This window comes from Nocardioides renjunii, assembly GCF_034661175.1.
Taxonomy (GTDB): domain Bacteria; phylum Actinomycetota; class Actinomycetes; order Propionibacteriales; family Nocardioidaceae; genus Nocardioides; species Nocardioides renjunii.
Window position 1 is genome coordinate 4167996 of record NZ_CP141058.1, and the last position, 56370, is coordinate 4224365.

Annotated in this window: 53 protein-coding genes (2 of these 53 running past the window's edge); 19 read left to right on the forward strand and 34 right to left on the reverse strand. The window is 72.7% G+C overall.

Annotated elements, in window-relative coordinates; translation table 11 throughout:
* The 9 genes in view from SHK17_RS19975 to SHK17_RS20015 are tightly spaced (each overlapping or abutting the next) and all read right to left on the reverse strand, a layout consistent with a single transcriptional unit that may run on beyond the window.
* Positions 1 to 842 carry the 5' portion of a glycosyltransferase family 4 protein gene (locus tag SHK17_RS19975; RefSeq protein ID WP_322920493.1) on the reverse strand. 430 nt of this gene lie to the left of the window's left edge, so the window shows 842 of its 1272 coding nt (coding positions 1–842); the start codon lies at positions 840 to 842; its stop codon lies beyond the left edge, outside the window.
* A complete protein-coding gene (locus tag SHK17_RS19980) occupies positions 839 to 1492 on the reverse strand; it encodes a NeuD/PglB/VioB family sugar acetyltransferase (protein WP_322920494.1) in 654 nt (217 codons plus the stop codon). Before SHK17_RS19980 ends, SHK17_RS19975 begins: the two co-directional genes overlap by 4 nt.
* Positions 1485 to 2105, reverse strand: coding sequence for a sugar transferase (locus SHK17_RS19985; protein WP_322920495.1), 621 nt, complete (start codon positions 2103 to 2105; stop codon positions 1485 to 1487). Before SHK17_RS19985 ends, SHK17_RS19980 begins: the two co-directional genes overlap by 8 nt.
* Positions 2102 to 3517, reverse strand: coding sequence for a hypothetical protein (locus SHK17_RS19990; RefSeq protein WP_322920496.1), 1416 nt, complete (start codon positions 3515 to 3517; stop codon positions 2102 to 2104). Before SHK17_RS19990 ends, SHK17_RS19985 begins: the two co-directional genes overlap by 4 nt.
* Positions 3514 to 4644 (reverse strand): non-hydrolyzing UDP-N-acetylglucosamine 2-epimerase, encoded by a 1131-nt coding sequence (wecB, locus tag SHK17_RS19995; protein ID WP_322920497.1) that lies wholly within the window; start codon positions 4642 to 4644, stop codon positions 3514 to 3516. Before wecB ends, SHK17_RS19990 begins: the two co-directional genes overlap by 4 nt.
* Complete coding sequence (locus tag SHK17_RS20000; RefSeq protein WP_322920498.1) at positions 4641 to 5756, reverse strand: polysaccharide biosynthesis C-terminal domain-containing protein; 1116 nt, start codon at positions 5754 to 5756, stop codon at positions 4641 to 4643. Before SHK17_RS20000 ends, wecB begins: the two co-directional genes overlap by 4 nt.
* Positions 5753 to 6799 (reverse strand): polysaccharide biosynthesis protein, encoded by a 1047-nt coding sequence (locus tag SHK17_RS20005; RefSeq protein WP_322920499.1) that lies wholly within the window; start codon positions 6797 to 6799, stop codon positions 5753 to 5755. The genes SHK17_RS20000 and SHK17_RS20005 overlap by 4 nt, the downstream gene beginning before the upstream one ends.
* Positions 6796 to 7953: a DegT/DnrJ/EryC1/StrS family aminotransferase gene (locus tag SHK17_RS20010; protein WP_322920500.1), complete on the reverse strand. Its 1158-nt coding sequence runs from the start codon at positions 7951 to 7953 to the stop codon at positions 6796 to 6798. The genes SHK17_RS20005 and SHK17_RS20010 overlap by 4 nt, the downstream gene beginning before the upstream one ends.
* Positions 7950 to 9665 carry a polysaccharide biosynthesis protein gene (locus tag SHK17_RS20015; protein ID WP_322920501.1) on the reverse strand — a complete coding sequence of 572 codons (1716 nt, stop codon included), beginning with the start codon at positions 9663 to 9665 and terminating at the stop codon, positions 7950 to 7952. Before SHK17_RS20015 ends, SHK17_RS20010 begins: the two co-directional genes overlap by 4 nt.
* A gap of 228 nt (positions 9666 to 9893) precedes the next feature.
* On the opposite strand from SHK17_RS20015, the gene SHK17_RS20020 reads away from it, so the two are divergent.
* Together SHK17_RS20020 and SHK17_RS20025 are read left to right on the forward strand one after the other, a co-directional pair.
* Positions 9894 to 11504 carry a glycosyltransferase family A protein gene (locus SHK17_RS20020; protein ID WP_322920502.1) on the forward strand — a complete coding sequence of 537 codons (1611 nt, stop codon included), beginning with the start codon at positions 9894 to 9896 and terminating at the stop codon, positions 11502 to 11504.
* A 108-nt stretch (positions 11505 to 11612) separates the two neighbouring features.
* The gene (locus SHK17_RS20025) at positions 11613 to 13004 is read left to right on the forward strand and encodes an O-antigen ligase family protein (protein ID WP_322920503.1); all 1392 of its coding nucleotides are present in this window, start codon (positions 11613 to 11615) and stop codon (positions 13002 to 13004) included.
* On the opposite strand, the gene SHK17_RS20030 is transcribed toward SHK17_RS20025, so the two are convergent.
* Positions 12946 to 14025, reverse strand: a complete 1080-nt coding sequence (locus SHK17_RS20030) for an NAD-dependent epimerase/dehydratase family protein (RefSeq protein ID WP_322920504.1) — start codon at positions 14023 to 14025, stop codon at positions 12946 to 12948. The genes SHK17_RS20025 and SHK17_RS20030 overlap by 59 nt on opposite strands.
* A 177-nt stretch (positions 14026 to 14202) precedes the next feature.
* On the opposite strand from SHK17_RS20030, the gene SHK17_RS20035 reads away from it, so the two are divergent.
* Positions 14203 to 15171 (forward strand): DMT family transporter, encoded by a 969-nt coding sequence (locus SHK17_RS20035; protein WP_322920505.1) that lies wholly within the window; start codon positions 14203 to 14205, stop codon positions 15169 to 15171.
* 7 nt (positions 15172 to 15178) lie between these two features.
* Here SHK17_RS20035 and SHK17_RS20040 read toward each other — a convergent pair whose 3' ends face one another.
* Positions 15179 to 16120, reverse strand: a complete 942-nt coding sequence (locus tag SHK17_RS20040) for a hypothetical protein (protein ID WP_322920506.1) — start codon at positions 16118 to 16120, stop codon at positions 15179 to 15181.
* A gap of 104 nt (positions 16121 to 16224) precedes the next feature.
* Positions 16225 to 18402, reverse strand: coding sequence for a UvrD-helicase domain-containing protein (locus SHK17_RS20045; protein ID WP_172267757.1), 2178 nt, complete (start codon positions 18400 to 18402; stop codon positions 16225 to 16227).
* Positions 18403 to 18611: 209 nt separating this feature from the next.
* Between SHK17_RS20045 and SHK17_RS20050 the strand changes: the two genes are divergently transcribed.
* On the forward strand, positions 18612 to 19589 hold the full coding sequence (locus SHK17_RS20050; protein WP_322920507.1) for a hypothetical protein: 978 nt from the start codon (positions 18612 to 18614) through the stop codon (positions 19587 to 19589).
* A 16-nt stretch (positions 19590 to 19605) separates the two neighbouring features.
* Here the strand turns inward: SHK17_RS20050 and SHK17_RS20055 are convergent, their stop codons facing one another.
* From SHK17_RS20055 to SHK17_RS20065, 3 genes are all read right to left on the reverse strand, one after another.
* The gene (locus SHK17_RS20055) at positions 19606 to 20034 is read right to left on the reverse strand and encodes a hypothetical protein (protein WP_322920508.1); all 429 of its coding nucleotides are present in this window, start codon (positions 20032 to 20034) and stop codon (positions 19606 to 19608) included.
* On the reverse strand, positions 20031 to 20732 hold the full coding sequence (locus SHK17_RS20060) for an SDR family NAD(P)-dependent oxidoreductase (RefSeq protein WP_322920509.1): 702 nt from the start codon (positions 20730 to 20732) through the stop codon (positions 20031 to 20033). Before SHK17_RS20060 ends, SHK17_RS20055 begins: the two co-directional genes overlap by 4 nt.
* A 78-nt stretch (positions 20733 to 20810) precedes the next feature.
* On the reverse strand, positions 20811 to 21599 hold the full coding sequence (locus SHK17_RS20065) for an enoyl-CoA hydratase-related protein (protein WP_322920510.1): 789 nt from the start codon (positions 21597 to 21599) through the stop codon (positions 20811 to 20813).
* 68 nt (positions 21600 to 21667) lie between these two features.
* Here SHK17_RS20065 and SHK17_RS20070 point away from each other — a divergent pair, with 68 nt between their 5' ends.
* The 10 genes from SHK17_RS20070 to SHK17_RS20115 all read left to right on the forward strand — a co-directional run bounded on the left by SHK17_RS20070 (position 21668) and on the right by SHK17_RS20115 (position 29523).
* Positions 21668 to 23212, forward strand: a complete 1545-nt coding sequence (locus SHK17_RS20070; protein ID WP_322920511.1) for a molybdopterin-dependent oxidoreductase — start codon at positions 21668 to 21670, stop codon at positions 23210 to 23212.
* Positions 23213 to 23453: 241 nt separating this feature from the next.
* The gene (locus SHK17_RS20075; protein ID WP_322423514.1) at positions 23454 to 24113 is read left to right on the forward strand and encodes a fasciclin domain-containing protein; all 660 of its coding nucleotides are present in this window, start codon (positions 23454 to 23456) and stop codon (positions 24111 to 24113) included.
* A gap of 34 nt (positions 24114 to 24147) precedes the next feature.
* A complete protein-coding gene (gene sigK, locus SHK17_RS20080) occupies positions 24148 to 24753 on the forward strand; it encodes an ECF RNA polymerase sigma factor SigK (RefSeq protein ID WP_172267771.1) in 606 nt (201 codons plus the stop codon).
* The gene (locus SHK17_RS20085; protein WP_172267774.1) at positions 24750 to 25448 is read left to right on the forward strand and encodes an anti-sigma factor; all 699 of its coding nucleotides are present in this window, start codon (positions 24750 to 24752) and stop codon (positions 25446 to 25448) included. Before sigK ends, SHK17_RS20085 begins: the two co-directional genes overlap by 4 nt.
* Positions 25449 to 25586: 138 nt before the next feature.
* Complete coding sequence (locus SHK17_RS20090; protein WP_216652060.1) at positions 25587 to 26138, forward strand: RNA polymerase sigma factor; 552 nt, start codon at positions 25587 to 25589, stop codon at positions 26136 to 26138.
* Positions 26139 to 26172: 34 nt separating this feature from the next.
* A complete protein-coding gene (locus SHK17_RS20095) occupies positions 26173 to 27354 on the forward strand; it encodes a hypothetical protein (RefSeq protein WP_322920512.1) in 1182 nt (393 codons plus the stop codon).
* Between the two features lie 168 nt (positions 27355 to 27522).
* Positions 27523 to 27999, forward strand: coding sequence for an AraC family transcriptional regulator (locus tag SHK17_RS20100; RefSeq protein WP_322920513.1), 477 nt, complete (start codon positions 27523 to 27525; stop codon positions 27997 to 27999).
* Positions 28000 to 28009: 10 nt separating this feature from the next.
* Positions 28010 to 28474: a VOC family protein gene (locus SHK17_RS20105; protein WP_172267780.1), complete on the forward strand. Its 465-nt coding sequence runs from the start codon at positions 28010 to 28012 to the stop codon at positions 28472 to 28474.
* Positions 28471 to 28950: a cupin domain-containing protein gene (locus tag SHK17_RS20110; protein ID WP_322423516.1), complete on the forward strand. Its 480-nt coding sequence runs from the start codon at positions 28471 to 28473 to the stop codon at positions 28948 to 28950. Before SHK17_RS20105 ends, SHK17_RS20110 begins: the two co-directional genes overlap by 4 nt.
* 21 nt (positions 28951 to 28971) lie before the next feature.
* On the forward strand, positions 28972 to 29523 hold the full coding sequence (locus SHK17_RS20115; RefSeq protein ID WP_322920514.1) for a protein-L-isoaspartate O-methyltransferase family protein: 552 nt from the start codon (positions 28972 to 28974) through the stop codon (positions 29521 to 29523).
* On the opposite strand, the gene SHK17_RS20120 is transcribed toward SHK17_RS20115, so the two are convergent.
* The 14 genes from SHK17_RS20120 to SHK17_RS20185 all read right to left on the reverse strand — a co-directional run bounded on the left by SHK17_RS20120 (position 29499) and on the right by SHK17_RS20185 (position 46722).
* Positions 29499 to 30638 (reverse strand): heparan-alpha-glucosaminide N-acetyltransferase domain-containing protein, encoded by a 1140-nt coding sequence (locus tag SHK17_RS20120; protein WP_322920515.1) that lies wholly within the window; start codon positions 30636 to 30638, stop codon positions 29499 to 29501. The genes SHK17_RS20115 and SHK17_RS20120 overlap by 25 nt on opposite strands.
* Positions 30639 to 30690: 52 nt before the next feature.
* Positions 30691 to 31068 carry an MmcQ/YjbR family DNA-binding protein gene (locus SHK17_RS20125; protein ID WP_322920516.1) on the reverse strand — a complete coding sequence of 126 codons (378 nt, stop codon included), beginning with the start codon at positions 31066 to 31068 and terminating at the stop codon, positions 30691 to 30693.
* 46 nt (positions 31069 to 31114) lie between these two features.
* Positions 31115 to 32275 (reverse strand): acyl-CoA dehydrogenase family protein, encoded by a 1161-nt coding sequence (locus SHK17_RS20130; RefSeq protein ID WP_322920517.1) that lies wholly within the window; start codon positions 32273 to 32275, stop codon positions 31115 to 31117.
* On the reverse strand, positions 32272 to 34272 hold the full coding sequence (locus SHK17_RS20135; protein ID WP_322920518.1) for an acetyl/propionyl/methylcrotonyl-CoA carboxylase subunit alpha: 2001 nt from the start codon (positions 34270 to 34272) through the stop codon (positions 32272 to 32274). Before SHK17_RS20135 ends, SHK17_RS20130 begins: the two co-directional genes overlap by 4 nt.
* Positions 34269 to 35888, reverse strand: coding sequence for an acyl-CoA carboxylase subunit beta (locus SHK17_RS20140; protein ID WP_322920519.1), 1620 nt, complete (start codon positions 35886 to 35888; stop codon positions 34269 to 34271). Before SHK17_RS20140 ends, SHK17_RS20135 begins: the two co-directional genes overlap by 4 nt.
* Positions 35889 to 35944: 56 nt before the next feature.
* Positions 35945 to 36412 carry an SRPBCC family protein gene (locus SHK17_RS20145; RefSeq protein WP_172267798.1) on the reverse strand — a complete coding sequence of 156 codons (468 nt, stop codon included), beginning with the start codon at positions 36410 to 36412 and terminating at the stop codon, positions 35945 to 35947.
* An 11-nt stretch (positions 36413 to 36423) separates the two neighbouring features.
* The gene (locus SHK17_RS20150; RefSeq protein ID WP_322920520.1) at positions 36424 to 37557 is read right to left on the reverse strand and encodes an acyl-CoA dehydrogenase family protein; all 1134 of its coding nucleotides are present in this window, start codon (positions 37555 to 37557) and stop codon (positions 36424 to 36426) included.
* Positions 37554 to 39275 carry an acyclic terpene utilization AtuA family protein gene (locus tag SHK17_RS20155; RefSeq protein WP_322920521.1) on the reverse strand — a complete coding sequence of 574 codons (1722 nt, stop codon included), beginning with the start codon at positions 39273 to 39275 and terminating at the stop codon, positions 37554 to 37556. Before SHK17_RS20155 ends, SHK17_RS20150 begins: the two co-directional genes overlap by 4 nt.
* Positions 39272 to 40060, reverse strand: a complete 789-nt coding sequence (locus SHK17_RS20160) for a TIGR03084 family metal-binding protein (RefSeq protein ID WP_322920522.1) — start codon at positions 40058 to 40060, stop codon at positions 39272 to 39274. Before SHK17_RS20160 ends, SHK17_RS20155 begins: the two co-directional genes overlap by 4 nt.
* On the reverse strand, positions 40057 to 40680 hold the full coding sequence (locus SHK17_RS20165; RefSeq protein WP_322920523.1) for a TetR/AcrR family transcriptional regulator: 624 nt from the start codon (positions 40678 to 40680) through the stop codon (positions 40057 to 40059). The genes SHK17_RS20160 and SHK17_RS20165 overlap by 4 nt, the downstream gene beginning before the upstream one ends.
* Positions 40681 to 40737: 57 nt before the next feature.
* On the reverse strand, positions 40738 to 42276 hold the full coding sequence (locus tag SHK17_RS20170; protein WP_322920524.1) for a hypothetical protein: 1539 nt from the start codon (positions 42274 to 42276) through the stop codon (positions 40738 to 40740).
* Positions 42260 to 42967, reverse strand: coding sequence for an ATP-binding cassette domain-containing protein (locus SHK17_RS20175; RefSeq protein ID WP_172267810.1), 708 nt, complete (start codon positions 42965 to 42967; stop codon positions 42260 to 42262). Before SHK17_RS20175 ends, SHK17_RS20170 begins: the two co-directional genes overlap by 17 nt.
* Before the next feature lie 223 nt (positions 42968 to 43190).
* Positions 43191 to 45413 carry a 3-hydroxyacyl-CoA dehydrogenase NAD-binding domain-containing protein gene (locus tag SHK17_RS20180; protein WP_322920525.1) on the reverse strand — a complete coding sequence of 741 codons (2223 nt, stop codon included), beginning with the start codon at positions 45411 to 45413 and terminating at the stop codon, positions 43191 to 43193.
* Between the two features lie 97 nt (positions 45414 to 45510).
* Entirely contained in the window at positions 45511 to 46722 is a 1212-nt protein-coding gene (locus tag SHK17_RS20185) for an acetyl-CoA C-acetyltransferase (RefSeq protein WP_172267816.1), read from the reverse strand.
* Between the two features lie 96 nt (positions 46723 to 46818).
* Here SHK17_RS20185 and SHK17_RS20190 point away from each other — a divergent pair, with 96 nt between their 5' ends.
* From SHK17_RS20190 to SHK17_RS20200, 3 genes are read left to right on the forward strand one after another with little or no spacing between them, the layout of a single operon-like run.
* A complete protein-coding gene (locus SHK17_RS20190) occupies positions 46819 to 47439 on the forward strand; it encodes a helix-turn-helix domain-containing protein (RefSeq protein ID WP_322423528.1) in 621 nt (206 codons plus the stop codon).
* Entirely contained in the window at positions 47436 to 48770 is a 1335-nt protein-coding gene (locus tag SHK17_RS20195) for a cation:proton antiporter (RefSeq protein WP_322920526.1), read from the forward strand. Before SHK17_RS20190 ends, SHK17_RS20195 begins: the two co-directional genes overlap by 4 nt.
* A gap of 35 nt (positions 48771 to 48805) precedes the next feature.
* Positions 48806 to 49708 (forward strand): NAD(P)H-binding protein, encoded by a 903-nt coding sequence (locus SHK17_RS20200; protein ID WP_322423529.1) that lies wholly within the window; start codon positions 48806 to 48808, stop codon positions 49706 to 49708.
* Here the strand turns inward: SHK17_RS20200 and SHK17_RS20205 are convergent.
* The 5 genes from SHK17_RS20205 to SHK17_RS20225 all read right to left on the reverse strand — a co-directional run bounded on the left by SHK17_RS20205 (position 49691) and on the right by SHK17_RS20225 (position 54968).
* Positions 49691 to 50377: a CPBP family intramembrane glutamic endopeptidase gene (locus SHK17_RS20205; protein WP_172267825.1), complete on the reverse strand. Its 687-nt coding sequence runs from the start codon at positions 50375 to 50377 to the stop codon at positions 49691 to 49693. The genes SHK17_RS20200 and SHK17_RS20205 overlap by 18 nt on opposite strands.
* A 10-nt stretch (positions 50378 to 50387) precedes the next feature.
* Positions 50388 to 51464 carry an LLM class flavin-dependent oxidoreductase gene (locus tag SHK17_RS20210; protein WP_322423530.1) on the reverse strand — a complete coding sequence of 359 codons (1077 nt, stop codon included), beginning with the start codon at positions 51462 to 51464 and terminating at the stop codon, positions 50388 to 50390.
* 70 nt (positions 51465 to 51534) lie between these two features.
* A complete protein-coding gene (locus tag SHK17_RS20215; RefSeq protein ID WP_172267831.1) occupies positions 51535 to 52659 on the reverse strand; it encodes a carboxylate-amine ligase in 1125 nt (374 codons plus the stop codon).
* Positions 52660 to 52800: 141 nt separating this feature from the next.
* Entirely contained in the window at positions 52801 to 54318 is a 1518-nt protein-coding gene (locus SHK17_RS20220) for a DEAD/DEAH box helicase (protein WP_322920527.1), read from the reverse strand.
* A 218-nt stretch (positions 54319 to 54536) separates the two neighbouring features.
* Entirely contained in the window at positions 54537 to 54968 is a 432-nt protein-coding gene (locus SHK17_RS20225) for an ArsI/CadI family heavy metal resistance metalloenzyme (RefSeq protein ID WP_322920528.1), read from the reverse strand.
* Between the two features lie 87 nt (positions 54969 to 55055).
* Here SHK17_RS20225 and SHK17_RS20230 point away from each other — a divergent pair, with 87 nt between their 5' ends.
* Together SHK17_RS20230 and arsB are read left to right on the forward strand one after the other, a co-directional pair.
* Entirely contained in the window at positions 55056 to 55412 is a 357-nt protein-coding gene (locus tag SHK17_RS20230) for an ArsR/SmtB family transcription factor (protein WP_322423532.1), read from the forward strand.
* Positions 55409 to 56370 carry the 5' portion of an ACR3 family arsenite efflux transporter gene (arsB, locus tag SHK17_RS20235; protein WP_322423533.1) on the forward strand. Its footprint extends 130 nt past the window's final position, so 962 of the gene's 1092 nt are visible here — the first part of the coding sequence; it begins with the start codon at positions 55409 to 55411; its stop codon lies beyond the right edge, outside the window. Before SHK17_RS20230 ends, arsB begins: the two co-directional genes overlap by 4 nt.

The window sequence follows — 56370 nt, forward strand, 5'->3', positions numbered from 1 at the left end:
GGCCTCGTCACGCCGTCCCCGACGAGCACGAGGTGGCAGTCGTCCTCGGCCGTCATCTCGGCGAAGGCCTCGACCACCGGTTCCAGGGCCTGCGCCCGGCCGTGGTTCCCCGCGTACATCAGCACGAAGTCGTCCTCGCCCACGCCCCACGACGCGCGCACGCGTCGCACGGTCTCCGGTGGGACGTCCGCCGTCGGTCCCTCCTGCACCCAGTTGTGCACGACGGAGAGCTTGTCGCGCGGCACCCCGCGAGCGGCCAACAGGTCCACCATCCCGGGCGAGGTGACGGCGACGTGGTGTGCGCCCCGGTAGGTCAGGTCGACGAAGACGTTGAGCACGCGACGAGCCAGTCGCCCCGCCACGCCCGTCAGGAATCCGGACGCGAACACCGAGTCGGGCCACACGTCCTGGACGAGGAGAACGTACGGCGTCCCCCACAGGCGGCGCGCGACCATCGCCGGCAGGGCGGCCGTCGCCGGGGAGGAGTAGACGAGGGCGACCGAGGACGTGCGCAGCAGTGCCTGGCCGAGGACGGCGCTGGACAGGGCCCAGGACGCGTAGTTGGCCAGCCGTCGCACGGCCGACCGGTCGTGGCTGGGGTAGAGCGGCGTACGCCTGACAGGCAGGCCGTCGAGCACCTCCCGGGAGGATCGCCGCGCCGAGTACCCGGCAGCGACGGCGCCGGTCGGGTAGTTGGGGACCCCGGTCAGCACCGTGACGTCGCACCCCGCCTCGGCTAGGGCCGTCGCGATGCCTCGCGGCACCTCGGCCGGCTCCGGCGGGTACCACTGGCAGACGAACGCAACCCTCAGCCGGCCCGAGCCCTGGCTCGAGCCGCTCATCTCGCGGGGATGCCTTTCACCACGACATCTGCCGGCACGTCCTTCACCACACACGCCGAGCCGCCGACCACCGAGCCCCGGCCGACCCGGAGTCCGTTGAGGACCACGCCCGAGACGCCGATCAGCACCTCGTCCTCGATGACGCAGTCGCCGGAGATCGACGCGAGCGGGTTGACGCTCACGTGGTCACCGACGGTGGTGTCGTGACCGACGGTCGCGTTGAGGTTGAGGTGGACGTGCCTGCCGATACGGATGTGGGTCGTGATCCGGACTCCCGCGCACAGCACCGACCCGGCACCGACCTCCACGTCGTAGCCGCGCGTCACGCTCGGATGCTCCAGCGTCGCAGCGACGAGACCGGCCGCGTCGAACGTCTCCGCGACCCTGCGCCGCACCCCCGGGTTGCCGATGCCCACGACGTAGTGGGTGGCACCGAGGGCTGCGCGGTCGGTCAGCAGCTGTTCCGTGGTGCCGAGGTAGTCGATCCCACGCGTGCGGAGGTGTGCCAGGTTGGCGTCGGTGGGACGGTCGTCGACCACGCCGGAGATCGTCCACACCGACTCCTCCGCTGCCGCGTTGACCGCGTCGACGACGTCGAGGACCTCGCGGCCGAAGCCGCCGGCGCCCACGACGACAAGAGTCTCAGGCACGGGTGGCCTCCGACGTTCCGAGGAACTCCGGCATGGTCGCTGCTCCCTCGGCGTTGATGTCGCGACGACGCGCAACCTGCGCGACCGTCGCCCACAGGATCTGCAGATCGAGCGCCAGGCTGCGACGCTCGACGTACTCGACGTCCATTGCGAACTTCTCCTCCCAGCTGATGGCGTTGCGACCGCTCACCTGGGCGAGGCCGGTGACGCCGGGTCGGACCTCGTGCCGCCGCCGCTGCTCCGCCGTGTAGCGGTCGAGGTACCTCACGAGGAGGGGCCTCGGGCCGACGAGGCTCATGTCGCCCCGGACCACGTTCCACAGCGTCGGGAGCTCGTCCAGGCTGGTTGACCGCAGGAACGCGCCGAAAGGAGTCAACCGGTCCGCGTCGGTCACCAGTCCCCGTGCGCTGTCAGGTTCGAGCATCGTGCGGAACTTGACCAGCTCGAAGACGCGCTCGTCCTTTCCCGGCCGCTGCTGACGGAAGAACACGCGTGGCCCGAGCTTCACGCGCAGCAGGACAGCGATGACCAGCTGTGCCGGCAACGAGACCACCAGGGCAGCGCTGCCGACGACGAGGTCCACGCTGCGCTTCAACGGGTCGTAGCCGGTCATGGCGCGGAGTCTAGTGTCCGGTCCCACTGCGACCCCCGCTGCGTGAACACGACGAGGATCGACAAGAAGATCCACAGCAGCGTGCTCTCCCGGTTGCCGGTCAGCGACGGCATCCCGAAGGACGAGCCCCACACGAGGAGGACGATCGCACCGGCCAGCCGCCACTCCTCCCGCGGCAGCGTCTGCCGGAGGCGGATCCACTGGATCAGCAACACGACGTGCACGGCCAGCACGAGGAGAGCTCCGACCACGCCGGCGACGACGATGGCCTCGATCCAGGTGGAGTCGTAGGACACCGGCAGCCCCTTGGCGCCCACCCCGACCACAGGGTGCTCGAGGAGCACCTCGCGTGCCAGCTCCACGAGGCCACCCGGCTGTTCGAACTCGCTCGGGACGCCGCCGGACCCGTCCTCCGGCTCCGGGGTCGGCGTCGGTGCGTCGCCGGCGCTGCCAGCACCGAAACGTCCGGCGCTCAACGTGTAGAGCCAGGAGTTGCCGGCCTGGGCACTCCAGACGTACCAACCGAGCATCCCCGAAGCCCCCCAGGTGCCGAGCCAGCCCAGCGCGCCCAGCGTGAAGGAGCCCGCGACGGTCAGCGCGGCGCTGGCGGTCAGCAGGCGTCGGTGCGGCCTCCCGGTGAGGACCAGTCCCAGGGTGATGAGCACTCCGCCGACGATGAAGATCTTGGAGAGGGTCATCACACCGCCGAGGATGACCAGCACCCAGAGCGCGAGCCAGACCCGTCTCGGCACGGACGTGCCCGATCGCACCAGGTAGACCACGCAGAACGCTGCAAGGCTGTAGGCCACCCCGGCCTCTGCTGGCTGGTTGAACACGCCCGAGAAGCGTCCCGAGCCCGCGGCGAGCTCTGCAACCGTCGCCTCGCTGCCGCTCGCGGCCCAGAATGCACGGAGGGGCGACAGCTGCTCGACGCCGACGACCGACGTCAGCACGGCAATGGCCCCGTTGAGCGCCATGGCGCCCACGACGACCCAGGACGCGGTGCGCAGCAGGACTGTCCGAGCGACCACGCGCGTCCAGAAGGCCACGGCCGTCATCGTGGCGAGCGGCAGCAGCGCGTTGTCGAGGCCCGCGACGAGCGAGCCGGAACCCCACTCCAGGCGGCTCTCGATGGTGAGGCCGCCCACGGCCGCGACCAGCGCATATGACGCCCACAGCGCCAGCACGGGGGCGCCGGGCAGCAACACGCGTGCGTGCCGCCAGTAGAGCAGCACGGCGACGACAGCAGAGCCGTACAGCGCCAACTGCTCGGTCCGGATCCCGCCGACGACGTACGGCCCGAGGACGCACACGACGGCGCCCGCGAACCAGTAGAGCGGCCATCGACCATGCGGCCTCGCGTCGCCGTCCGACACCGCTCGGCCGGTCCGGTCCGCCTCGGCGGACGTCATCGCGCCTCGTCCACGCCCGTACGGATACCCAGCCACGCCTCGTACCTGGCGTGCGTGGACAGGATGAACCCGACCGCCCGCCGCGAGCAGTCCCCGATGCGGTAGTCGTCGGGCACCCGGGAGGCGCGGTCGGTGTCGGACACCGCGAAGCGGACCGCTTCGACCACGTTGGCGGCGTCGAGGCCGGTCATCAGGATCGAGGCCGAGTCGAGCGCCTCGGGCCGCTCGATCGCGTCGCGCAGCGTCACGGCCGGGAAGTCGAGCAGCGACGACTCCTCGGAGATGGTGCCCGAGTCCGACAGCACGCAGTAGGACTGCTTCTGGAGCTTGTTGTAGTCGAGGAAGCCGAGCGGCTCGTGGAAGGTGATGCCCTCGGTCGACCGGCCCAGCGCGTCGAGCCGCTTGCGGGTGCGGGGGTGGGTGGACACGAGCACCGGCATGCCGGTCTCGGTGATGACGCCCTCGAGGCAGTCGAGCAGCAGGTTGAGCCGGTCGGGGTTGTCGACGTTCTCCTCGCGGTGCGCACTCACCAGGATGTACTGCTGCGGCGTGAGCCCGAGGCGCTCGACGGCATCGGAGGCGTCGATCTGCTCAGCATGTGCGGCCAGCACCTCCTTCATGGGAGACCCCGTCTTGAGGATGTGACGCGGGCGCAGGCCCTCGGCGAGCAGGTTGCGCCGGGCGTGCTCGGTGTAGACGAGGTTGAAGTCGGCCACGTGGTCGACGAGGCGACGGTTGGTCTCCTCGGGGACGTTCTCGTCGAAGCAGCGGTTGCCCGCCTCCATGTGGTAGACGGGGATGCGCATGCGCTTGGCCATCAGGGCTGCCAGGCAGCTGTTGGTGTCGCCGAGCACGAGCACCGCGTCCGGACGCTCCTCGAGGAGCACCTCCTCCGTCTTGATGAGGACCTCGCCCAGCACCCTGCCGAGGCTGCTGGTGTCGACGTCGAGCAGGTGGTCGGGCGAGCGCAGCCCCAGCTCGGAGAAGAAGATCTCGTTGAGGTTGTGGTCGTAGTTCTGCCCGGTGTGCACGAGCACGTGGTCGACGGTGCGGTCCAGCAGCTTGATCGTCTCGGACAACCGGATGATCTCGGGCCGCGTGCCGACGACGGTCATCACCTTGGTCATGGGTTCTCCTGCGGGGCCGAGGGGACGACGGGCTCGTGGATGGTGTCGGGCGCGTCGGGGTGAAAGAGGGAGTCGGTCCAGAACAGCGTGGTGAGCACGCCCTCACCGACGTTGGTGATGTCGTGCGACCACATCGTCGGCATGTCGACGACGACCGGCTCCTTGCCGGACACGGGCAGCTCGACGACCTCGTCGTGGAACATGCGCCGCAGCCGGATGACCGCCTCGCCGTCGAGCACGACGAACCGCTCGATCTTGTGGAGGTGGTAGTGGATCCCTCGGGTCACACCGGGGACCGTCGTGGAGACGAAGGTCTGGCCGCCCTGCCCGTGCGACCGCACCGTCTCCACCAGCCGACCCCGTGCGTCGCTCCGCGGCGTCAGAGCGAGGGGGTAGTGGTCCGGGAAGAGAGCCGCGCGGTAGGTGTTGAAGAGATCGCGCTCGAAGTCGTCGGCCATCGCCGGCACGTCGGCGCTCGGGACGTACGTCGCGTGGAACCGCTCGAGCAGGTCCCACACCTGCTGCACCGAGGTCGGGTGCGCCGACGGCTGCACGGTCTCCGGCGACGTCGGCTCCAGCGCGTCGAGCAGGGCCTGCGCGGCGCCCTGGGCGTGGAGCAGCTCGATGGGGCGGTCGGCGATGTCCGGGCGGTCGTTGGAGATCACGCGGTCGACGAAGGTGGCGACGAAGGAGTTGTAGCCCGGTCGCCCGTGCTCGCCGAAGAGGTTCGGGAGCCGGACGTCGACGAAACGACCACCGGTGCGGGTGGCGACACCTCGCAGCACGTCGGCCGCGCCTGCCTTGCCCTCGGCGTACGCAGTGCCGTTGCCGACCTGGATCGAGTTGGCGAACACGACCGCGACACCGCTGGTGGTAGCGAGCGCGGCGGCCAGGTGCTGCGCGAGCCCGACGTTGAGACTGACGAGCTCGTCGTCGGAGGCGCGGTTGACGCCCGCGACGTGGATGACGGCGTCCGCGCCGGCCACCAGCTCAGCCAGTCGGTCCCACTCCGCACGCCCCACCGGCACGATCTCGTGCTCGGAGGTGGCGTGCACGCGGCAACGCAGGTGCCACCCCAGGAACCCCTCGGCACCGGTCAGCAGGATCTTCACGCGCGCAGCTCGGGGTCGGCGGCGATCTCAGGGATGGTGCGCAGCAGCGCCACGGTCTGCTCGACGTCGAGCAGGGGTACGGAGTCGGAGGAGTAGTCGACCGTGGTGTCGACCTCCTCCTCACCCTCGGTGAAGTACTTCTCGTACTGCAGGCCACGGTCGTCGAGGGGTACGCGGAAGTAGTCGCCCTGATCGGCGGCCTTGGCGATCTCCTCGCGTGTCAGCAGCGTCTCGTGCAGCTTCTCGCCGTGCCGGGTGCCGATGTGGTTGACCTCCGGCTCGTCCTGACCGAGGAGCCGTCCGACGGCGGTGGCGAGGGTCCCCACCGTGGTGGCGGCCGCCTTCCGCACGAACAGGTCGCCCGGCTGGGCGTGCACGAAGGCGTGCTTGACCAGGTCCACCGAGTCGTCGAGCGACATGAGGAACCGCGTCATGCGCGGATCGGTGATGGTGAGGGGCTTGCCCTCCTTGAGGAGGGAGATGAAGGCGGGGATGACCGATCCGCGGGAGTACATCACGTTGCCGTAGCGCGTCACCGAGACCGTCATGTCGTTGCCGATGTGGTTGCGCGCGAATGCCTGCGCCGTCTTCTCCATCAGCGCCTTCGACATGCCCATCGCATTGACGGGGTAGACCGCCTTGTCGGTGCTGAGCAGCACGACCGAGCGGACACCGGCTGCGGCGCTGGCCTCGATCACGTTGTGGCTGCCGGTCACATTCGTCTTGACCGCCTGCTGCGGGAAGAACTCGCAGGAGGGCACCTGCTTGAGCGCGGCGGCGTGAAAGACGAAGTCGGCGTCGAGGACGGCCGTGCGGACGCTGTCGATGTCACGCACGTCGCCGAGGAAGAAGCGGACGCGCTCGTCGTTGAACGAGCGGCGCATCTGGTCCTGCTTCGCCTCGTCCCGGCTGAAGATGTTGATCCGGGCGGCCCCGTCGGCGAGGAGGTGCTTGGCCATGATCGAGCCGAAGGAGCCGGTGCCGCCGGTGATGGTGATGGTGCGGCCGGAGACGCCTTCGGTCGTGGTCTGGGCTGCAGTCACGAGGATTTCCCTTCGAGGAAGCTGAGGATGTGCACGCGGACACGTTCGAACTGCTCGTCGCTGAGCGCTGAACCGCTCGGCAGCGACAGGCCGGTCCTGAAGAAGCGTTCGGACGTGCCGTTGACGTAGGCGGGGCAGGCCGCGAAGACCGGTTGGAGGTGCATCGGCTTCCACAGCGGGCGGGCCTCGATGTCGTCCCTCGCGAGATCGGCTCGCAGCTCGTCGGCGGTCCAGCCCGCCACCGCGGGGTCGACGACGACCGACGTGAGCCAGAAGTTGTCGTGGTCCGCGCCGGCAGGTGCATCGCGGCCGTCGTCGCCGCCGAAGACGGTGACCCCGTCCACGGGGTCGAACAGCTCGGCATAGCGCCGTCGCCAACCCCGCCGCCGTTCCAGCATCGACGGGAGCCGCTCGAGCTGCGCCCGACCCACCGCAGCCAGCAGGTTCGACATCCGGTAGTTGTAGCCGACGTCGACGTGCTCGTAGTGAACGACTGGCTGGCGCGCCTGGGTGGCGAGGTAGCGGGTGCGCGCGGCCATGTCGGGGTCGTCGCAGAGCAGCGCGCCGCCACCCGACGTGGTCATGATCTTGTTGCCGTTGAAGGAGACGATCGACGCGACGCCGTCCTGGCCGGCGCGCCTGCCCTCGCGCGAGGCACCGAGCGACTCCGCGGCGTCGACGAGGACGGGCACGTCTCTCGCGGAGGCGATCTCTCCGATGGCGCGGTGGTCGGCCACCTTGCCGATGAGGTCGACCGGGACGATGGCAGCCACGTCGGCCCCACCACGTACCTGGTCGTCGATCGCCTCGGCCAGCAGGTCCGGATCCATGTTGCCGGTCTCGTCGGAGTCCACGAAGACGGGCGTCGCGCCGGTGTAGGTGATGGCGTTGGCAGTGGCGGCGAAGGTCATCGACGAGGTGATGACGACGGTCGCCGGCGCGGCGCCGAGCTGGAGCAGGCCGAGGTGCAGGGCGGCGCTGCCCGAGGAGAGCGCGACGGCGTACGTACGACCCGTGAACGCGGCGAGCTCGGCCTCGAACGCGTCGACCTCCGGCCCGAGCGGTGCCACCCAACCCGACCGGAGGGCGCGCACGAGCGCGTCCTCCTCCGCCTGGGTCACGTCGGGCGACGAAAGGAAGATGCGTGCGGTCACTGGTCTCCCGCCGTGATGGTGAGGTCGCTGAGCTCGGCCGGGTCGATGGGCGGGACGGACACCGAACGGATCATCGGATGCCCTGTCGGGGTGGCTGACTCGTCCTCGGAGAAGAGCACCTCGTGCAGCTTCTCGCCCGGCCGGAGCCCGCTGAACACGATGTCCACACCGGCTGCACCCGACAGCGAGATCATGCGCTTGGCCACGTCGAGGATGCGAACCGGCTCGCCCATCTCAAGCACCAGCACGGCGCCGGCGTCACCCATCGCACCGGCCTGGACGACCAGCTCGCACGCCTCGGGAATCGTCATGAAGTAGCGGGTCACGTCGGGATGGGTGACCGTGATCGGCCCGCCGGCCGCGATCTGCGCGTTGAAGGTGTGCAGCATCGAGCCCCGCGAGCCCAGCACGTTGCCGAACCGGACGGACATGTAGGGCAGGCCGGTGGAGCGCGCCTGCCAGGCGGTGAGCTGCTCGGCCAGCCGCTTCGTGGAGCCCAGGACGCTCGTCGCGTCGGCAGCCTTGTCCGTGGAGATGTTGACGAACCGCTCGACGCCGAACTCCGCGGCCAGCTCGAGCAGGTTGAGGGTGCCGAGGACGTTGGTCTTCCATCCCTCCGCCGGGAAGCGCTCGAGCATCGGCAGGTGCTTGAGGGCAGCTGCGTGGAAGACGATCTGCGGTCGGGCGTCGGCGAAGATGGCGCGCAAGCTCGCCTGGTCTCGGATGTCGGCGAGCACGGTCTCGGGCGAGTCGAGCAGGCCGTGGCCGTAGATCGCGAGCTGGACGGCGTGCAGGGCCGACTCGTCGCGGTCGAGCAGGGTGAGCGCCGACGGGCCGAACCGGTGGACCTGGCGCGCGAGCTCGGAGCCGATGGAGCCGCCGGCACCCGTGATGAGCACCCGCTTGCCGCTCAGGTAGCCCGCGATCGAGGACAGGTCGGTCTCGACCTGGTGCCGTCCGAGGACGTCGCCGATCTCGACACGCCGGATGTCGTGCGGCTTGACCTGGCCGCCGATGAGATCGCTGAGTCGGGGCAGGATGAACACCTCGAGCCCCGCGTCCGCCGCCTCGCGCTGGACCCGGTCGACCAGCTCGCCGGAGGCGCCCGGCACGGCCAGCACCACTGCCGCAACGCCCATGGCGTCCGCCACCTCGGCCAGCGACCGGCCGGTGCCCACGACCGGCACCCCGTGGATGCGCAGGTGGCGCTTGCCCGGGTTGTCGTCGATGAACCCGACCGCACGAAGACCGAGACTGCGATCAGAACGAGTCAGGCGCATGACCTGCCGACCGGCGTCGCCGGCTCCGTAGATGAGGACCGGGCGGCCCGAGCGGCGACGCGCCTCGTTGTCCCGGTCACGCAGCGCCCGGTAGAACCAGCGTCCTGCGGCCGCCGCCACCAGCGCGATCGGCGGAGCCAGCACCGGCAGGCTGCGAGGCAGCGTGTCGTTGAGGACAGGAGTGGTGACGACCGTGATGGCCGCGACGCCGAGGAAGTGCAGCGCCAGCCCGAACGCCTCGTCGAAGGAGCCGACCAGGAACTTGCCCCGGTAGAACTTGGTGAGGAAGCCGATGACCACGAGCAGGACCCACGAGATGACGAGGTAGCGAAGGACGGCCTCCCACTGCACGTCGGAGATCCGGAAGGAGTACCGCAGACCGATCACGAACGCGGTGCCGAGGGTCCAGCAGACGATGTCCCAGGTCGCCAAGGCGCCCCGTCGCAGATATCCGTTGGACAACATCTCGAACCCCGTCAACTCAGCAAAAGACCTCGACGATGCTAACGCCAATCGACGTCCGGACCGTGATTGGTGCCTCGAGAGGGGTCACGAGGGGGGTTCCGCGAGAGGCGAGGGCGGGCCCCCCGACCGCCCGGTCGGCATGCCCTAGAGTCGCGGCGTCGCTCGCCGACCGTCCCGCACCGAGGAGCTGATCGAGTGCCTCCACCCGTCGTCACCCTGCGCTTGCACGACGTGGGTCGCGAGGATCGCCTTCGCGCCTGGGTCGAGGCCCTGGGACGCGTCGACGGCTTCGCGCGCAACCTCCGCACCGACGCGCTGACGAGCCCCGAGGTGCTCGACGTCTGGTGCGCTGACGCGGGCGTCGGTCCCGTGGTCCTCGGCGAACCGCCCGCCTCGGACGTCGTGGTGATCGCCCGCGCCGACGACCTTCCCACACCGGGAGCCCTTCACCGGCTGGTCGCGGCGACGCACGCGAGCGGCGTGACCCACGAGACCCGGGTGCTGCCGTGCCGCGAGAGCGACCAGGGTCCCCACCAGGAGCCGGCCCGCGCCCCGTCAGCCTGCGCCGCGTTCCCCGCCGCCGCTATCGACGGCGTGCCATGGCACGCAGGCCCCGACGAGACGGTCGACTCGCTCCGGGCACGCGGCGCAGACGTACGCCGCCTGGCGACCGCCGCGGTCTTCGTGGACGCATGGCCCGGCCGCACGGCCGTCCCCCTGCAGGACGGCGGCGACGGCAGCGTGCCGCCGTACGGGCATCCTGCGGCCGTCCCCACCACGTCGCTGCACCAGCTTCTCGTCGAGACCGGAATCGTCCCGCCCGCCCTGGCGCAGAATCGTGGGCCCCGGCCTCTGCTCACCGTCCTCACCCGCACGCAGGGTGCTCGCCTGCTGTGCCTCGAGGAGACCCTCACGTGCCTGGCCGGCCAGTCCGTCCGTGACTTCGAGGTCGTCGTGGCGTGCCACCGAGCGTCGGTCGAGGGAAGCGCGCGGGTGCGGCGCCTGGTGTCCGCAATGCCTGCCTGGCTGCGGGAGCGGATCCGGGTGCTCGACGTGGACCGGCCCGGTCGATCCGCTCCGCTCAACGACGCCCTGGACGTGGCCACCGGTCGTTTCGCGGTGATGCTGGACGACGACGACGTGGTGACCACGGACTGGGTCGCGGCCTTCGCCGAGGCGGAGGCTCGCGGACCCGGAACCGTCCTGCGGTCCGCAGCCCTGGCCCAGGACGTGAGTCCGTACGTGGACGACCGTGCCGACGGCCCTGCACCGCTCGAGGTCGGGCCGGCCCGCCGGGTGTGGCCGGACGAGTTCAGCCTCGTCGACCACCTGTGGGACAACGCCTCCCCGCCCATGACGTTCGCCGTCCCCCGAGGGGTGTTCGACGACCTCGGTGTGCGCTTCGCCGAGACACTGGACACGACGGAGGACTGGGACTTCCTGCTGAGGGCGGCCTCGGTCGCAGGCGCGACCAGCACGCCGGCGGTGACCGCCGTCTACCGGGTCTGGACCGAGGGTGAGGGCTCACGACACCTTCACGACTCCGACACATGGACCGCGGGACGGCAGGCGGTGGTGGACGCCGCCGACCAGCGCCTCGCGCTCCTTCCTCGCGGTGAGGCGCGCGCCGTCCGCGCGCTGCACCAGGCCCTCCTCGACGAGCGTGCCGAGAAGTTCCGCTTCGCCGGGCTCAATGAGCAGGCCGCGAAGGACCTGGTGACGGTCAACGAGGCCGTCGTCGCCCTCCGTGCCCGGATCGCCGTCCTGGAGGAGCGGCTGAAGAACCAGAGGCGTCGCCGCCAGTAGGCATCGCGCCCGACGATCCTGCACGCGACTTTGGCTGGCCTTACCCTGTGGCGTCGGTCGCCACGGCCGCGAACCCGCCACCTCGGACCCGACCGGAGCCCAGACACCATGCTGCAACACGTCCTCGCCGGTGGCCAGAGCCGGCCCCGGCGCGTGATGGCGACGTTGGTGGAGTGGCACGACTCCCGCCCCCGGGCGTCCCTGGCCGACGCGCGCGGATGGATCTGGCTCGCACTCGTGGCGGCGACGTTCGTCTGGATGTCCAACCCCCTCGTCTACTTCCCCAGCTTCTACCTCTCGCTCGGCGCGGCGATGGTGTGGAGCAAGGTGGTCCTGGTCCTCAGCCTGCCGTGGTTGCGACTGCCTCGGATCCCGTGGCCGTGGTTGGCGTTCCTCGGCCTGGCGTTGATCTCGCACCGGTGGAGCATCCAGCCCTTCCACACCGAGGTGAGCAGCACGGTCTACATCCAGATCGCCGCCCTCGCCGTACTTGCGGCCGCCAACTGCGAGCCCGTCGTGATCGCGTGGGGCATGGCCGTCGGCGGGGTCAGCGTGACCCTGTTGTCCCTGCACGCCTTGTCGGAGGACGTGCCGGGGATCGAGTACAGCAGCGAGAGCGGCATGGTCTTCGGCGGTCTGGGGACCAACGAGAACATCCTCGCCTACACGTTGCTGGTCTCGTTGGCGGCCACCCTCGCCCTCGGACGGCCGCGCGAGCGCGTTCCGCAGGCGATGTGGTTCGGCGCCCTTGCCATCCAGCTGTACGGCACCTATCGCGCCGGGTCCGGCACGGGCTACCTCACCGCCCTCGGGCTGGCGGTCACGGTGACGGCGATACTCGGGTGGCCACTCGTCCGGACGGCCCGCCGGCGCATCGTCGTCGCGTTCATGGCTGGTGGCGTGGCCGTGCTGGCGACGGGCCTGCTGTTCGTCACCGTGGTGCTCGGCAAGGAGCTCACCACCATCTCTGGCCGTGCGCCGTTCTGGCGGGCGACCATCGACTCCAGCATGGACCTCGCGCCCGTTCTCGGTGCCGGCTGGGGAGCCGTGTGGGAGCACCCGTGGGACCCCGCCCCTCCCAATCACATCGCCCTGGACATCTACTACCGGGCGGGTTATCCGCTTCCGCACGGCCACAACTTCTTCCTGGACGTGCTTCCGGAGCTCGGCCTCGTCGGGCTGGCTGCGGTTCTCGTCATGGTCGCCTACGTGGTGCGCGAGATCCGCTGGGCCGGGTTGCACGCCGGATCGTCCGACCCCGTGGCCGGGCGACTCATGCTCCTCGTGCTCATTGCCCTGCTCGTCTCGGGCATCACCGAGCCGATGCTCACCGTGCCGCTCGGCTGGTGGTCCCTCGCGCTGGTGGCGGCGCTGCCACGGCAACGACTGCTGCGCTGGGGCCGGCCACCTCGCGCCCGTCGAGGCCGCCGCGCCGCCGCCCTCAGTCCAGCTGCGTCGCGATCCACTCCTGCAGCGACGCCACCCCGTCACGCAGGCTGACCCGCGGCTGCCAGTCGAGCTGGCGGAGCGTCGTCTCGACCGTGCAGGAGGCGTGCCGGACGTCGCCGTCGCGGTACTGGCCGGTGACGTGGGGCTCGGGCGCGGAGTGGTAGCGAGCGATCTCGCGGGCGAGGTCGCCGATGGTCGTCTTGACGCCGCTGCCGATGTCGACCGTGCGCATGTGGTCGGCCGGCTTGTGGGCGATCGCGGCGACGAGGGCGCTGACGACGTCGTCGATGTAGACGAAGTCGCGGGTGATCTCGCCGTCCTCGTAGAGCGGGATCGACCGGCCCTCGCGAGCCAGGCGCGAGAAGAGGGACACGATGCCGGTGTAGGGGTTCGACAGCGACTGGCGGGGGCCGTAGACGTTCTGGAGCCGCAGCACCGACAGCCGGGTGTCGTGCGAGCCGGTCCACGCCGCGAGGATCTGCTCCTGCGCGAGCTTGGTGGCGCCGTAGACGTTGATCGGGTTCGGGTGGGTGCCGGCCACGGAGTTGGGCACGTGCGCCGCCCCGTCGCCGTGGTCCCAAGCGCCCGCCTCGAGCTGGGCGTGGGTGCGCAGGCCGGGCTGGAAGGTCGAGCCGTCGCGGTTGCGCCACACGCCCTCGCCGTAGACCGCGCGCGAGCTGGTCAGCACGAAGTGCGACGGCACGTGGCCGGCACGGGTGAGCGCGTCGAGGAGCTGGGTGGTGCCGACGACGTTGACCATGCCGTGGCGGGTGCTCTCCGACAGCGACTGGGCGGTGCCGGTCTCGGCGGCCAGGTGGACCACCGTGTCGGGACGGAGGTCGGCGACGACGGCGTCGAGGTCGTCGGCGCTGGTGACGTCGCCGACCCGCAGTTCCACCGACGCGGGCAGGTCGGCCGGCGGCTCCGACCCGGGGTGCACCTGGGGGTGCAGGTTGTCGAGCACGACCCACTGCTCGGCGGAGTCCGCGAGCTCACGCGCCAGGGTCGTACCGATGAAGCCGGCGCCGCCCGTGACGAGCACCCGGCCGCCGGCCTGAGGAGAGGAAGCCATGGCCCGACCCTATGAGACGGACGACGAAACCCGGGTGTCACGCCCCGCGCCGAGTGGCAGACTCGCCCGCATGACGCTGCAGCCCCGCCTGCTCCCGCCTCCGGTCGCCTGACCGGAGCGGTCCGCCGCTCCGCACCGAGCCTTTCGTCCCGACTCGCCCGACGGAGCGTCCCCAGCATGCCCACCCTGTCCAGCACGTCCCCTTCGCACCACCGCACCACCCACCTGCGCGGCCTCGTCGAGGTCGCCGCCGCCAGCGTCCTGTGGGGCACCGGCGGCCTCGCGGTCCAGCTCATCCGCGAGCAGGACCGCCTGTCCCCCGTCACCATCAGCGCGTGGCGGATGGCGATCGCCGCCGCCGTGCTCCTCGGGGCGCTCCTCGCGCTCCGGCGGGGCGGCGAGCTGCTCGAGCTGGCCCGCGCCCGCCCCCGCCAGCTGGTGGTCGTGGGCGTCGGCACCGCCGCCTACCAGGGCTTCTACTTCGTCTCCGTGACCCAGGTCGGGGTCGCCGTCTCGACGGTCGTCAGCCTCGGCCTTGCGCCGGTGCTGCTGACCGTCGCCGAGTCCGTACGCCACCGGCGGGCGCCCGCGCGCGGGCGGCTGACCGTGCTCGTGGCGGCGCTGGCCGGGCTGCTGCTGGTGAGCGTGGCGAGCCACGAGTCCGCCACCGGCCCGGCCCCCGTCGCCGGCGTGCTGCTCGCGGTCGCGTCCGGGACGACGTACGCCCTCACGACGGCGGCGGGCGGCTCCATCAGCCGTACGACGTCCCCGCTGGCGCTGACCTCCGGGATGACCCTGGTGGGAGCGGCCGTGCTGCTGCCGTGCTTGGCCCTCGTCGACGGGCCGCGGGTGACGACCGACCCGGCGGCGCTGGCGTGGCTGGCCTACCTCGGGGTGCTGACGATGGCGCTCGCCTACGTGCTGCTCTACTCCGGGCTCCGCGTCATCGCGCCGAGCACCGCCGTCACTGCCAGCCTCGTGGAGCCGGTGACCGCCGCCGTGGTGGCGGCCGTGGTGCTCGGGGAGTCGCTCGGTCCGGCCGCGGTCGTCGGCATCCTGCTCGTCCTCGGAGCCGTGGCCGGGCTTGGCCGGCCGGCCGCCGCGGCGGGGCCGGTGCTGCCCGACCCGGACCCGGGCCGCGGCTGAGCGGTGCTCAGCTGGCGGCGGTCGGGTAGAGCACCTGCACGGTCACCCAGTCCACGAACATGCTGTGCCGCGAGCCGCCGGGCAGCATGTGCTCCGGCTCGACGTCCTTGTTGGACAGCCGCAGGTGGAACGGCACGGCGTTGCCGGGCACGCGGCGGGCGTCGGGCGTGGAGTCCACGGTGTAGGCCTGGTTGCCCGAGCCGTCCTTGGCCTCGTAGTGCACCTGCTCCCCACCGACCGTGAACTCGGCGTGGTACTCCCAGAACGTCTCCCACGGCTTCGCTCCGTCGGCGAAGGCCTGCCCGACCGGCCACAGCTCGGGCGAGAGGCCGGCGGCGCCGCACTCGTCGACGTCGTTCTCGACGCTCTCGTCGTAGCAGATGTGCGAGCCCAGCTGGGCGCCCGCGACCTTGCGCGGGCCGTAGCTCTCGATGACGTCGATCTCGCGGGGGTCGACCGGGTTGGGGTGCTGGACCCACAGCGCGGCGTAGTTCCTGCTCGTGTCGGGCATCACCAGGCTCGCCGACACCCGGACGCGCGTCCCGGCCGGGAGCATCCACCCGGGTGTCGAGCGGATCTGGGCGACGTGCCCCACCTCGAGCTGGCCGAGGCCGTTGAGCGCGGCCGCGTTCCAGTTGGTCATGTGGTGCCACTGGTCGGGCCAGGTGCCGGCGGGGCCGTCGAAGTGGTCGGCGAAGAGGGTCTCCCACGCGGGCGGCGCCGGGGTGGGTGGCGCTGCCGTGGGCGGCGCGGTGGTCGGCGGCGCCTCGGTGGGGGCCGTCGTGGGCGCCGTGGTGGCGGGCGGTGCCGCGCGCCGGGGGCCGGACACCTTCGTGGGCCACGTGCCCGGGCCGATGCACGCCGTGGCGAGGAGCAGCAGCGCGCCGACCAGCACCGCTGCGCGCCAGGCGGTCCTGCCACCCACCTGCTGGCGCGCGAGCCGGGACATCAGCCTCCCCCAGGGTGGTCAGTGGTGTCGGTCGGGTGACGGGACGGGTGTCGAGATCCTCGTCCGGCGATGCTACGCATCCGCGACAAGGGATGGTCGGAGGCTCAGCCGACCGTCGTCAGCAGCTGCGTGGCGCGGGTGAGCACGACGTAGAGCGTGGCGCGGCCGGTGGCGGACTCGTCCTCGATCTCCTGCGGGGAGACCACGACGATGCCGTCGAACTCGAGGCCCTTGGTGTCGAGACCGGTGAGCACGACGATGCGGTCCTCGCCGCTCGGCGTGACGCTCGAGTCCACGGCCGCCCGGGCGCCGGCGGCGTCGTCGGCGACCTCGGACCACGACGCCAGCCAGGCGTTGACCTCGGAGCGCCGGGCGACCGGCACGACGATGCCCACGGTGCCCTCCACCCGGCGGCTGGTCGACACCACGGCCTCGCGCACGGCGGCCTCGAGGTCGTCGACCGGACCCACGACCCGCGGCTCCTCGCCCGTGCGGCGTACGGCGTCGGGCAGGTCGGCGTCGAGGCCCACGCGGCGGGCGTAGTCGGCGGCGAACGCGTAGATCTCGGCCGAGTTGCGGTAGTTGGTGGACAGGTGGAACTCGTGCAGCTCCTTGCCCTCGAGGGCCTCGGCGCGCGCGGCGGCGGCCTCGGGGGCATCGGGCCACGAGGACTGCGCCGGGTCGCCGACGATCGTCCAGCTCGCGGTGCGGCCGCGCCGCCCGACCATCCGCCACTGCATCGGCGTGAGGTCCTGCGCCTCGTCGATGAGGACGTGGGCATAGCCGTCGTCCTCGATCCGGTGGGTCGGCGCCGACCACGCGAGGCCGCCGGGGGCGTACTCGCGCTCGGAGATCGTGGTGAGCTCCTGGAGGTCGACCCCGCCCTCGAGCAGGCCGGTCTCGTCGAGGTCGCGCTCGTCGTCGGTGCGCTGCGGGACGTCGCCGATGGCGTAGCGCAGCTCGTCGAGCAGCGGCACGTCCTCGATGGAGAGCTCGCCCGCGGCCCACGACTTGGTGAGCAGCATCTGCTCCTCACGCGTCACCACGCCCTCGCCGACACGGGCCAGGAACTCGGGGTCGCGCAGCCAGCCGAACACCGTGCGGGCGTCGAGCGGCGGCCACCACGCGCTGGCGAACTCGACGAACCCGGCGTGGCCGAGCATGTCGTCGTCGAAGGCCTCGCGGCCGCGCTCCTTGCCGCGCTCGCCCGTGACCTGGCGCCACATGGCGTCGAGCAGCGTGCGCGCGACGCGGGGCAGCTGGCGGTTGCGGCGCCCCTGCGACATCAGCTGGCGGCGCAGCCGGCCGAGCAGGCCGGGGTCGAGCACGATGGTCTCGTCGCGCCAGTAGATGCGGAAGCTGGTCGGCGCCCCCGGCGCGTGCTGGCGGGCGGTGCGCCGCATCAGCTCGGCCATCTTGGTGGCGCCCTTGACGTCGGCGACGGCCGGCTCGTCGTGGCGGCTGGCCCGGATGCCGCCGACGACCTCGCCGAGCGAGCGCAGGGCCACGGCGGTCTCGCCGAGGCTGGGCAGCACGCGCTCGATGTAGCGCATGAACACGCCGCTGGGGCCGACGACGAGCACGCCGCCACCCTCGTAGCGGCGGCGGTCGGAGTAGAGCAGGAAGGCCGCGCGGTGCAGCGCGACGACGGTCTTGCCGGTGCCGGGGCCGCCGGAGATCGACACGACGCCCTTGCCCGGTGCGCGGATCGCCTTGTCCTGCTCGGCCTGGATGGTCGCGACGATGGAGTGCATCGAGCGGTCGCGGGCGCGCGAGAGCTGGGCCATCAGGGCGCCCTCGCCGACGATCGGCAGGTCCGTCTCGGCCTGGTCGTCGAGCAGCTCGTCCTCGACACCGATCACGGTGCGGTGCAGCGAGCGCAGCACCCGGCGGCGTACGACGCCCTGCGGGGTCGCGGCCGTGGCCTGGTAGAACACGCCGGCGGCCGGCGCACGCCAGTCGATGAGCAGCACGTCGCGGTCGGCGTTGCGCACGCCGATGCGGCCGATGTAGCGCGGCAGCGAGTCGATCGACGGGTCGAGGTCGAGGCGGCCGAAGACCAGCCCCTCGTGGGCGGCGTCGAGCTGGGCGATCCGCTTGGCGGCCTGGAAGACCATCGCGTCGCGCTCCACGAGGCCGCCCTCGTGCTCCAACCTGCCGCGCTGGTGGCCCTCCGCCGCCAGCGCCCTGGCGCTGCGCGTCGACGCCTCGAGCTGGACGTAGACCTCGTCCACGTAGGCCTGCTCAGCCGCGATCTCCCGCGCTTCGAGCTGCTCGCTCACTCCCGCTCCTCATCCCCCACGAATCGCCCCGCGGATCCCCCACGCACCACTGCCCCTGCTCCCCGGGCAGACCGACAAGCGTACCGGCGAGCACCGACCATCGCCGACTTACCGACGAACGGCGGCACCACCGTCGGCGCGGGGCCGGCGGTGTTGGATGGCCCCGAGGACGGCACGAGCGACGGCACGGATGACGGGCGGACCACGACGTGGAGCACGAGCAGGCGCGAGGACGCACCCGGTGGTCGCCCGCGGTCGCCGGCGCGCTCGTCGCGGCGCTCGTCGTGGCGCTCGTCGCCGGCGTCGTGGCGCTGCCCCGGCTGCTGGCCGAGGACGAGCCGGCACCGACCGGCGTGCGGCCCGTGTGCGTGGACTCCCCCGACGCCCCCGCGGGCGCGATCGGCGAGCAGGAGGCGACCTGGGTGCGCTTCTGCCCGCTCGCCGACGAGGGTGCCGCGCAGCGCGTGCGCCACCCGCAGGGCGTTATCACCGGCGGGCTCGCCGCCTCGGTCGCGGCCACCCTGGCGCAGACGGAGGCCGGACGCCCGGTGTGCACGGCGGGCGCGGCGACTCCCGGGCCCACGGGCCTGTTCCGCATCGAGGTCGGCCTCGCCGACGGCCGCGTCGCCGAGCTGGACGGCGACACCGGCTGCAGCACCCGCGACGAGCTGCTGTTCAGCCAGCTCGAGACCACCCTGCTGATGGAGGCGGCCGCGGGCAGCGGCCCGCCGTCGGCCGCGCCGGCGCCCGTCACCTGCCCCGAGCGCTTCACGACCACCGCCACCAACCGCGACGGCGCCTCCGCCCCCCGGCTGGCCGGCGACCCCGCCACCGTCCCGCTCCTGCCGCTGCCGGCCGTCGCGGTCGACGTCTGCGCCTACTCCGGGAGCGGCGAGGTGCGCCGGCTGGCGGACCAGTGGCAGGTCGGCCCGCCGACGTCGGAGCAGGTCCGCGCGGCCGCCACCCTGCAGCACGTCCCGGGCGCGATGGCCGACTGCGAGCCCGCGCCCGGGCTGACGTCGTACGTCATCGTCCTGACCGACGCCACCGGCACCGCCCGGACGCTCACCCTCGACCCGACCGCGTGCTCGCCGCTGCGCGCCGCGGTCGGCACCCCGCCGGTCGACACGCACCTCGGCCTGGCGACGCAGCGGCTGGTCCGCCTCGTCGCCCGCATCGCTCCCTGACCTCACCACGTCGGCGTCACCACACCAGCACGACCGCTCCCACCGCGCAGACCACCGCCCCGGCGGTGCGGACCTGGTCGGCGAGGCGGAGGCCGCGCAGCAGCTCGGGTCGCTCGGCCGGAGGGGCGGTGGCCAGGCGACCGTGGGTCGGCGCCGCCACCGCGGCGGTGGTGAGGACAGCCACGGCACCGCCCGCGAGCGCGAGCCAGGTGCCCTCCGCTCCCGGCTCGGCGACCGCGGTCCAGGCGAGCACCGCCACGAGGGGCAGGTAGATCGCCGCGACCAGCGGCGTGATCCGTCGCGAGTGCCGCTCGTGGGCCGTCGCCCAGCCCGCGTCCGGGACGTCGGCGAGCGCCGGATAGACCACGAGGGCCACGGTGAGCTGGAAGCCGAGGTGCGCCCCTGCGACGAGGAGCAACCACGGGGCGGGGCCGGACAGGGTCATCCGAAGGCGTCCGCGCCCAGGTCGTGCTCGCCCGCGGCGAGCGCGTCGACGATGCGGCGGGCCACCTCGGCGGGGTCCTTGCCGGCCGGCAGCCGCGGCGCGGCGCCGGAGAGCGGCCGACCCGCGAGGCCGGTCTCGGTGTGCGGCGGGCGTACGTCGACCACGTCCACCCGGCTGCGTCGCAGCTCGGTGCGCAGGGCGGTCGTGGCCGCGCTCAGGGCGGCCTTGCTCGCCGAGTAGGCGGCCATCCGCGGGAGCGGCTGCTCGGCGACCACGGCGCTCAGCTGCACGACCCAGCCCTGCGACTCCTCGAGCAGCGGCAGCACCCGGCGCAGCAGGAAGAGCGGTCCCACCACGTTGGTGAGGAACAGCTCCTCGACGACCTCGTCGGGGGTCTCGACGAGGGATCCGAAGGCCACGACGCCGGCGGCGTTGACCAGCCCGTCGAGGCCACCGAGGTGCTCGCGGGCCGCGGCGGCGACGGCGTCGCCCGCCCGCGCGTCACCGAGGTCGGCCACCACGGGCGTGCCGGTGCCGAGGGCTGCCAGCCGGTCGGCGTCGCGACCGACCACGAGGAGGCGGGCGCCACGTCCGGCGAGCTCCGCGACGAGGAGCGACCCGAGGGCGCCGCTCGCGCCGACCACGGCGATGCGCGCACCCGACAGCTCCCGTGCGGCACCCGTGCGTTGCTCGGCCATGACGTCCTCCTCGGCAGGTCTCACCTGCTTCTCCGCCGGAGGAGGCCGATCGGATGCACCCGGCGGCTGGTTGCGCCGCTACTTCTTCCGCGACAGGAACGCGTTCATCGCCTCGCGCGCCTCGTCGCTGGCGAACAGCCGCGCGCTGGTGGTGGCCATCTCGTCGCCGAGCGCGTCGATGCGGGCCAGGAGGTCGCGGTTGAGGATGCGCTTGGACTCGCGCAGCCCCTGGGCGGCCCCGGTGGCGAGGCTCGCGCAGATCGCGGCGACCTCGTCGTCGAGGCGGTCGGCGGGCACCGCGCGGGTCACGAGGCCGTACGCCGCCGCCTCGGCGCCGCTGAACACCTCGCCGCCGAGCGTGGTGAGGGCGGCCGCGCGGGGGCTCATCCGGTGGTGGACGGTGAGGCTGATGATGGCGGCCGCCAGCCCCAGCTTGACCTCGGTGAGGGCGAAGGTCGCGTCCTCGGCGCTGACCGCGACGTCGGCGGCGGCGACGATGCCGATGCCGCCCGCCCGCACCGCGCCGAGGTTCTTGGTGACGACCGGCTTGTCGAGGGTGGCGATGAGTCGCTGGAGGTCGACGATGCGCCGGGCACCTACCTCCATGCCCTCGGTGGTCGCCTCGGCCAGGTCGGCGCCGGAGCAGAACACCCGGCCGGAGCTCTCGACGAGCACCACGCGGACGTCCCCGTCCTCCCCCGCCCGCTCGAGGTGGCCGACCAGCTCGGTGACCAGCCGGCGGCTCAGCGCGTTGCGGTTGGCGGGGCTGTCGAGGGTGATCGTGGCGACGGAGTCCGCGACGGCGTAGTGGACCAGCTCGTCGTGGACCGCCTCGTCCCGGGCCAGTGGGGTGCACGCATCGGTCATGGCCGTCATCCTGCCGCACCCCCCACCCCGCACCCCATCCGTCGAGGCTCCCGCTCCGAACACCGACCATGCAGACCCCTGAGCGGCAGTCCCGCTGGCACCTCCTGCGCCACGCGGCGTACGGCGTGCTCGCCACGGTCGTCGGCCTGGCCGCCGCGCACCTCGTCGCGGCGCTGACCGTGCCGGCCGCGTCGCCCGTCCTCGCCGTCGGCTCGACCGTCATCGACCTCACGCCGACCCCGCTGAAGGAGTGGGCGATCCGGCAGTTCGGCACCGCCGACAAGCTGATCCTCGTCGGCTCGGTCATCGTGGTCGTGCTGGTCCTCGCCGCCGTCGCGGGCGTCGTCGCCGCACGTCGCGAGACACCGGGTCTGCTCATCGTCGTGGGGCTGGCCGGCATCGCCGGCCTGCTCGCCGTCCTGCGCCCGGGTTCCGGGCCGCTGGACGTGGTTCCTGCCCTGGTCGCCGCGGTCGTGGCCGCCACGTCGTTGTGGTGGCTGCACCGCGTCGACGACCGGGGCAGCGTCGAACCGTCGCCACAGGGGGGCGACGGACCGACCCGGCGCGGGGTCGTGCTGGCGAGCGGCGGCCTCGCCGCAGCCGCAGTGACCATGGGGGCCCTCGGCCGCTGGGTGACGTCGTACCGCCTCGGCGGCACCGACGTCGCGCTGCCGGTCGCCACCGACCCCGCGTCGTCCTTCCCCGCCGGCCTGGAGGAGATGTACGACGGCATCACGCCGCTGCGCACCCCCACGGCCGACTTCTACCGGGTCGACACCCGGCTCAGCGTCCCGGCCGTCGACGTCGACTCCTGGACCCTCACCATCGACGGCGACGTCGAGCGCGAGGTCACCCTGACCTTCGACGACCTGACGAAGATGCGCACGGTCGAGCGCGACATCACGCTCACCTGCGTCTCCAACGAGGTCGGCGGGCCCTACGTCGGCGGCGCCCGCTGGCTGGGCGTGCCGCTGCGCGACATCCTCGACCGCGCCGGGATCGACGCCACGAAGGCCGACCAGATCCTGTCCACCGACGTCGACGGGATGACCATCTCGACGCCGCTCGACGTGGCCCTGGACGGTCGCGACGCCCTCATCGCCATCGGCATGAACGGCGGCCCGCTGCCGCGCACCAACGGCTTCCCGGCGCGCATGGTCGTGCCCGGCCTCTACGGCTTCGTCTCCGCCTGCAAGTGGATCACCCGGATGACGCTGACCACCTACGAGGCCGAGCAGGCCTACTGGACCGAGCGCGAGTGGGCCATCGACGCGCCGATCAAGATCTCGAGCCGGATCGACACCCCCAAGCCGCTCTCGAGCACCGCCGGCGGCAAGGTCATCGTGGGCGGCATCGCCTGGGCGCAGGGCGTCGGCATCGACAAGGTCGAGGTGCGCATCGACGGCGAGGCCTGGCGCCCGGCCCAGCTCGGCCCCCAGGTGACCGACGACTACTGGCGCCAGTGGTACCTCGAGTGGGACGCCGAGCCCGGCCGCCACCTCATCGCCTGCCGCGCCACCAACAAGGACGGCGACGTGCAGTCCGACGTGCGGATGACGCCGTTCCCGGAGGGCTCGAGCGGGGTCCAGGAGATCTCGGTGAGCATCACCTGATCGCTGGTCCGATCCCTGATCCGATCCCTGATCCGATCCCTGTGCCGCACTGCCGTCGGGCGGTGGGTGACGCAGGTCCTGAGCCTCCAGGACCTGCGTCACCCACCGCCCGACGTCGTTCCTCCGAGATTGGACAAACATTTCCTAGATCCGACCCATCCGGTCGTCCCACGGCCCCGAACACCTCCTGAAAGCGGGCCACGACGGCCCACCCCAGTGGCTTCCAATGAAAGGCAACGCCATGAACACCAAGCTCCGCACCCGCACCATGGGCATCGCCGCCCTCGCGCTGACCGCGTCCATGAGCCTGGCTGCCTGTGGCAGCGAGAGTGACTCCGACACCGCAGCCGACGAGCCCACCACCTCCGAGTCGACCTCCGAGGCCCCCGCCGAGGAGCCGATGGAGTCCGAGTCGGCCGAGCCCGCCGCCTCCGGCCCGTTCGGTCCCGGCTGCGCCGGCGTCCCCACCGAGGGTGAGGGTTCCGTCGAGGGCATGGCCGACGACCCGGTCGCGACCGCCGCCTCCAACAACCCGCTCCTCAAGACCCTGGTCGCCGCGGTGACCGAGGCCGACCTCGTCGACACGCTCAACTCGGCCGAGGCGCTCACCGTCTTCGCCCCGACCGACGACGCCTTCGCCAAGATCCCGAAGAAGGACCTCAACGCGCTCCTCGCCGACAAGGAGGCGCTGACCACGGTGCTCACCCACCACGTCGTCGCCGGCCAGCTGTCCCCCGAGGACGTCGCGGGCGAGCACGAGACCCTCGCGGGCGACATGATCACCGTCGAGGGCGAGGGTGAGGAGTTCACCGCCGAGGGCGCAGCCGTCGTCTGCGGCAACGTCTCCACCGCCAACGCCACCGTGTACGTCATCGACTCGGTGATGATGCCGCAGATGTGATTCGTCCCCGGACGAACACTGCAAGGATGCTGACGTGGACCACGTGAGGCCCGTACCGGACGGGGCGCCCCAGGGCGTCCCGTCCGGGGGCGAACCAGCCCGGCTGTCCGACCTGCTCCAGCGGTCGGCGCTCGGGGACGAGGCGGCCTTCGCCGCCTTCTACGACGCGACGTCCGCACGGGCGTACGGCCTGGCCCTGCGCGTGGTGCGCAACCCGGCCCACGCCGAGGAGGTCGCCCAGGAGGCCTACCTCGACGCCTGGCGCTCCAGCACCCGGTTCGACCCCGCCCGCGGCAGCGCCGCCGGCTGGCTCCTGACCATCGTCCACCGCAAGGCCGTCGACCGGGTCCGCTCGGTCGAGTCGGCCACCACCCGCGACGAGACCTGGAACCGTGAGACCGAGCCGGTCGACCACGACCAGACCGCCGAGTCGGCGCACGCCTCCCTGGAGGCCGCGCGCGTACGCAGCGCCGTCGCCACCCTGACCGACGTGCAACGCCAGGCGGTCGAGCTCACCTACTTCGGCGGCTACACGCACACTGAGGTCGCCACCCTGCTCGACGTCCCGTTGGGCACAGCGAAGACACGAATACGCGACGGACTCATCCGCCTGCGAGACCTGATGGGAGTTGGCTCATGAGCGACATGCACAAGCTCACGGGCGCCTACGCCGTCGACGCCGTCGACGACCTCGAGCGTGCCCGCTTCGAGCAGCACCTGTCGGAGTGCGAGGACTGCCGCGCCGAGGTCAGGGAGCTCCGCGAGACCGCCGCGCTGCTGGCCGAGACCACGGCCGTCGCCGCCCCCGTCTCCCTGCGCGAGTCCGTGCTCTCCGGCATCTCGCAGGTCCGCCCGCTCCCGCCGGTCGTCCCGGCCACCGCCACGACGTCCGTGCGGCGCCGCCTCCCTCTTCTCGTGGCTGCCGCCCTGGTCCTGATCGCCGGACTCGGCGCTGTGGTGTGGCAGCCGTGGTCCGACGAGGTCCCGCAGCTGACCGCTGCCGAGCAGGTGCTGCAGGCCGAGGACGCCGAGAAGGTGTTCCTCGACCTCGGTGAGGCCGGCCGCGCGACGGTCGTCCGGTCCAAGGCCGAGGACCGCGCCGTCATCACGACCGAGGACATGGTGCCCGCGCCGGACGGCAAGGACTACGAGCTGTGGTTCATGTCGCCGGACGAGGAGTTCGTCCCGGCGGGGCTCATGCCCGACGACCCGGACCAGACCGTGGTGCTCGAGGGCTCGGCGGCCGACGCCGTCGCCGTCGGCATCACCGTCGAGCCCGACGGCGGGTCCGACGAGCCCAGCTCGGCGCCCATCGCCCTCTTCGAGCTCGCCTGACACGCACCGCCCACGCACGATCCCAGCGTCCGGTCCAGCCGCCGGTCACCCGCCCGGCGGGTGACCGGCGGCTGAACTTTCGACGTGTCGGAGGCGCGAAGACGTGCCCCGCACCCCCGTCCCGGGTAACAATCTCGGGTGCCCGGTCCCGATCCGCTCGACGACGCCGTGGAGCGGATGCTCTCCGGCGACGAGGCGGCGTTCCGGTTGGTCTACCGCGACGTGCAGCCGCGGCTGCTGCGCTACCTCACCGTCCTGGTGGGCGTGGGCGACGCGGAGGACGTCGCCAGCGAGGCCTGGGCCCAGGCGTTCCGCGACCTCGACCGCTTCAGCGGCGACGCCGACGGCTTCCGCGGCTGGGTCACCACGATCGGGCGCAACCGGGCCATGGACCACGTCCGTCACCGCAACCGGCGCCCGGTCAGCCACCAGCCGGCCGACGAGCTCGTCGACCTCCCCGACCCGGTCGACGTCGAGGTCGACAGCCTCGGCCGCGTGCAGTCTGAGGCGGCGATCCGGCTGATCGGCAGCCTCCCGCGTGACCAGGCGGAGGCCATCATGCTGCGTACGGTCCTGGGGTTCGACGCCCCGACCGCGGCCCGCATCCTCGGCAAGCGCCCCGGCGCGGTCCGGGCGGCGGCGCACCGTGGTCTCAAGCAGCTGGCCAAGAGACTGTCCGAGGAGCCGTAACACCTGTGACCGCCACGACGCTGAGAGGAGTGAGATGACCGAACCGGCCCCCCGTCTGTCGCGACGCGACGCCGAGCGCCTGCTCGACGAGCCGGCGTCGCACGACAGCGCCCTGGGCGCGACGCTCTCCTCGGCCGCCGCGCCCGCGCAGGCCGCCGAGCTGCGGGGCGAGGACGCCGTGGTGGCGCAGTTCCACTCCGCCCGGCTGTCCCCGCCACCGGCGTCCCGCTCCGGGTTCGTGTCGCCGAAGCGACTCGGCAGCCGCGCGGCCGCTCAGGCGCTCGTCGCCACGGCGGCCGTGGTCGCGCTCGCCTCGGGCGGCTTCGCGCTCTCCGGCTCGATCGACCTGCCCTCGCTGCCCAGCCAGATCGGCGGCGACAGCTCGCAGTCCACGTCCGAGTCCGTCTCCGAGCCGGGCTCCGGCAGCGACGCGCCGACCTCTGGCGACGGATCGGGCGACGGGTCCGGTGACGACACCGGAACGACCGACGGGACGGATGGCACCGACGGCACCGGCGGCACCGATCCCGGTGACGGCACGACCACCGACGGCGGCACGGGCGGCTCCTCGGAGTCCCCGACCGAGGGCGGGAGCACCCCGGGTGGGTCCAGCCCTACCCAGACGCCCGGCCAGTCCCCCAGCCAGAGCCCGTCACAGTCGCCGTCGCAGACGCCCAGCCAGAGCCCGTCGCAGTCCCCGTCCCAGTCGCAGTCCCAGTCGCCCAGCCAGTCGCCGTCCCAGTCGCCGTCCCAGACGCCCAGCCAGACGCCGTCGCAGAGCCCGACGCAGACCCCGAACCCCAACCTCCGTGCCCTGTGCCGGGCCTACCAGGCCTCGCAGGGAGGCAGCGGTGCCTCCCTCGACAGCGCGTCCTTCCAGGTGCTGGTGCAGGCGGCCGGCGGGCGCGAGCAGGTCGCGGCGTTCTGCGTCGCGCTGATCGGCGCGCCGACCATCACCCCCTCGACCACCAGCCCGACCACGGGCCCCGCCACCCCCCTCGCGACGCCCACCGCCAGTCCGACGCTCACCCCGACCGCCAGCCCCACCCAGCCCGGCAACGGGAACGGGAACGGGAACGGGAACGGGAACGGCAACGGGAACGGCAACGGCAACGGCAACGGCAACGGCAACGGGAACGGGAACGGCAACGGCAACGGCAACGGCAACGGCAACGGCAACGGAGGGGACCTTGCACCCATGACGTCCGGTTCCTGAACCGGAGCGGCCGCGTTCCGCGGACCTGCATCCGTCGTACCCGTGCCTCGAGCTCCCGCCGCTGCACGGATCCCCGCACGACGAGGTCCCCAACGCACTGCAGCGGCACGGCCCAACCCCCGGGTCGTGCCGCTGCTCTTGTCAGCGCCACCGACTAGGTTCGTGCCCATGGCCCCGCGGCAGCCCTCCCCCCAGGAGGACACCAACCGGCGGATGCTCCGCGCCCGCGACGAGATGGACCGCCGCTACGCCGAGCCGCTCGACGTGCCGACGCTGGCCGCCATCGCCCACCTCTCCGCCTCGCAGTTCGGGCGGGTGTTCAAGGAGGTCTACGGCGAGACGCCGCACCGCTACCTGCAGCGGCGTCGCGTCGAGCGCGCGATGACCCTGCTGCGGCAGACCGACCGGCCCGTCACCGACGTCGCCTGGGACGTCGGCTTCGCGAGCCTCGGCACGTTCAGCCGCACGTTCAGCAACATCGTGGGCTGCTCACCGACCGAGTTCCGCGCCCGTCACGCCCCGGTCGCGGTGCCGTCCTGCTTCATCGCGGCGTGGACGCGGCCCCGCGGAGGGTCGAGCAGCGCCTCGGTCACACCGCCGACGACAGCGGTTTCGGAGAAGCACGACCACCTCGTGGCTGACTAGCGTCCTCGTCATGACCACCAACCACATCACCAGCCTCCACATCCGCAGCGTGCCCGTGCTCGACCAGGACGAGGCGCTCGACTTCTACACGACCCACCTCGGCTTCGAGGTGCGCGACGACATCGACCTCGGCTTCATGCGCTGGCTCACCGTCGGCGTCCCCGGGCAGGACACGTCCCTGCTCCTCGAGCTCGTCGGCGGACCCCAGCACGACGAGTCCACCGCCACGCAGGTGCGCGAGCTCGTCACCAAGGGCGCGCTCGGCGGGCTCTTCCTGCACAGCAGCGACGTGCACGCGACGTACGCCTCGCTCCGCGACGCCGGCGTGGAGGTCACCCAGGAGCCGGTCGAGCAGCCCTACGGCACCGACTTCGGGATCCGCGACCCCTTCGGCAACCACGTCCGCATCAGCCAGCCCAACGGCGCCGGCACCACCGAGGTCCAGGAGACCTACGACGCGGCGGGCACGCAGTGAGCTATCCGCCGCCGATCTACCACGGCGACTCCGGCGAGGTCTCCGCCCACGTGGTGCGGGCGGCGGTCGAGCCGGCCGTCGTCTACCCCAACGGCAACAAGGTGTTCTACCTCGCCAGGGGCACCGAGACCACGGGGACGTTCGGCCTCTACCGCTGGGAGTTCGCCGGGCCCGAGAGCGGTCCCGGCGCCCACTTCCACCGCACGATCACCGAGTCGTTCTACGTCCTCGAGGGGACCGTCTCGATCTACGACGGCACGGACTGGGTGAAGACCCACGCGGGCGACTTCGCCCACGTGCCCGCCGGGGGCATCCACGGCTTCCGCAACGAGGACGGCGCGGCGAAGATGCTGCTCCACTTCGCGCCGGGCGCCCCGCGGGAGGCCTACTTCGAGGGACTGGCCGCGGGGATCGGCGACTTCGACGAGGACGCCTACGATCGGTTCATGCGCGAGCACGACAACACCTGGCTCTGACGAGCCGCTGGTGAGCCGCTGATGGACGCCGTCACCGCCGCCTTCGCCGCGACCCCGCGGCGGGACTTCCTCCCGCCCGGGGCGCGGGCGCAGGAGGCGTACGACGGTCCGCTGCGGATCGCGGCCGGTCAGACCAACTCCCAGCCGGCCACCGTCGAGGCGATGCTGCGGCTGCTCGACGTCCGCGCCGGGCAGCGGGTCCTCGACGTCGGGTCGGGGTCGGGCTGGACCACCGCCCTGCTGGCCCACCTGGTCGGACCCGCGGGATCCGTGCTCGGCGTCGAGCTCGAGCCCGAGCTGGTCGCCTTCGGCGCCACCAACCTCGCGCGGTCCGACCGCCCGTGGGCCTCGATCCGGGCGGCTGCCCCGGGGGTGCTCGGCGATCCCGACGGGGCGCCGTACGACCGGGTGCTGGTCTCCGCGGAGCCGGACGAGCTGCCGGAGGCGCTCGTCGACCAGCTCGGCGACGACGGCGTGCTCGTCATCCCCGTCGCGGGCACGATGCTGCGGGTCGCCAACCCCGGGCGGGCCGTGACCGAGCACGGGCGCTACCGCTTCGTGCCGCTGCGCTGAGGAACGCTGCCCTCCTCCCGGGCGGCTCGCCTGCTGAGGCGGACGGGCAGGCCCGCGACCACCTCGAGCGGACCGCGGCGCCGCAGCAGCCGGAAGGCGGCCCCGAAGGCAAGCAGGACGACGACGTGGGAGAGGTAGGCCGACGGCTCCTCGGGCGGCCACACGCCCGGCGTACGCATCACGACGTGCAGCGAGTAGAGCGTGAGCGTCATCGCGCCCGCGCCGAAGACGACCGCGAGCACCACGGTCGCGACGCGCGGCAGCAGCTGTTCGAGGAGCAGGCAGCAGGAGATGACGAGGAGCGCGCTGCCGATGGTCTGGGCGAGGTCGAACGGCGTCGCCGAGTGCGGCGCGACGACGAGCAGCCAGCTCCAGTCGCCGTCGGCGGGCGTGGTGCCGAACATCCCGGTGGCCTTCTCCGACGCCACTGCCGGGTCGACGAGCGATCGCGACACCTGGGTGGCGAGCACCGCGGTCCCGAGGCCGCTGAGGGCCAGCCCGCCGAGCAACGACGTGTCGCGCAGGTCGGCCCGGCCCAGCGCCAGCCCGACGAGCAGGTAGGCGAGCCACGGCACGACCGGGTAGTAGCCCGTGAGGAGCAGCTCCGAGGCCAGCTGACCCGGGTCGGCCAGCTGGTCGAACGTCGGGCTCTCGAAGCCGCGAGGCGGGAGGTGCGGGCGGACGAGGTGCGAGAGCACGGGCGCGAGCGCCACCCACCCGACGGCGAGCGCCGTGAGCGCCCGGGCGCCGAGCAGCGTGAACGGCAGGCCCAGCACGAAGAGCGCGCCGTAGTAGGTCAGGATCACCGCGATGCCGCTGTCGAGGCCGCCGAGGAACAGCCCGAGCAGTGCGATGAGCAGCGCCCTGCCGGCGATGCCCGCGGACCGCAGCGCAAGCGGGCGACCGCGCAGCGGCTCGCGGGTCATCAGGGCCAGGCTCACCCCGGCCAGCACCGCGAAGAGCGCCGAGGCCCGGCCACCGGCCAGCCACTGGCCGGTGGTGAGCCCGCCGGCGGGGGTGCGCGCATCCATGACGTGGGTGGCGACCATGCCGAGCAGCGCCACGCACCGGGCGACGTCCAGCCCGACGAGGCGGGCTCGCGGCGTCCCGGTCATGGCCCCATCCTGCCGGGCCGGGCCTCAGCCGCCGGGCCTCAGCCGCCGGTCCTCAGCCGCCGGGGCGGGCGACCTGCTCGGCGAGCGTGGCGGGCGCCTGGATGCAGTAGGAGTCGGTGAGCAGCTCGGCCAGCTCGTCCCAGTCGGTGTCGTCGTCGAGGAGCATGCCGATCGAGTTGCCGCCCCAGCCGGAGCGGAAGTAGGGCTCACCCATGTGCTCGAAGGCGGCCACCTCGTCGGGCTCGCCGCGGAAGGTGATCCGGAAGAGCTGGTCCTCGCCACCGAAGACGTGGGCGACCGTCGCGCTCCCGACGCGCCACCGGGTGCCGGTCCATGCCGGCTCCTGGCGGCACCGGGGCAGCGCGCCCAGGACCGCGTCGATCCGCAGCACCCACTCCTCGGGCACGAGGGGACGGTCGGCGAGGGCCACGGCACCCAGCCTGCCACCGGGGACCGACACCGCGCGCCTGGAACCCTCAGTAGGACTTCGGCAGCCCCAGGCTGTGCATCGCGACGAAGTTGAGGATCATCTCCCGGCTCACCGGGGCGATCCGCCCGGCGCGGGCGGCCACGAGCATGCCGGCCATGCCGTACTCCTGCGTGATCCCGTTGCCGCCGTGGGTCTGCACGGCCGCGTCGACCGCGTGGACGGCGGCCTCCGCGGCGGCGTACTTCGCCATGTTGGCGGCCTCTCCGGCCGCGAGGTCGTCGCCGGCGTCGACGAGCGCGGACGCCTTCTGCGTCATCAGGCGGGCGAGCTCGTTCTCCACGTGGGCCGTGGCGAGCGGGTGGGCGATGGCCTGGTGGGCGCCGATGGGCACCTGGAAGACGATGCGCTCGCGGGCGTACGCCGACGCCTTCTCCAGCGCGTGCCGGGCGAGGCCGGTCGAGAACGAGGCCGCCATGATCCGCTCGGGGTTGAGGCCGGCGAAGAGCTGGACCAGCCCGCCGTCCTCGTCGCCGACGAGCGCGTCGGCCGGCAGCCGGACGTCGTCGATGAACACCTGGAACTGCTTCTCCGGGCTGACGATCTCCATCGCGATGGCGGTGAAGTCGAGGCCCGCCGCGTCGGTCGGGACCACGAACAGGCACGGCTTGAGCCTGCCGGTCCGCGCGTCCTCGGCGCGGGCGACCACGAGGACGTGGGCGGCCTCGTCGACGCCGGAGATGTAGACCTTCTGCCCGCGGAGCACCCAGCCGTCGCCGTCGCGGCGCGCGGTGGTGGTGATGTTGTGGGAGTTGGTCCCGGCGTCGGGCTCGGTGATCGCGAACGCCATCGTCGCGGTGCCGTCGCAGATGCCGGGCAGCCACCGCTGCTTCTGCTCCTCGGTGCCGTAGCGGGCGATGACCGTCCCGCAGATCGCCGGGCTGACGACCATCATCAGCAGCGGGCAGCCCTGCGCGGCGAGCTCCTCGCACACGGCGGCCACGTCGCCGATGCCGCCGCCCCCGCCGCCGTACTCCTCGGGGAGGTTGACGCCGAGGTAGCCCGCGCGGGCGATGTCGAGCCACAGCTCGGTGGTCTTCTCGCCCGAGCGGGCGCGCTCGACGAACCACTCGCGGCCGTAGCCGGCCGCCATCTTGGCGACCTGGCGGCGCAGCTCCTGGCGCTCCTCGGACTCGGTGAACGTGCTCATGGGCTCTCCTCGGGTTCTCCGGTGGCGACGACTGCCAGGACCTCCCCGGACGCGACCTGCGCCCCGGGCTCGACGTTGACCTCGGCGACCGTGCCGTCGTGCGGCGCGGTCACGGTGTGCTGCATCTTCATCGCCTCGAGGACCAGGACGACGTCGCCGGCGGCGACCGCGTCCCCGGGCTCGACGGCCACCGTGACGACGGTGCCGGGCATCGGTGCGAGCAGGGAGCCGCTCGCCACCGCGTCGGCCGGGTCGGTGAAGCGGGGGAGCAGGCGCAGGCTCTGCCGCACCATCGAGTCGTCGTCGAGGTGCACCTCGCCCGTCACCGGGTCGATGTGCACGTCGATGGACTGACGGAAGCCGCCCCGCTCGACCACCACACGTCGCGGGGTCGCCTCGATCACGTGGAGGTCCTCCTCGCCCGCACTCCGGAAGCCGTCCCGATCGCCGTACCACTCGGCCACGACCGGTTCGTCGCGCCCGCTGACCAGGAAGGTGGTGCGGTGCGGCTGCGAGACGACGTTGCGCCAGCCGGTCGGCACGCCACGCTGCACGGTGCGCTGCTCGGTGTCCCGGGCGGCGAGCGCGATCGCGGCCACGAACGGAGCGAAGTCCGGGTCGCCAGCCGGGGCGAGGTCCGCGAACTCCTTGGCCAGCCGGTGTTCGAGCGTCGAGGTCGTCATCGTGCCCGCGAGGGTGTCGCGGTCGCCGAGAGCGGCGATGAGGAGGTCCCGGTTGGTGGCGATGCCGTGCAGCCGGGCACGCCTCAACGCGCCCCTGAGCGAGCGCAGGGCCGACCCGCGGTCGGGACCCCAGCTGATCACCTTCGCGAGCATCGCGTCGTAGTGCGTACCCACGACGTCGCCCGAGGCGTAGCCCGCGTCGACCCGGATGCCGTGGCGGGCCAGGAGGTCGAAGGACGTGTCGGCAGGGACGTCGAAGCGCGCGAGCCGCCCCGCCGTCGGCTGCCAGTCGGCTGCGGGGTCCTCGGCGTAGAGGCGTACCTCGACGGCGTGGCCGCTGGGCGCGGGTGCGCCGTCGGGGAGCAGCTCGGCCAGGGTCCGACCCTCCGCCACGCCGATCTGGAGGGCCACCAGGTCCAGACCGATGACGCACTCGGTCACCGGGTGCTCGACCTGGAGCCGGGTGTTCATCTCCAGGAACCAGAAGCGCCCGGTGGCAGGGTCATACAGGAACTCGACGGTCCCGGCGCCGGCGTAGCCGACGGCCCGGCCCGCCTCCACCGCGGCCTGGTGCATCCCCGCGCGGACCTCGTCGGACAATCCTGGGGCCGGCGCCTCCTCCATCACCTTCTGGTGGCGGCGCTGGAGCGAGCAGTCGCGGTCACCGAGCGCGACGCCGGAGCCGTAGGTGTCGAACAGCACCTGCACCTCGACGTGGCGTCCGGACTCGACGTAGGGCTCGACGAAGACGGTGCCGTCGCCGAAGGCGCTGCGTGCCTCCGCCTCCGCCGCAGCCACCTCGGACCCCAGGTCGTCGAGCCGCCGGACGACCCGCATCCCGCGCCCCCCGCCGCCGGCGCTGGCCTTGACCAGGAGCGGGAGGTCGGACTCGGTGGGCTCGGCGGGCGCCTCGAGGGTCGGCACACCGGCGGCGCGCATGAGCTCCTTGGAGCGGACCTTGGATCCCATCGCCTCGATGGCCTCAGGAGGCGGACCGATCCAGACGAGCTGACCGTCGAGCACGGCGCGTGCGAAGTCGGCACTCTCCGACAGGAAGCCGTAGCCGGGGTGCACCGCCTGGCCTCCGCTGGCGCGCACGAGCCGGACGATGCGCTCGCCCTGCAGGTACGTCTCGCTCGGGATGCTGCCCGGGAGGCGGGCGGCGTAGTCGGCGTCCGCCACGAACGGGAGGTCGGCGTCGGCGTCGGAGAAGACCGCCATCGTCTCGATGCCCAGGCGGCGGCACGTGGCGAAGACGCGGCTGGCGATCTCACCGCGGTTGGCGACGGCGACCAGCTGGATGGGAGTCGTCACGGCCTGAACACCCCGTATCCGCCGGCACCGGTCCACGTCGTGTTGCTGATGACTGACAGGCAGATGGCGAGCACGGTGCGGGTGTCGCGGGGGTCGATGACGCCGTCGTCGTAGAGCATCCCCGACAGCGCGTAGGGCAGCGACTGCTCCTCGACCATCTGCTCGACCATCGCACGCATGCCGGCGTCGCCGCCCTCGTCGTACGCCTGTCCCTTGGCCTCGGCGGCGGCGCGGGCGACGATCGACAGCACCCCCGCGAGCTGCGCGGGGCCCATCACGGCGGACTTCGCGCTCGGCCAGGTGAACAGGAAGCGCGGGTCGAAGGCGCGGCCGTTCATGCCGTAGTTGCCGGCGCCGTAGGACGCCCCCATGACCACGCTGAGGTGGGGGACGGTGCTGTTGGAGACGGCGTTGAGCATCTGGGCGCCGTGCTTGATGATCCCGCCCTGCTCGTAGTCCTTGCCGACCATGTAGCCGGTGGTGTTGTGCAGGAACAGCAGCGGCGTGTCCGACTGGTTGGCGAGCTGGATGAACTGCGTCGCCTTCTGCGCCTCCTCGGAGAACAGCACGCCCTGGGCGTTGGCCAGGATGCCGATCGGGTGGCCGTGGAGCTGCGCCCAGCCGGTGACCAGCGAGGTGCCGTAGAGCGGCTTGAACTCGTCGAAGGGCCGGCCGTTGTGCTCACTCGCGCCGTCGACGACGCGCACGATCACCTCGCGGGGGTCGAACGGCTCCTTGAGGTCGGCGGGGATGAGGTCGAGGAGGCCCTCGGGGTCGGCGTCGGGGTCGGCGAAGGCTCTGGAGTCCCCGGATATCCGGGGACCGCCGTGCTTCGAGGTGGAGATCTCGGCCTCGAAGTACGGAACTCGGGTGCGAAGCTCCGGCCTGCGCCGGTTGAGCCGCGCCACGATCCGCCGCCCGATGCGGAGGGCGTCGTGCTCGTCCTCGGCGAGGTAGTCGGCCAGGCCGGACACCCGGGCGTGCATCTCGGCGCCGCCGAGCGACTCGTCGTCGGACTCCTCGCCGGTGGCCATCCTCACCAGCGGCGGGCCACCGAGGAACACCTTGGCGCCGCCGCGCACGAACACCGTGTAGTCGCTCATCCCGGGGACGTACGCCCCGCCGGCGGTCGAGTTGCCGAAGACCAGCGCGATCGTGGGCTGCTTGCGCGCCGAGGACCGGGTCAGGTCGCGGAACAGCCGGCCGCCGGGGATGAAGATCTCCTTCTGCGTCGGCAGGTCGGCGCCGCCGGACTCGACGAGGGAGATCGTCGGGAGGTTGTTCTCCTCGGCGATCTGGGAGGCGCGGAAGATCTTCTTCACCGTCCACGGGTTGCTCGCGCCGCCCTTGACGGTCGGGTCGTTGGCGCTGATCAGGCACTCCACGCCCTCGACCACGCCGATGCCGGTGACGACCGACGCCCCGACGGTGAAGTCGGAGCCCCAGCCGGCCAGCGGGGAGAGCTCGAGGAACGCCGACCCCGGGTCGACGAGCAGCTCGATCCGCTCGCGGGCGGTGAGCTTGCCGCGCGCGTGGTGGCGCTCGACGTACTTCTGCCCGCCGCCGGCCACCGCGACCGCGTGCTGCGCCTCGAGGTCGGCCAGCTTGTCGAGCATCGCAACCGCGTTCGGTGATCGAGTAGCCGCCGAGGAACGAGGTGGCGTATCGAGATTCACTCCACCACCGCCTTCATCCGCTCCAGCGTGGTGCGCATCCCGCGCCGGTTCGTACGCCGCCGCAGCGGTCCGAGGACGAGCCAGTAGAGCCGCGTGGGCAGGTTGGGGTCGAGGCGGAAGTACTCCGTGACGAGGGTGCCGCCGTCCTGGGGCTCGAGCCGGTAGCCCCAGTTGTTGACGGTGATCGCGTCGGTGCCGACGGAGAACTCGAAGACCCGCTCCGGCTCGCAGGCGGTGACCCGGCAGCCGGACCAGTAGGTCGGGCCGACGCCGTTGCGCTTCACGTGGCCCTTGAAGTACGCCCCCACCTCGGGGCCGGTGGAGCCGCGGGTCCACCGCGCCTCGAACGTCTCCGGACTGAACTCGCCGATCCGGGTCACGTCGCTGACGAGGTCCCAGACCTCGGCGGGCGGGGCGTCCATCCACACCGAGACCTCGTCCCCCAGGGACGGCAGCTTGACCATCGAGCTTCCTCTCATGACGCGTAGCCCATCAGCTTGGCCGTCAGGTCGCGCAGCACCTCGTCGGCGCCGCCCCCGATCGGCAGGATCCGGGCGTCGCGGAAGTGCCGCTCCACCTCGGTGCCGTGCATGTAGCCGGTGCCGCCGAAGAGCTGCACGGCCCGGTCGCAGACGAAGGCCGCGCAGTCCACGGCGGTCTGCTTGGCCAGGCAGGCCTCGGCGACCACGAAGTCGCCGGCTACGTGCCGGGCGGCCACGTCGCGCGTGTAGGTGCGGGCCACCTCGACGTGGCGGCGCATCTCGACGAGCGTGTGCTGCACCGACTGGTTCGCGAGCAGGGGCCGGCCGAACGTCGAGCGCTCGCGGCAGTACGCCGCCGCGAGGTCGAGCGAGCGCGCCGCGATGCCGTAGCCGTGCACGGCGAGGGCGATCCGCTCCACGACGAACTGGTCGGCGACCTGCGCGAAGCCCGAGCCCTCCGCCCCGACGAGGTTGGCCACCGGCACCCGGCAGTCGACGAAGGACAGCTCGGCGGTGTCGGAGCAGTGCCAGCCCATCTTGCGCAGCGACCGGTCGACGCTGAAGCCGGGCGTGCCCTTCTCCACCACCAGCAGGGAGATGCCGCCGTGGCCGGGTGCGCCCGTGCGGACGGCCGTCGTCACGAAGTCGGCCCGGACGCCGGAGGTGATGAACGTCTTGGCGCCGGCGACGACGTAGTGGTCGCCGTCGCGCACGGCCGTGGTCCGGAGACGCGCGACGTCCGACCCGCCGCCGGGCTCGGTGATCGCGAGCGAGCCGACCGCCTCGCCGGCCAGCGTGGGGCGCACGAAGCGGTCGACGAGGTCGGCGTCGCCGCTGGCGGCGAGGTGCGGCAGGGCGATGCCGGCGGTGAAGAGGGCGGCCATCAGGCCGCTGGAGGCGCCGGCGTCGAACATCGCCTCCTGCATCGCGACGGAGTCGAGGAGGTCGCCGCCGCTGCCGCCGACCCCCTCGGCGAAGCCCACCCCGATCAGTCCGAGGTCGCCCGCGGTGCGGTGCAGCGAGCGCGGGACCTCGCCGGCGTCCTCCCAGTCCTGCAGGTGCGGCACGACCTCGCGGCGGACGAACCCGGCCGCGGTGGCGCGCAGCGCGTCTCGCTCGGTGGTCACAGCAACGAGTCCTCGATCGAGACGACCCGCGAGCGCAGCCACTCGCCGAGGCCCTTGGCCTGAGGGTCGAAGCGCGTGGAGGCGGCGACGCCCTCGCCGAGCAGGCCGTGGACCACGACGTTGACCGCGCCGAGGCGGGGCAGCAGCCACACGTCGACGTCGAGGTCGGCCGCCTCGGGCAGCAGCATCGGGATCCCCCGCGGCGACATCATCTTGAACAGCCACTGCACGCGGGCGTCGTACGTCGCGGGGTCGACGCCGTCGTGGGCGACCCACAGCCCGATGTTGGCGTCGCCGCCCTTGTCGCCGGAGCGGGCGTGGACGAAGGTGCCCAGCGGCAGGCGGCGGGTGAGCACGTCGGGGCGGGCCGGGTACGGCGACGGGCGGGCGCCGGGTGCCTCCGCCGGCGCGACCACGCGGTCCGGACCGGCGACGACCTCGCGTCGGCCGCCGGCGTGGACGACCGTGTGGGTGACGTGGGCGCGGTCGACGAAGGCGGCGCGGTAGACGCCGTAGGGGGTCGCAGGTGCGGGCGGGCCGGTCATGGTGAACCCGGGGTAGGACCCGAGCGCGAGCTCGACGACCGCGGAGGTGAACGCGCGGCCGACGGGGTCGGGCGAGGCGTCCTTGACCGTGCAGCGCAGCAGGGCGGAGGCGGCCTCCTCGGTGTCGGCGTCGGGCGGCGGTTGCGTGACGTCGGACCACACCACCTCGGTCGCGCATAGCCGCGGCGCGAGCTGCTCGCGCACCCACTGCGCCTTCGCCCCGACGTCGAGCCCGGTGAGCACCAGCTCGACGCTGTTGCGCCACCCGCCGAGCTCGTTGACGCAGACCTTGAGCTGCTCGGGGGGCGCCTCGCCGACCGCGCCGGAGATCCGCACCCGGTCCTCGCCCGCCTGCTCGAGACGCACGGCGTCGAGCTGCACGGTCACGTCGGGACCGAGGTAGCGCGTCGACTGGATCTCGTAGACCAACTGGGCGGTGACGGTGTCGAGGGTGACCGCGCCGCCGGTGCCCGGGTGCTTGGTGATGGTGCTCGAGCCGTCGGCGGCGACCTCAGCGACCGGGAACCCCAGAGGGCGGTCGCGGTGGGGCAGGTCGAGGAAGCCGCTGAAGTTGCCGCCCGTCGCCTGCGTGCCGCACTCGATGACGTGGCCGGCCACGACGGCGCCGGCCAGCTCGTCGTACGACGTCGCGCTCCAGCCGTGGTGGGCGACGGCCGGGCCGACGACGAGCGAGGCGTCGGTGACACGTCCGGTGACGACGACGTCGGCGCCCGCCGACAGCGCGGCTGCGATGCCGAAGCCGCCGAGGTAGGCGTTGGCGGTGAGCGCGTGGTCGAGGCCCAGGCCGACGGCCATGTGACGGACGTCGTCGCCCTCGACGTGGGCGACCTGCGGGTCGAGCCCGAGGCCGGCCGCGACCTCGCGGACCTTGTCGGCGAGACCGGCCGGGTTGAGGCCACCGGCGTTGGCGACGATCCGCACCCCTCGCTCGAGCGCGAGCCCCAGGCAGTCCTCGAGCTGGCGGACGAAGGTGCGGGCGTAGCCGAGCGCGGGGTCCTTGAGCTGGTCCTTGCCGAGGATCAGCATGGTGAGCTCGGCGAGGTAGTCGCCGGTGAGGACGTCGAGCTCGCCTCCCTCGAGCATCTCGCGCATCGCGCTGAGCCGGTCGCCGTAGAAGCCGGAGCAGTTGCCGATCCGGATCGGTGCGGTCATCGCGGCGGCCTGCCCGCGCCCGGCCGGCCCGCGAAGGCCTGCGCGATGTCGAGCCAGCGGTCGACGTCGGGTCCCGTGGCGACGAGGTCGGTGTCGGCGCGGTGCACGCGCTGGGTGACCAGCCGGCAGAAGTCGCCGGCGCTGCCGGTGAGGGTCTGGGCGGCGTCCTCCGGGCCCCACGACCAGACGTCCTCGGAGGGGGCGACCAGGTCGATGCGGAACTCCTCCGCGGGCGCGTCCGTGCCGTGCACCGCGAAGGCGAAGTCGCGCGTGCGGACGCCGAGGTGCGCGACGTGGCGGATCCGGTCGGTGTCGCGGACGGGCGCGCCGAGGGCCTCGTGGACGTCGAGGCTGTGCGCCCAGGTCTCCATCAGCCGCGCGGTCGCCATCGAGGTCGCCGACATGGGCGGGCCGAACCACGGCATCCGCTCGCCCGCGGGGTACGCCGTCAGCGCGGCGCGCAGGCCGGCCCGGGAGCGGCGCCAGCGGGCGAGCAGGTCGGGCTCGGACGCGGCGATGGCCAGCGCCTCCCGGTCGACGAAGCCCTCGGGGTCGGCCATGGCCGCGAGGACCGCTCCGTCCCACGCCTCCTTGTCGGTGGCCGCCTTCAGCGCGACCTCGTCGGTCCAGGCGAGGTGCGCCACCTGCGCGGCGACGTCCCAGCCCGGCGCCGGGGTCGGGGTGCGCCAGCCGTCGTCGTCCAGCCCGGCGACGAGCTGCTCGAGCCGGTCGCCCTCCTCGGCGAGGTCGGCGAGCACCTGGGCGAGGACCTTCGGGGGCGTCACGGCGCCAGTTCCTTGTCGAGCACGTCGGCCCACTCGCGCAGGATCCGGCGGCGCCGGGCCGAGTCGTCGGAGATGGTGGAGGCCAGGCCGAGGCCGCGGACCAGGTCGAGGGTCGCCTGGACGAGCTCGCGCACACCGGGCCGGGACTCGTCGGCACCGAGCGCGGCGACGGTCATCCGGTGCGCCTCCCGGCCGACGCGCTGCTCGAGCGGCCGCAGCGCGGCGAGCAGGGCCTCGTCGGTGCGGGCGGCGACCCAGAGCTCCAGCGCCGCGGCGAAGACCGGGGACGAGAAGTGGTCGCCGAGCACCTCGACCACGGCGCGAGTGCGCCGCCCTCCGGCCGGGAGCTGGGCCACCGCCTCCGCGAGCTCGGCCCCGCGGCGCTCGGTGAGGTGCTCGACGGCGGCGACGACGAGGTCGTTCTTGGTCGGGAAGTGGTGCAGCTGCGCTCCCCGGCTGACGCCGGCACGCTCGGAGACGAGGGTGGTCGTGGTCCCGGCGAAGCCGCGCTCCGCCAGCAGCTCGACGGTCGCCTCGAGGAGCCGGGCCCGCATGGCCCGGGTGCGATCGGCCTGCGGCACCCGCGACGGAGCCTGAGGATCGGCATGCACGGAGGACACGGCGCCAGCCTGCCCTCGTACAAACAAACAGTCAAGCCTGACTTTTTCCGCGGGCGGTCACACGGCGGCGACGGTGAGCACAATCCGCGCCCGCTCCTCGCCGACCAGCCAGCGACGGCGTGCCCGGGCCAGGCGTACGCCCGACCAGGCGAGGAACGGCACGGCGAGCACGACGGGGAGCCAGACCCACGGGCTGGCCGCGGCGGTGGTGAAGACGATGCCGGTCAGCGTCGTCACCAGCGACAGCTTGCCGGCGTAGCCGGCCATCGCGGCGTGCGGCGCGGGCGTCGCGCGGGGCGAGGCCAGGTCGACGGAGTAGGGCGAGCGGACCGACCAGGTCATCACGATCGCCAGGACCTGGAGCAGCACGACCAGCCAGCACGCGGCGACGGAGACGCCGACGACGAGCGGCGGCAGCCCGTTGCGCAGGAGGGCCAGCACGATCGTCACGCCCGACACCATGGCCATGCACTCGACGACCACGAGGGTGCGGACGTCGAACACGTCGGCGGCGCCGACCGGCAGGGTCTCGCGCCAGACCATGCCCTTGCCGTCGAGGCACCAGGCGTTGACGCCGAAGAGCAGCGCCGCGCCGCTCGCCGTGAGGCCGGGGAGCAGCATCACCGAGCTCCACTCGAGCCCGGCGACGAGGGCGACCAGCCCCGGTCCGAGACCGAGCACCAGCAGGCCCCGGCGCATGCCGACCGAGCGCCACACCGAGTCGCGGTCGAGCCGGTGCAGCAGCGCGCGGTCGGGCGAGCCCCAGCGGGGCTCGGGCGCGGGGCGTGCCTCGTGGACGCCGGACTGCACCCGCAGCTCCTCGCGCGGCGGGAGGCCGAGCGCCCAGGCCGCCGGGCGGGCGCCGAGCACGACCGCGGCGGCCGCGAGGACCAGGAGGGCCAGGACGGCGACGGGCCAGTCGGGGGTCTGGCCGGTCTCGGCGACCCACGTCGTCGGCAGCGACCGGACGAGCGGGCCGAGCGCACCGGCCAGGTGCAGGCCCGCGAGGAGGAGGACGACGCCGCCGGCGACCACCCGGACCACGACCACCCCGTGGGCCGTACGACGCACGCCCTCGGCGGCCCAGCCGACCGCCTGGCCGAGCGCTGTGGCGGCGAGGACCCAGGCCAGCACCACGAGCTGGGCGCCGAGGAGGCGTCCGGGGGCGCTGACGAGCGCGGTGACCGCGAGCAGGGCCCACGTCTGGACGAGCCAGGCGAGGTTGAGCGGCGCGAGGAGCAGGGCCCCGAGGTGCTCGGTGACCGGGCTGACGGGGTGGATCGCCGCCTCGCTGCGCGACAGGAGCTCGCGGCCACCGCCGCTGCCCATCGAGGCGCTGATCGCCAGCAGGAGGACGCCGACGTAGGTGGCGCCGAGGTTGCCCTCCAGCGTGGCGAGCGCCCGGGTGAGGCGCGCCGACTCCACCGAGGCGGGGTCGAAGCCCGCCGGCCCGACGCCGAAGGCGGCGGTGAGGGCGAGGACCACGACCAGGCCGGCGACGGCGGCACCCGGACGTCGTACGCCCGCGGTGCGGAAGGCCAGCAGGTGACGGGTGTCGCGGGCGGCCTCGAGCCAGGTGTCAGTCGAGGAGCGCACGGTAGGCCTCGCCGGTGAGGTCCGCTGCGTCCATGGCGGCGACCCGGTTGCCGCCGCGCAGGACGACCGCGTCACCGCAGGCCTCGAGGGCCAGGTCACGCAGGTGGGTGGAGAGCAGCACGCAGGCGCCGCGGGCGCGGGCGTCGGCGACGACCTCCAGGGTGGCCTCGACGCCGAGGGGGTCGACGCCGTCGAACGGCTCGTCGAGGAGCAGCACCGCCGGCTCGTGCAGGGCCGCGAGGACGACGCTGAGGCGGCGGCTCATGCCGTGGCTGAACCCGCCGACGACCCGGTGCGCGACGTCGCCGAGCTCGAAGCGCTCGAGCAGGTCGCGCCCGCGCTCCTCCCACTCGTCCATCCGGCGCAGGCGGGCGCTGAGCTGGAGGTGCTCCCACGGGGTCGCGCGCGGGACCAGGCCGCCGACGTCGGGGCAGTAGCCCACCGACCGCTTGACGGCGAGCGCCTCGGTGGCGGCGTCGTGGCCGGCGACGGTGACCACGCCCGCGGTGGGCGGGACCACGCCGGCGAGCACCTTCATGGTGGTCGACTTGCCGGCTCCGTTGCGGCCGAGGAGCGCCGTGGCCTGGCCGCTGTCGGCGCTCAGGTCGACGCCGGAGACGGCCTCGACGTCACCGAAGCGCACGTGCAGGTCGCGCACCACGACGGCCGGCTGGGAGAGGGGCTGGTCCACCGCTCGATTCTGCCGCCTGACCACCACACCCTGCAGCCGAATGGGCACTTCCTGCCCGTCCTGACCCCCGACCGGGCACTTCGTGCCCGTCCTGACCCCCGACCGGGCACTTCCTGCCCGTCCTCAGCGCCGACCGGGCACTTCCTGCCCGTGGTGCGGCACGAAGTGCCCGGTCGGTGCGCGTGACGGGCACGAAGTGCCCGGTCACGTGTAGTTCGGGAGGTCAGGCGGGGAAGGACCGGCCGCTCGCCGCCAGCTCGCGGAGGTACGCCGTGGGGCGGAAGCGCTCGCCGTAGGCCTCGGCGAGCTCGTCGGCGCGGGCCAGGAAGGCGTCCAGGCCGATCGGGCCGACGCCGTGGCCGGTCTCGTCGAGGGCCTGCCAGCCGGTCATGAACTGGGCGGCGCCGCCGGTGAGCGCCGGGAAGCCGATGCCCATGATCGAGCCGATGTTGGCCGCGGCGGCGGAGGTGATGACGCCCTCCTCGAAGCACTTCGCGGTCTCGAGCGCCTCGATGAACAGCATCCGGTCGCGCACGTCGCGGATCGGGGGCTGCTGCTCGGCGACGGGGAACGTCTCGGCGAGCCCGGGCCACAGCGTCGTACGCCGGCCGTCCTCGTCGTAGTCGTAGAAGCCGGCGCCCTTGAGCCGCGAGGGCCGACCGAGACCGATCATCGTGGCGATCACGTCGCCGGCCGGGTAGTCGCCGAGCTCGATGCCCTCACGCGCGGCGGCGTCCTCGGTGGCCTTGCGGATCTTGGCCATCAGCTCCATGTTGAGCTCGTCGCTGATCTGCAGCGGCCCGACCGGGAAGCCGGCCGACGTCGCGGCCCGCTCCAGCGAGACCGGGTGCACGCCCTCGGCGAGCATCGTGAGGCCCTCGTTGATCTGGGTGCCGATGACGCGAGAGGTGTAGAAGCCGCGCGCGTCGTTGACCACGATCGGCGTCTTGCGGATCTGCTGCACGACGTCGTAGGCCCTGGCGAGCGCCACGTCCGAGGTCTCCGCGCCGCGGATGATCTCGACCAGCGGCATCTTGTCGACGGGGCTGAAGAAGTGCAGGCCGATGAAGTCGGCCGGGCGGTCGACGCCGATGGCCAGCTCGGTGATCGGCAGGGTGGAGGTGTTGGAGCACAGCAGCGCGTCGGCGTCGACGTACGGCGCCACCTCGGCGAAGACCTTGGCCTTGAGCGAGGGGTCCTCGAAGACGGCCTCGATCACCAGGTCGCAGCCGGCGAGGTCCTCGGGCGAGGCGGTGGCGGTGATCCGGCTCAGCAGCTCGTCGGCCTTCTCGGCCGTGATCTTCCCGCGCTCGACACCCTTGGCGTTGAGCTTGGCGGTGTAGGCCCTGCCCTTCTCGGCGGCCTCGACCGAGACGTCCTTGAGGACGACCTCCATGCCGGCGCGGGCGCAGGAGTAGGCGATCCCGGCGCCCATCATCCCGGCGCCGAGCACGCCCACCTTGGTGGCCTGCCAGCGCTCGATGCCCTGCGGGCGCAGCGAGCCCGAGTTGATGGCCTGGAGGTCGAAGAAGAAGGCCTGGATCATGTTCTTGGCCTGCTGGCTCACCACGAGGTTGGTGAAGTAGCGGCTCTCGATGCGCGAGGCGGTGTCGAAGTCCACCTGCGCGCCCTCGACCGCGGCGCTCATGATGGCGCGCGGGGCGGGGTAGACGGCGCCCTTGGTCTGCTTGCGCAGCAGCGCCGGGAAGGCCGGCAGGAACTGCGCGAGCGCCGGGGTCCTGGGAGTGCCGCCGGGCATCTTGTAGCCCGCGCGGTCCCACGGGTTGCGCGCCGCGTCCTCGTCGTCGCGGTGCTCGAGGACCCACGCCCGCGCGGCCGGCAGCAGCTCCTCGCGGGTCGCCACGAGCTCGTCGACGAGGCCCTTGGCGAGCGCGCCCCGCGGGTCGAACTGCGTGCCGGGCATGAGGACGTCCATCAGGGCCGACTGCAGCCCCAGCATGCGTACGACGCGGGTGACCCCGCCGCCGCCGGGCAGCAGGCCGAGCGTCGACTCCGGCAGGCCGATCTTCACCGAGCGGTCGTCGACGGCGATGCGGTGGTTCGCGGCCAGTGCGATCTCCAGGCCGCCGCCGAGCGCGGCGCCGTTGATCGCCGCCACGACCGGGCGGGGAAAGGTCTCGAGCCGTCGCAGGCTGGCCTTGACGGCCTCACCCATCGCGAAGATCTCCTCGGCGTCGTCCGGGGTGGCGCTCATCATGTTCTTGAGGTTGCCGCCGGCGAAGAAGGTCTTCTTGGCGCTCGCGAGCACGACGCCGGTGACGTCGTCCTGCTCCTCGTGCAGGCGGGCGACCGCCGCCTCCATGGACGACTGGTAGAGCTCATTCATGGTGTTGGCGCTGGCCGTCGGGTCGTCGAGGGTCAGGGTGACGATGCCGTCGGCGTCGCGGTCGTAGCGGACGGCGGTCTGGGTGTCGGTGGAAGTCATGGGGATTCCTGTTCTGCCGGGGTGGTCCAGTGGCGAGTGGTCGTCCGAACGGCCCTGGGACAGCCAGTTCTCACTGGACTACCCGGGGGCCGGAGTGTCAGACGAGCTCGACGATGGTCGCGATGCCCATCCCGCCGCCGACGCAGAGCGTGGCGAGGCCGCGCCTGAGGTCGCGGCGGGCGAGCTCGTCGACGAGGGTGCCGAGGATCATCGCGCCGGTGGCGCCGAGCGGGTGGCCCATGGCGATGGCGCCGCCGTTGACGTTGGTGACGTCGTGGCTGATGCCCATGTCGCGCATGAACCGCATCGCGACCGCGGCGAAGGCCTCGTTGATCTCCCACAGGTCGATGTCCTCGACCTCGAGGCCGGCGCGGGCGAGCGCCTTGCGGGCGGCGGGCGCGGGGCCGGTGAGCATGATCGTCGGGTCGGCGCCCGAGACAGCGGTCGAGACGATGCGGGCCCGCGGGGTCAGCCCGAGCGACGTACCGACCTCCTCGGTGCCGATCGCCATCACGGCGGCGCCGTCGACGATGCCCGAGGAGTTGCCGGCGTGGTGGACGTGGTCGATCGCGGGGACCCAGTGGTACTTCTCCAGCGCGACGTCGTCGAAGCCGGCGTCGCGGCCGATCTGCGCGAACGACGGCTTCAGGCCGGCGAGGCCCTCGACCGAGGTGTCGGGGCGCACGGTCTCGTCGCGGTCGAGCACGGTGACGCCGCTGAGGTCCTTGACCGGGACGACGGCGTCGTCGAAGTAGCCGTTGGCCCACGCCTTCGCGGCGCGGTGGTGGGACTCGGCGGCGTAGGCGTCGACGTCCGCCCGGCTCCAGCCCTCGATCGTGGCGATGAGGTCGGCGCCGATGCCCTGCGGCACGAAGCCGGTCTGGAGCGCGGTGGCCGGGTCCATCGCCCAGGCGCCGCCGTCGCTGCCCATCGGCACGCGGCTCATGGACTCGACGCCGCCGGCGATGATGAGGTCCTCGAAGCCCGAGCGCACCCGGCCCGCGGCCTGGTTGACGGCCTCGAGGCCGGAGGCGCAGAAGCGGTTGAGCTGCACGCCGGCGACGGTCTCGGGGTAGCCGGCCTTGAGGGCGGCGGTCTTGGCGATGTCGCCGCCCTGGTCGCCGATGGGGGTCACGACGCCCAGCACGACGTCGTCGACGCGCGCGGTGTCCAGGGTGGGGTTGCGGGTCTTGAGCTCGTCGAGGAGTCCGACGACCAGGTCCACCGGCTTCACCTCGTGCAGCGAACCGACGGCCTTGCCGCGGCCGCGAGGTGTGCGGATGTGGTCGTAGACGAATGCTTCTGCCATACCGGCGATTGTGACAGCATTACTGTCACAGTCAAAGGGGTGTGGCGCGGGTCACCGGAAGTGGGTCGTTGGGCCCGCAGAGGGGAGGATGGCGAGGTGGAGACCGACGTGGGCACCGACAGGACGACCGGCGGGGAGACCGACGAGCTGCTCACCCTCGACGAGCTCACCGAGCGCACCGGCGTCAGCGCCCGCAACGTCCGGTTCTACGCCTCCCGCGGCCTGGTGCCGCCGCCCGTGCGCCGCGGCCGCTCCGGCTACTACGGGCCCGACCACGTCGCGCGCCTCGAGCTCGTGCGCGAGCTGCAGGGCCACGGCTTCACCCTCGCCGCGATCGAGAAGTACGTCGAGCAGATCCCCGCGACCGCCACGCCCTCCGACATCGCTCGTCACCTCTCGCTCCTCGCCCCGGTCACCGGCGACCGCGACGTCGACGTGCCGGGCGGCCTCTCCGGGATGGGCATCTCGCCCGAGGCGGCCGCGGCCGTCGCCGAGGTGTACGCCGAGCACGGACGGCAGGTCGCCCACGAGCTCTCGGAGATCGTCCGCACCATGGTGTGGCCGCAGTTCCGCGAGCACGGCTACACCGCCGAGCAGCTGCGCGAGTTCATCCACCGGCTCAAGCCGTTGACGATCGCCGGGCTGGTGACCGCCTACGAGCAGGCGATCGACGAGAGCCAGGCCTCCTACGACGGCAAGCGGTCGGCGCCCCGATGACCGGCGCCGTCGTCTACCTCGTCCTCGGCCTGTCGCTGCTGCTGGCCACGCTCCTGCCGCACATCACCCGCCGGGTCGCGCTCTCGCCGCCCATGGTGCTCGTCGGGGTCGGCCTCGCGATCGGCCTGCTGCCCATGGCCGACGACGTGAACCTGCGCCCGGAGGACAACCACGCGCTCATCACCCACGTCACGGAGTTTACCGTGCTGGTCTCCCTGATGGGCGTCGGCCTGGCGATCGACCGGATCCTCGACGTGCGGTCGTGGCGATCGTGGCGCACCTGGTCGCCGGTGTGGCGGCTGCTGCTGGTGGCCATGCCCCTCACCATCCTCGGCACGATGCTGCTCGGCTGGTGGGTGGCCGGTCTCGCGCCCGCCGTCGCCCTCCTGCTCGGCGCCGTCCTCGCGCCGACCGACCCGGTGCTGGCCTCCGACGTCCAGGTCGGCGAGCCCCTCACCGAGGACGTCGCCGAGGCCGAGGCGGAGACCGAGGACGAGGAGGAGGTCGAGGAGGACGACGACATCCGGTTCTCCCTCACCGCGGAGGCCGGGCTCAACGACGGCCTCGCCTTCCCCTTCGTGCACCTCGCGCTCCTGCTGCTCGCCGGCGGCTTCGGGCTGGCCGACGTCGGCACCTGGCTGGGCTGGTACGTCGTGGGCAAGATCGCCGTCGGCCTCGTCGTCGGCGTGGGCGCCGGCTGGCTGTTCGGACGCCAGGCGTTCCACGCCCGCAACGAGAAGCTGCGCCTGGCCGACGCCGGGGAGCCGCTCCTCGCCCTCGCGGCGCTGCTGACGTCGTACGGCGCGGCGGAGCTGGTCGGCGGCTACGGCTTCCTCGCCGTCTTCGCCTGCGCGGTGCGGCTGCGCTCGTCCTCGCGCGGCCACTCCTACCAGCGCGCCATGCACGGTGTGGTCGAGCGCCTCGAGCGCCTGATGACGCTGCTGGTGCTGCTCGTCCTCGGCATGGCGATGACCCAGGGCCTGCTCGAGCACCTGGACTGGCGTGGGGTCGTCGTGGCGCTCGCGCTCGTGCTGGTGGTGCGCCCCCTCGCCGGCTACCTCTCCCTCGCGGTGCTCGCGCGCGACGAGGACGAGGAGGGCGGGCTGGACCGCGGCGAGCTCGCCGCGGTGGCCTTCTTCGGCGTGCGCGGCATCGGCTCCCTGTTCTACCTGGGCTACGCCGCCAGCCACGAGCACCTGCCCGACGAGCCGTGGCTCTGGTCGACGGTCGCCTTCACGATCATCGTCTCGGTGCTGCTCCACGGGGTCACCGCGACCCCGGCGATGGCACGCCTCGACGCGCGCCGCCAGCGCGAGGCCGGCACCGGCTGAGGCCCGCGCGAGGGTCCGGCTGAGAGGGTGGTCCCATGACCACCGTTCTCGTCACCGGCGCCACCGGCTTCATCGGACGCCGCCTGGTCCCGGCCCTCGTCGAGGAGGGCCACGACGTCCGCGCGATGACCCGGCGTCCCGACTCCTACGACGGTCCCGGCACGGCGGTCGGGGCCGACGTGTCCGACCGCGCGTCGCTGGACCGGGCCCTCGAGGGCGCCGACGTCGCGATCTACCTCGTCCACTCCCTCGACGACCCCGACTTCGAGCGCAAGGACGCCCAGGCCGCCCGCAACTTCAGCGCGGCCGCGGCGGCCGCGGGCGTCAGCCAGATCATCTACATGGGCGGGCTCGGCGACGACGACGACGACCTGTCCGCGCACCTGCGCTCGCGACGCGAGGTGGAGGGCCTGCTCGGCGCGGACGGCGTACCGGTCACGGTGCTGCGCGCCGCCATCGTGGTGGGCCACGGCGGCATCTCGTGGGAGATCACCCGCCAGCTGGTCAAGAACCTGCCGGCGATGGTCGTGCCCAGGTGGGTCGGCACCCGCACGCAGCCCATCGCGCTCGACGACGTGGTCCGCTACATCGTCGGCGTGGTCGGCAACGAGCAGGCGATGGACCGGGTCTTCGAGATCGGCGGCACCGAGCAGCTCACCTACCTCGACATGATGAAGGTCGCCGCGCAGGCCATGAACGGCCGCACGATCCCGATCATCACCGTGCCCGTGCTGACGCCGCGCCTGTCGTCGCGCTGGCTGGCGCTGGTCACCGACGTCGACGCCACCACCGGGCGCAACCTCATCGACTCGATGACGCACGAGGTCGTCGTCACCGACACCTCGATCCGCGACGTCGTGCCCGGCGAGCCGCTGTCCTACCGCGAGTCCGTACGCCGGGCGCTGGCCGAGCGGCAGGCCTCAGAAGAGAAGCGGTAGCAGGAACAGCATCGACAGCGACCACGTGATGTGGGTCAGGATCGGCGCCAGGATGCCGCCGCTAGCCCGCCGCTCCAGGCCGCACACCGCTCCCAGCAGGATGGCCGCGAAGGCGAGCATGACGTTGCCGGTCGCGAGGGTCGCGACGACGTAGGCGAGGGTGGTCCACAGCACGGGGTGCCGCGGGATGGCGGCGTACATCGCGCCGCGGAAGAACAGCTCCTCGGCGATGCCGTTGAAGAACGTGATGATCGCCAGCACCGTCAGCGAGCCCTCGTCGGCGTACTCGAGCACGGAGCTGACGTAGCGCGCGAGCGGGTCGATCTCGCGCACCACCAGCGAGCCGAGGACGAAGATGCCGACCATGAGCAGCCCGAGCAGGATCGGCGCGAGGATCGGGCGGATGAAGACCTCGCCCTCGCCGGCGATCCGGCCGAGGTGGAGGCGGCCGGAGAGGAAGGCGCCCGCGGCCCACACCCCCGCCAGCACGATGGCGGCGACGTAGAAGGTGTTGCCGCCCGGCTCGAGGCGCAGCGAGTACCCCAGCACCGCCGCCCCGACCAGGACGACGACGGCCGCGACCAGCTGCCGGCGGCGGAACGCCTCGGCGCTGTCGCGCTGGTCGCGCGGGACCACGTCCCACAGGGACCGCTGGATGAAGGTGCGCATGCCACCCACCCTAGGAAACGGTCAAGAGCTCGCGGACGCGAGGGATGACTTCCTCGCCGTAGAGGCGGATCGACTCGAGCCGCTGCTCGTGCGGCAGGGAGCCGACGGAGTACTTGAGCTGGAAGCGGGACAGGCCCAGGGTGCGGACCGCCCAGGCGATCTTCTGGGCCACCGTCTCCGGCGAGCCGACGAAGAGGGCGCCCTGCGGGCTGGCGGCCTGCTCGAAGGCGATCCGGCTGTAGGGACCCCAGCCGCGCTCGCGGCCGATGCGGGTCACGACCTCGGCCTGGTGCGGGTAGAGCTGGGCGCGGGCCTCGTCGTCGGTGGCGGCGACGTGGCCCGGGGAGTGCATGCCGATGGGCAGCTCCGGGAGACCCAGCTGGCCGAGCGCGTCGCGGTAGAGGTCGGCCAGCGGGACGAACGCCGCGGGCGAGCCGCCGATGACGGCGAGCATCAACGGCATGCCGTAGCGCGCCGCGCGCACCACGGACTCCGGCGTGCCACCGACCCCGATCCACGCGGGCACCCGACCGGCCGCCGTGGTGGGGTAGACCCGCTGGTCGACCAGCGGCGGGCGGAAGCTGCCCTCCCACGACACCGGCTGCTCGGACTGGAGCGCGGCGAAGAGGTCGAGCTTCTCGGAGAACAGCCGGTCGTAGTCCGCGAGGTCGAGGCCGAACAGGCCGAACGACTCGATGAACGAGCCGCGGCCCAGCTGCACCTCGGCGCGCCCACCGGAGACGGCGTCCAGCGTCGCGAACCGCTCGTAGACGCGGATCGGGTCGTCGGAGGAGAGCACCGTGACGCCCGTGCCGAGGCGGATCCGCTCGGTGCGGCCGGCGATCGCGGCCAGCACCACGTCGGGTGCGGTGATGGCGTAGTCGGGGCGGTGGTGCTCACCGAGGCCGACGTAGTCGATGCCCACCCGGTCGGCGAGCACCGCCTCGGCCACGACCTCGCGGAGCGTCTCGGCGTGGTTGCCCGGCGCACCGTCGAGCGGGGCGTCGCCGAAGGTGTCGAGCCCGAGCGAGGGGTGCTCCCTCGTGCCGAGCACGCTGTGGTCGAAGGGGGCGGTCGAGCCGGACATCGGACTCCTCAAGGTTGGTTGAAGAGTGAACCATGGCCGCGATGCGGCCATTCCCGACAGCCGGCGGGCCTCACTCCCCGGCCGTGATGCGGGCCAGCGCCACCACCGCCTGCGCACGGGACTCGTCGTCCTGCGCCGCCTCCAGCAGCTCGCGCTGCCGGCGGGCACCCGTGCCGTCGGCGAGGAGCCGCGCCAGCCCCGCCGACACGAGGTCGTGGTCGCCGGCGTCGCGCAGCGCGTCCCCGACGTGCTCGAGGAGGTCGGCCACGACGTCGGCGGCGGGCCGCGAGGTGCCCGTGGGAGGGTGCACGAGCTCGCCGGTCAGCCCGTAGCGACCGGCCTTCCACCCCGCGAGGCGGATCAGCGGCGCCGGTACGTCCGGAGCCGCCACTCCCTCGGACCAGTGGCGTGCGGCGGTCTCGACCAGCGCACGGGCGAGGGCGGCGACCACGACGGTGTCGCGGACGTCGAGGCAGACGTCGGCCGTGCGGATCTCCACGGTCGGGTGCCGTGCGGACAGCCGCGCGTCGGTGTAGACCATCGCCTCGTCCACCAGGACGTCGGTGGCCAGCATCGCCTCGACGTAGCGGCGGTAGGCGTCGGCCGAGCCGAGCAGCGGCGTGGGCCCGGAGCTCGCCCAGCGCATCATCATCTGCGACCGGTAGCTCTCGTAGGCGGTGTCGAGCGACTGCGACCAGGGGGAGTTGGCGCTGATCGCGAGCAGCAGCGGCAGCCACGTGCGGATCCGGTCGAGGACCCCCACCCCCTCGTCGGCACCCGAGACCTCGACGTGGACGTGGCACCCGCACACGAGCTGCTCGGCGATGGTGAGGCCGTAGCGCTGCGCCATCACGTCGTAGCGCGGACTGCGCATGACGCGGGTGTCGCCAGCGAGCGGCGAGGTCCCGGACGCGAGGACCCGGGCGCCGACCTCGAGCGCGCCGGCGCGGGCACGCTCGCGCCACGCGCGCAGGGCGTCCTCGAGCGCTGCCAGGCTGCGGACGGGCGGGGTGTCGGTCTCGACCTGGGTCTTGTGGAGCTCGTGCCCGATCGAGCCACCGTGGTCGTCGCTGGGTGCCGGGTCCTGCCGCTCCCTGGCCTCTGCAGCCCGGATCACCTCCGAGGCGACGTTGCGCGGCTCTCCCGAGCGCGCGTCGACGAGGACCAGCTCCTCCTCCACCCCCAGTGACCGCATGCGTCGATCCAAGCACCGCCCGGCGTGGCCGCGGCCCATCTCTTCGGGCAGGGATGTGAGCGGCGCTGAAATGGGGTTCGCCCGTGAGTCCCTCGGGAACTCACGGGCGAACCGCTGAGCTGGTGCGTCAGCCGGTGCGGGTCAGCGACCGCGGCTGAACGACGACGCGCTGTGGGCGCCGGAGCGCGGGGCCGAGGCGCCGGACTGCCCACCCTGGCCGCCGCGACGACGGCGGTTGCCGCCACCGCCCTGGCCGCCGCCGGAGGCCTGACCGCCCTGGGCGCCGGCCGAGCCCTGGCCGCCGCCGGAGCGACGACGCTGGCCGCCACCGGCGGGGGCGCTGCCGCTCTCGCTGGTGTAGGTGGTCGGGTTGCCGCGGCGCGACTGGCCGTTGGTCTGGCCGGTGCGGCGGGCGCGCTTGCGCTGCGCGTTGCCACCGGTGGAGCGACCGCCCCCGGTGGAGACCGGGACGTCGACGACCAGGCCGCCGGGCACCAGCGTCCGCTCGCCGGGCGCGAGCTGCTCGAGCACCGGGTGGCCGGGGCCGTTGACCTTGGTGGTGGTCGGCTTGATCCCGGCCAGACGGGTCAGGTCGCGCACGTCGCGCTGCTGCTCGTCGGTCATGAGGGTGATGACGGTGCCCTCGGCGCCGGCGCGCGCCGTACGACCCGAGCGGTGCAGGTAGGCCTTGTGCTCGACCGGCGGGTCGGCGTGCACGACCAGCGCGACGTCGTCGACGTGGATGCCCCGGGCCGCGATGTCGGTGGCGACCAGCGTCGTGGCGGTGCCGGCGTGGAACGCCTCCATGTTGCGGGTGCGCGCGTTCTGCGACAGGTTGCCGTGCAGCTCGACGCTGGGCACGCCCGACTTGTTGAGCTGGCGGGCGAGGGCCTTGGCGCCGTACTTGGTGCGGGTGAAGACGACGGTGCGACCGGGGGCGCTCGTCAGGTCGACCAGCACCGGCACGCGCTGCTCGCGGCTCAGGTGCAGCACGTGGTGGTGCATGGTGCCGACGGGCGACTGCGCCGAGTCGGCCTCGTGCGTGGCCGGGTCGGTGAGGAAGCGCTTGACGAGGACGTCGATCGCCTTGTCGAGCGTGGCCGAGAACAGCATCCGCTGGCCGTTGCGAGGGGTCTTGTCCATGATGCGCCGCACGCCGGGCAGGAAGCCGAGGTCGGCCATGTGGTCGGCCTCGTCGAGGATGGTGACCTCGATCGCCGAGAGGTCGGCGTAGCCCTGGCCCATGAGGTCCTCGAGGCGGCCGGGGCAGGCGATGACGACGTCGACGCCCTTCTTGAGCGCGGTGGTCTGCGGGCCCTGGCCGACGCCGCCGTAGATCACGACGGTCGAGAGGCCGGCGGCCTTGGCCAGCGGGGCGAGCGAGGCGTGGATCTGGCCCACGAGCTCGCGGGTCGGGGCGAGGATCAGCGCGCGCGGCTTGCGCGGCATCGCCGGCAGCTTGCTCTTGTCGAGGCGAGACACCAGGGGGAGGAGGAAGGCGTACGTCTTGCCGGAGCCGGTGCGGCCACGGCCGAGGACGTCGCGGCCGGCGAGGCTGTCGGGCAGCGTCGCGGCCTGGATCGGGGTGGGAGTGGTGATGCCCTGCTGCTCCAGGATCTGGGCGAGCGAGGACGGGACGCCGAGGGCGGCGAAGGTCATGTGAGTTGCTTTCGGTTGGCGTCTCGCCACCGTGAGCCGCTGCGCTGGACGTGTGCGGCGTACGTGCCTCAGAAGTGAGGGAAGGAGCCGCTGTCAAGCGGCGACCTGCGCCCGGGGCAAGACCGGCCGGGCGTCTGTGGACCCAACGCTAGCGTGACGGGTGGTGTTCCCGTGAATCGTTCGCGGTGTGAGTCCCGCCTCGGACGCAGGTCGACTCCTCAGGCGCAGCAGGGCGCGGCGTCCCCGACCAGCTGCTCGCGGGACTCCTCGACCACCACCTCGGTGAGGTCGTCGGTGATCGTGTAGACCTCCCAGCGCTCGCCGTCGGGCGTGCCCTGCACCCAGAACTTGTCCTGCTTGGCGTAGCAGCACGTGGTGTCGCGCTCCTCGGTCGTGGCGAGGCCGGCTGCGGCCAGGCGGGTGAGCTCCGCGTCGACCGTGTCGACGTCCGACACCTCCACGCCGAGGTGGTTCACGCTGCCGCCGTGCCCGGCGTTCTCGATGAGGACGAGCTTGAGGGGCGGCTCGGCGACCGCGAAGTTCGCGTAGCCGGGACGGACCTTGTGCGGCGCCGTGCCGAAGAGGGTGGAGTAGAAGGCGATCGACGTCTCGAGGTCGTCGACGTTGAGGGCGAGCTGCAGGCGGGACATGGTGGCGCTCCGTTCACGTGGGTTCATATAGATGGATGTCGATGTCCCGAGGTTGCACTACGCATCGACGTCTGTCAATATCGACGGGTGTCGAAGTCTGCGCTCACCCTGACCCCCGTCGAGACCGCGGCGTGCTGCTCCCCCCTGCTGCGCGAGCCCCTCTCCACCGTCCAGGCCGAGCGCGTCGCCCCGCTCCTCAAGGCGCTGGCCGACCCCGTCCGGCTGCGGCTCGTGTCGATCGTCGCGGCCAGCGAGGGCGGCGAGGCCTGCGTCTGCGACCTCAACGACGCCTTCGACCTCTCCCAGCCGACCATCAGCCACCACCTCAAGGTGCTGCACGACGCCGGCCTGCTCGACCGCACCAAGCGGGGCGTGTGGGTCTACTACGCCGTACGCCGCGAGGTGCTCGCCGACGTGGCCGCCCTCATCGGCGGGAGCGCGTGAGCGCCGATGGCGAGGTCGTCGACCGGCTCTCGACCCTCGACCGCTTCCTGCCACTGTGGATCGGTCTGGCCATGGCGGGCGGGCTGCTCCTCGGCCGCACGGTGCCCGGAATCGACGACGCACTCTCGGCGGTCGAGGTCGGCGGGGTCTCGCTGCCCATCGCCGTAGGACTGCTGGTGATGATGTACCCGGTGCTCGCCAAGGTCCGCTACGACCGCCTCGACACCGTCACCGCTGACAGGCGCCTGCTCGTGGCGTCGCTCGCGCTCAACTGGCTCGTCGGCCCGGCGCTGATGTTCGCGCTGGCCTGGACGATGCTGCCGGACCTCCCCGCCTACCGCACGGGGCTCATCATCGTCGGCCTCGCGCGCTGCATCGCCATGGTCATCATCTGGAACGACCTCGCCTGCGGCGACCGGGAGGCCGCGGCGGTGCTCGTGGCCCTGAACTCGGTGTTTCAGGTCGTCGCCTTCGCCGGTCTCGGCTGGTTCTACCTCGAGGCCCTCCCGCGCCTGCTGGGTCTCGACGGTGCGGCGCTCGACATCTCGGCGTGGGAGATCGCCGCGTCCGTGCTGGTCTTCCTGGGGGTGCCACTGCTGCTGGGCTGGCTGTCACGGACCTACGGTGAGCGGGTCCGGGGCCGGGAGTGGTACGAGTCGGCGTTCCTGCCGCGGGTCGGGCCGTGGGCGCTCATCGGCCTGCTCTTCACGATCGTCGTGCTGTTCGCGCTCCAGGGCGAGCAGGTGACCGACCGGCCGCTCGACGTGGCACGCATCGCGCTCCCGCTGCTGGTCTACTTCGCGCTCATGTGGGGAGGCGGCTTCGTGCTCGGCCGCCTCCTCGGCATGTCGTACGCCCGTACCACCACGCTGGCCTTCACCGCCGCCGGCAACAACTTCGAGCTGGCCATCGCCGTCGCCATCGCGACCTTCGGGGTCACGTCGGGTCAGGCCCTCGC

Bases quoted from the DNA above. Each gene is read 5' to 3' on its own strand.
- SHK17_RS19985 (WP_322920495.1), bottom strand. From the start codon at position 2,105: ATGACCGGCTACGACCCGTTGAAGCGCAGCGTGGACCTCGTCGTCGGC.
- SHK17_RS19990 (WP_322920496.1), bottom strand. From the start codon at position 3,517: ATGACGTCCGCCGAGGCGGACCGGACCGGCCGAGCGGTGTCGGACGGC.
- wecB (WP_322920497.1), bottom strand. From the start codon at position 4,644: ATGACCAAGGTGATGACCGTCGTCGGCACGCGGCCCGAGATCATCCGG.
- SHK17_RS20025 (WP_322920503.1), top strand. From the start codon at position 11,613: ATGCTGCAACACGTCCTCGCCGGTGGCCAGAGCCGGCCCCGGCGCGTG.
- SHK17_RS20030 (WP_322920504.1), bottom strand. From the start codon at position 14,025: ATGGCTTCCTCTCCTCAGGCCGGCGGCCGGGTGCTCGTCACGGGCGGC.
- SHK17_RS20035 (WP_322920505.1), top strand. From the start codon at position 14,203: ATGCCCACCCTGTCCAGCACGTCCCCTTCGCACCACCGCACCACCCAC.
- SHK17_RS20040 (WP_322920506.1), bottom strand. From the start codon at position 16,120: ATGTCCCGGCTCGCGCGCCAGCAGGTGGGTGGCAGGACCGCCTGGCGC.
- SHK17_RS20055 (WP_322920508.1), bottom strand. From the start codon at position 20,034: ATGACCCTGTCCGGCCCCGCCCCGTGGTTGCTCCTCGTCGCAGGGGCG.
- SHK17_RS20060 (WP_322920509.1), bottom strand. From the start codon at position 20,732: ATGGCCGAGCAACGCACGGGTGCCGCACGGGAGCTGTCGGGTGCGCGC.
- SHK17_RS20065 (WP_322920510.1), bottom strand. From the start codon at position 21,599: ATGACCGATGCGTGCACCCCACTGGCCCGGGACGAGGCGGTCCACGAC.
- SHK17_RS20070 (WP_322920511.1), top strand. From the start codon at position 21,668: ATGCAGACCCCTGAGCGGCAGTCCCGCTGGCACCTCCTGCGCCACGCG.
- SHK17_RS20075 (WP_322423514.1), top strand. From the start codon at position 23,454: ATGAACACCAAGCTCCGCACCCGCACCATGGGCATCGCCGCCCTCGCG.
- SHK17_RS20085 (WP_172267774.1), top strand. From the start codon at position 24,750: ATGAGCGACATGCACAAGCTCACGGGCGCCTACGCCGTCGACGCCGTC.
- SHK17_RS20095 (WP_322920512.1), top strand. From the start codon at position 26,173: ATGACCGAACCGGCCCCCCGTCTGTCGCGACGCGACGCCGAGCGCCTG.
- SHK17_RS20100 (WP_322920513.1), top strand. From the start codon at position 27,523: ATGGCCCCGCGGCAGCCCTCCCCCCAGGAGGACACCAACCGGCGGATG.
- SHK17_RS20105 (WP_172267780.1), top strand. From the start codon at position 28,010: ATGACCACCAACCACATCACCAGCCTCCACATCCGCAGCGTGCCCGTG.
- SHK17_RS20115 (WP_322920514.1), top strand. From the start codon at position 28,972: ATGGACGCCGTCACCGCCGCCTTCGCCGCGACCCCGCGGCGGGACTTC.
- SHK17_RS20120 (WP_322920515.1), bottom strand. From the start codon at position 30,638: ATGACCGGGACGCCGCGAGCCCGCCTCGTCGGGCTGGACGTCGCCCGG.
- SHK17_RS20130 (WP_322920517.1), bottom strand. From the start codon at position 32,275: ATGAGCACGTTCACCGAGTCCGAGGAGCGCCAGGAGCTGCGCCGCCAG.
- SHK17_RS20140 (WP_322920519.1), bottom strand. From the start codon at position 35,888: ATGCTCGACAAGCTGGCCGACCTCGAGGCGCAGCACGCGGTCGCGGTG.
- SHK17_RS20145 (WP_172267798.1), bottom strand. From the start codon at position 36,412: ATGGTCAAGCTGCCGTCCCTGGGGGACGAGGTCTCGGTGTGGATGGAC.
- SHK17_RS20155 (WP_322920521.1), bottom strand. From the start codon at position 39,275: ATGACCGCACCGATCCGGATCGGCAACTGCTCCGGCTTCTACGGCGAC.
- SHK17_RS20180 (WP_322920525.1), bottom strand. From the start codon at position 45,413: ATGACTTCCACCGACACCCAGACCGCCGTCCGCTACGACCGCGACGCC.
- SHK17_RS20185 (WP_172267816.1), bottom strand. From the start codon at position 46,722: ATGGCAGAAGCATTCGTCTACGACCACATCCGCACACCTCGCGGCCGC.
- SHK17_RS20195 (WP_322920526.1), top strand. From the start codon at position 47,436: ATGACCGGCGCCGTCGTCTACCTCGTCCTCGGCCTGTCGCTGCTGCTG.
- SHK17_RS20200 (WP_322423529.1), top strand. From the start codon at position 48,806: ATGACCACCGTTCTCGTCACCGGCGCCACCGGCTTCATCGGACGCCGC.
- SHK17_RS20205 (WP_172267825.1), bottom strand. From the start codon at position 50,377: ATGCGCACCTTCATCCAGCGGTCCCTGTGGGACGTGGTCCCGCGCGAC.
- SHK17_RS20210 (WP_322423530.1), bottom strand. From the start codon at position 51,464: ATGTCCGGCTCGACCGCCCCCTTCGACCACAGCGTGCTCGGCACGAGG.
- SHK17_RS20215 (WP_172267831.1), bottom strand. From the start codon at position 52,659: ATGCGGTCACTGGGGGTGGAGGAGGAGCTGGTCCTCGTCGACGCGCGC.
- SHK17_RS20220 (WP_322920527.1), bottom strand. From the start codon at position 54,318: ATGACCTTCGCCGCCCTCGGCGTCCCGTCCTCGCTCGCCCAGATCCTG.
- SHK17_RS20225 (WP_322920528.1), bottom strand. From the start codon at position 54,968: ATGTCCCGCCTGCAGCTCGCCCTCAACGTCGACGACCTCGAGACGTCG.